The organism is Pseudomonas sp. S4_EA_1b, assembly GCF_016307435.1.
GTDB lineage: Bacteria > Pseudomonadota > Gammaproteobacteria > Pseudomonadales > Pseudomonadaceae > Aquipseudomonas > Aquipseudomonas rhodesiae.
In genome coordinates this window covers 111,952-168,987 of the sequence record NZ_JAEILC010000010.1, presented here as the reverse complement: position 1 = coordinate 168,987, position 57,036 = coordinate 111,952, and the positions used below count along the sequence as shown (strand labels likewise).

The window sequence follows — 57,036 nt, the reverse complement described above, 5'->3', positions numbered from 1 at the left end:
TGCGCCGATCCTGGCGCAGCAGCACGTCGAGGAATCCTGCAACATTAATCCGACCTTCTTCCACCCTCGCGCTGATTACCTCTTGCGGGTACACGGCATGAGTATGAAGGACGTCGGTATCTTCGACGGTGATCTGCTGGCCGTCCATACCACCCGCGAAGCCCGTAATGGTCAGATCGTCGTGGCCCGTATCGGCGATGAAGTCACCGTCAAACGCTTCAAGCGTGAAGGCAGCAAGGTCTGGCTACTGGCCGAGAACCCTGAGTTCGCCCCGATTGAAGTGAACCTGAAAGATCAGGATCTGGTGATCGAAGGCTTGAGCGTCGGCGTCATTCGCCGCTAGAGGAGGCACCATGCAGCTCGTACACACCCCACAACACACCCAACTGTCGCTGTTCGAGGCCTTTATGGCCCATCCTCTCGCGCCTATCCTCAAGGAAACGGTCGAAGCGCCCTGGAGCGCCGAACCCGAGGTGTTCAGTGAGCTGTCGTTGCGCGGTGCTGCCGGGAGCTGCCTGAGCCTGCTGGCGCCAATTCTTCGCGAATTGAGCGAGGAACAGGACGCCCGCTGGCTAACGCTGATCGCTCCGCCTGCCAGTCTTACCCAGGCTTGGCTGCGGGACGCCGGCCTTAACCGCGAACGTATCCTGTTGCTGCAACCGCGCGGCACGCAAAGCGCGCAACAGCTGACTTGCGAGGCCTTACGCTTGGGCCGAAGCCACACCGTGGTCAGCTGGCTCAACCCATTGAACGCGGCCGCTAAGCAACAACTGGTGAGCGCTGCGCGTGTTGGGGATGCACAGAGCTTGAATATTCGATTGGGATGAAGGTTTCGCTACGCGGAGGGCCTCAGCAGGGCTCGCTGGGGTGAAGATGCTCTTTGTGGTCAGCGGGCGTGTCCCATATTGGAGCGCTGCTTCGCAGCCGGACGTGGGATAAGCCCGCCGACCACAACAATACCGAACAGCCTGAAATCAGTGAAGGACCCGCGGCCCGTCTTCTTTCTCCGGCTCGCCCTCGGCCAGGCGACCAGCCATCTGCACGCCGACGCTCAACATGGCTTTCGCCACTTCCACATGCTGACCTTGCAGAAATGCTTTGGCGTCCTCGGAAAAATCCAAGATAACCAGAGAACCTTCGTCCTCCGCCCGGCGCAGCTCAATTCGGCCGTCAGGCAGTTCAACAATTTCCAGAAAGGACGTCGGCATAAAAGTCTGTTCTCCACGAAAGGGCAGGATTATATCAGTCATCCGCCAAGCCTCGGTGCGGATCTCAACAGGTTTCTTTACGTCTTGATGAACGGCGTGGTTAGCGCCACGCCATTGCCCTGCGTTCTAGCACTCGCTCAACCCTTCCCGAAAACGCAGTGCCAGTTTTTTCAGTTCCTGGCGCCAGCTCTCCAGCTCTTTCCGGCTCAAAGGTTCAGGCTCCTCGTCTTCCACTGCAACCGCAACGATCAGCGGCTGGGTCACATCGCCCTTGGGCACATGAGGAATGCGCGGCGGCTGGAACATATCGGCATGGGCCTTGAGCAAGCGCGCCAACCAGCTTTCAGGGCTTTGGGCCATTTCCACCAGCTCGGCCAACTCGGGAATGGCCATGGCGTCCAATACTTCGCGGCTCATGATCATCTCTGCCCGAGGAGAACCCGCCTGCGGCAGGCGATAGAACCCTGCTATTTCATGGCACAGGCCCAGCAAAGCGCCGTACAGGTGGAATAACGCCGCTTCACGCCCGGCCTGCACCAGCGCGATCGCGTTCATCTCCTTACCTTCCTCGGCGCGGCCAAGGGCTTCCAGGGATAAACCCGCGAAGTAAATTTTCTGATTGGTACGGGTATAGAGTTCGTGGGCCATAACGGCAGTCTCCACAACGAATTAGGCGTGATGCTGGCTGAATAGTGTCACGGATCAGCCGAATCGACTGCAAGCGCAATCAAGCGCTGCTTATGCAGATCAAAACGCTACTTCAGGATCTAAAAGATCCAAATATGGGAGGGGCTTACCCCTCCGCTATTTGGATCTTCAGCGCATCCGACAGATCAGGCGCCCTGACGCTTGTCCTCGACCTTCCACTTGCCGCCTTCATAGAAGGCTTTCCAGCCGGTCGGCTTACCGTCGACCTCGGACTGCACGTACTGTTCCTTGGTCTTGCGGCTGTAGCGAATCACGGCTGGGCGACCATCCGGATCCTTCTTCGGCGCTTCACACAGGAAGTGGTACTTAGGATCGATCTCGTCCTTGTGCGGCACGATTTCCATTACTAGCGGCGCACGAGTCTCGCGGTTTTTCGGGAACTGGCTGGCTGCCAGGAACAAGCCAGAGGCACCGTCACGCAGAATGTAGGTGTCGTTGACCTTTTCGCACTTGAGCTCCGGCATCTTCACCGGGTCCATCTTCGGCGGCGCCGCATCGCCGCTCTTGAGCAGTTTGCGGGTGTTCTTGCACGTCGGGTTGGTACAGCCAAAGAACTTACCGAAGCGGCCAGTCTTGAGCTGCATCTCGCTACCGCACTTGTCGCATTCCAGGCTCGGACCTTCGTAGCCCTTGATGCGGTAGGTGCCTTCTTCGATCTCGTAGCCGTTGCAATCCGGGTTGTTACCGCAGATATGCAGCTTGTGCTTCTCATCCAACAGGTAGGCATCCATCGCCGTGCTGCAGATCGGGCAGCGGTGCTTGCCACGCAGCACCAACGACTCGGATTCACCCTCGTCGTCAGCCGCGATTTCATCGCCCGGCACCAGGTTGACCGTGGCCTTGCAGCGCTCTTTCGGCGGCAGGCTGTAGCCCGAGCAACCAAGGAACACACCGGTGGACGCCGTGCGAATCTGCATCGGCCGACCGCAGGTCTGGCACGGGATATCCGTCATCACCGGCTGGTTGGCGCGCATGCCGTTCTCGGGGCTCTCGGCCACCTCAAGCTTCTTCTTGAAGTCGCCGTAGAACTCGTCCAGCACGTTTTTCCAATCGCGCTCGCCCTGGGCCACGTCGTCGAGATTCTCTTCCATGCCGGCAGTGAAGCCGTAATCCATCAGGTTGGAGAAGCTCTCGGAGAGACGCTCGGTGACGATGTCACCCATCTTTTCCGAATAGAAACGACGATTATGCAGCGCCACATAGCCACGGTCCTGGATGGTGGAAATGATCGCCGCGTAGGTCGAAGGGCGACCGATACCGCGCTTTTCCATCTCCTTGACCAGGCTGGCTTCCGAATAACGCGCCGGCGGCTTGGTGAAGTGCTGGGACGGATCGAGCTTGATCAGCTTCAATGTATCGCCCTGAGCCATGTCCGGCAGCACATCGTCGTCACCAGGCTTGGCGATCTGCGGCATCACGCGGGTATAACCGTCGAATTTGAGAATGCGGCCCTTGGCACGCAGCTCGAAGTCGGAGGCCGCCACGGTAACCGTGGTGGACAGGTACTGCGCCGGCAGCATCTGGCAGGCCAGGAACTGGCGCCAGATCAGCTCGTAGAGGCGCTCAGCGTCGCGCTCCATGCCGCTCAGCTTGCTTGGCTCGGTGTTGGCGTCGGAAGGACGAATCGCTTCGTGAGCCTCCTGTGCGCCTTCCTTGCTGCTATAGACGTTAGGCTTCTCCGGCAGGTACTTCTTGCCGAACTCGCTTTCGATGTAGGTTCGCGCCATGGCGACCGCGTCCACCGACAGGTTGGTGGAGTCGGTACGCATATAAGTGATGTAGCCGGCTTCATACAGACGCTGGGCCATCATCATGGTTTTTTTCACACCGAAGCCCAGGCGGTTGCTCGCGGCCTGTTGCAGGGTGGAGGTGATGAAAGGTGCCGACGGCTTGCTGCTGGTCGGTTTGTCTTCACGCTTGACGATGCTGTAGCTGGACGCCTTGAGCTTCTCCAGCGCAGCCATGGCCTGGGCTTCGTTCAGCGGCTTGAAGGCTTCGCCTTTCTCGCGGGCCACTTCAAAGCGCACATTGGCGCCCTTGGCGGTGCCCAGGTCGGCGTGGACTTCCCAGTACTCTTCAGGGATGAACGCACGAATCTCACGCTCACGCTCCACCACCAGCTTCACGGCAACCGACTGCACACGGCCGGCGGACAGGCCACGGGCGATCTTGGCCCACAGCAGCGGCGAGACCATATAACCCACCACGCGATCGAGGAAACGCCGCGCCTGCTGGGCATTGACGCGGTCGATATCCAACTCGCCCGGCTTGGAGAAGGCTTCCTGGATGGCTTTCTTGGTAATTTCGTTGAACACGACGCGCTTGTAGCGGCTGTCGTCACCGCCGATGGCTTCCCGCAGGTGCCAGGCAATGGCCTCCCCTTCGCGGTCCAAGTCCGTCGCGAGATAGATGGTGTCAGCATCCTTGGCGAGCCGGCGCAGCTCTTCGATGACCTTTTCCTTGCCAGGAAGGATCTCGTACTTGGCCTTCCAGCCATGGTCCGGGTCCACACCCATGCGCGAGACCAGCTGCTTGCGCGCTTTCTCCTTGGGTGTGAGCACCGGACCTTCGCCCGCAGCGGCCTTGCCGCGCTTGGCGGCTGGCTCCTTGCTGGCGCTAGCCGAACCGCTGGTGGGCAGGTCTCGGATATGGCCGATACTCGACTTCACCACGTACTCGTTGCCCAAGTACTTGTTGATGGTCTTGGCCTTAGCCGGGGATTCCACAATGACCAGCGATTTGCCCATGGATCGGAAAATTCCTGAATTCGAGAAGTGAAAGGCAGTTGGCGCCTGACGCGGCAACGCTATATATAGTGGCAACCGGGTGAGGTCAAGCGCAGCATTCTGCGCGGCCTGCGGTTATTGCCCTTTAAAAAGACTGGGTTCGGCCTGGACCAAAGCAAAGCGTGGGACCTGCTCGCCGTCAACCTCGACGCTCTCAAGGAACATGCTCAAGGGGCGCACCCAAAAGCCGTAATCTCCATACAGTGCTTGGTAAAACACGACTTGTTCTTCGGTCTCGGAATGGCGCGCCACGCTGAAAACCCGGTACTGCGGACCCTTGTAATGCTGATAGAGCCCTGGTGTGACATTCATGCTCTGGCCCCCTTACAAAATTTATTAAAAAAAATATTAAAAAATCCAAAAAACAAAAACCGGGGCACTGGGCCCCGGCTTCCGTCAACCCAACGCTTAGACGCGTTCGAAGACGGTGGAAATGCCTTGGCCGAGACCAATGCACATGGTGGCTACCCCGAGGTTGCCGCCATTTTGCTTCATCACGTTAAGCAGCGTGCCAGAGATCCGCGCACCGGAGCAACCGAATGGGTGGCCCAGGGCAATCGCGCCGCCGTGCAGGTTAACCTTCTCGTTCATCTTGTCGAGCACTTTCAAATCTTTCAACACCGGCAGGGCCTGTGCAGCGAAAGCTTCGTTGAGTTCGAAGAAGTCGATATCGGTGATGGAAAGGCCCGCGCGCTTCAAGGCTTTTTGCGTGGCCGGTACCGGACCGTAGCCCATGATAGCCGGGTCCACGCCGGCCACCGCCATCGAACGGATCACCGCCAAAGGCTGGATCCCGAGGTCTTGGGCGCGTTGCGCCGACATCACGATCATGCACGATGCGCCGTCGGTGATTTGCGACGAAGTACCCGCCGTCACGGTGCCGCCCTTGGGATTGAATGCCGGCTTCAAGGCCGCCAGGCTTTCCAGGGTGGTATCCGGACGAATGGTTTCGTCGTAGTCGAACAGTTTCAGGAAACCGTTCTCGTCATAGCCGTTCATCGGGATGATTTCATCCCTGAACTTGCCTTCCACCGTCGCCTTATGGGCGAGCTGGTGGGAGCGCAGGCCGAATGCGTCCTGGGCTTCACGGGTAATGCCGTGCATCTTGCCGAGCATTTCCGCCGTCAGGCCCATCATGCCGGAGGCCTTGGCCGCGTACAGCGACATGTGCGGGTTCGGATCGACGCCGTGCATCATGCTGACGTGACCCATGTGCTCCACGCCACCGACCACGAACACGTCACCGTTACCGGTCATGATCGCCTGGGCGGCAGTGTGCAACGCGCTCATGGACGAACCGCACAGGCGGCTGACGGTCTGGCCGGCCGCAGTGTGGGGGATCTGAGTCATCAGCGACGCCATGCGCGCGATGTTCCAGCCCTGCTCCAGGGTCTGGTTGACGCAGCCCCAGATCACGTCCTCGACTTCGTTCGGATCGACCTTGGTGTTACGTTCCAGCACTTTGCTGATCAGGTGCGCCGACATGTCTTCGGCGCGGGTGTTGCGGTGCATGCCGCCCTTGGAGCGGCCCATCGGCGTGCGACCGAAGTCGACAATCACGACGTCTCTTGGATTCAAGCTCATAAATATTCTCGCTCTAGTCGTCTGGGCGCTTAACCGAAGAAGCTCTGGCCGTTCTTGGCCATTTCACGCAGCTTCGCGGTCGGGTGGTACAGCGGGCCCAGCTCAGCGTATTGATCAGCCAGGGCAACGAACTCGGCCACACCGATCGAGTCGATGTAACGCAGTGCACCACCACGGAATGGAGGGAAACCAATACCGTACACCAAGCCCATATCGGCTTCGGCGGCGGTCTCGACGATGCCATCTTCCAGGCAACGTACGGTTTCCAGGCACAGGGCGATCATCATCCAGTTGATGATGTCCTCGTCGGACACTTCACGCTGCTCGTACACAATCGGTGCCAGCACTTCGTGCACCGACGGATCGGCCACTTTCTTCTGCTTGCCTTTCTTGTCCGCCTCGTAGGCGTAGAAGCCCTTACCGTTTTTCTGGCCCAGGCGCTTAGCGTCGTACAGGGCGTCGACAGCCGAACGGCGGTCGTCTTTCATGCGGTCCGGGAAGCCTTCAGCCATCACATCGCGGCCGTGGTGGCCGGTGTCGATGCCGACCACGTCCATCAGGTACGCCGGGCCCATTGGCCAGCCGAATTTTTCCATGACTTTGTCGATGCGCACGAAGTCCACGCCGGCACTGACCAACTTGGCGAAACCACCGAAGTAAGGGAACAGCACGCGGTTGACCAGGAAGCCCGGGCAGTCGTTGACCACGATCGGGTTCTTGCCCATTTTCTTGGCGTAGGCAACGGTGGTTGCCACCGCATGTTCGCTGGACTTCTCGCCACGGATCACTTCCACCAGCGGCATCATATGTACCGGGTTGAAGAAGTGCATGCCGACGAAATTTTCCGGACGCTTGAGGGCCTTGGCCAGCAGCGAGATGGAAATGGTCGAGGTGTTAGACGCCAGAATGGTGCCTTCCTTGACCTGTGCTTCCACTTCAGCCAACACGGCCTGCTTGACCTTCGGGTTCTCGACAACCGCTTCGACCACCAGGTCGACGTGACCGAAATCGCCGTAGGACAGCGTAGGACGAATGCCGTTAAGCACTTCAGCCATTTTCGCTGCGGTCATGCGACCTTTATCCACACGCCCCACCAGCAGTTTGGCGGCTTCCGCCAGACCCTGCTCGATACCGTGTTCGTTGATGTCTTTCATCAGGATCGGCGTGCCTTTGGACGCCGACTGATAGGCGATGCCGCCGCCCATGATACCGGCGCCGAGTACGGCAGCCTGTTTCACGTCGCTGGCGATTTCATCGTAGGCCTTGGCCTTTTTCTTCAGTTCCTGATCGTTCAGGAACAGGCCGATCAGGCTCTGGGCCGCCGAGGTTTTCGCCAGTTTGACGAAACCAGCCGCTTCCACTTCCAGGGCTTTGTCGCGACCGAAGTTCGCGGCTTTCTGGATGGTCTTGATCGCTTCAACCGGCGCCGGGTAGTTCGGGCCGGCCTGGCCAGCCACGAAACCTTTGGCGGTTTCGAACGACATCATTTGTTCGATGGCGTTGAGCTTGAGCTTTTCCAGCTTGGGCTGGCGCTTGGCCTTGTAGTCGAACTCGCCGCTGATGGCACCTTTGATCAGGTTCAGCGCGGCCTCGGCCAGTTTTTCCGGAGCAACCACTGCGTCGACAGCGCCGACTTTCAGGGCGTCTTCGGCTTTGTTTTCCTTACCGGCGGCGATCCACTCGATGGCGTTGTCCGCACCGATCAGGCGTGGCAAACGCACGGTGCCGCCGAAGCCTGGGTAGATGCCCAGTTTCACTTCCGGCAGGCCGATTTTTGCGGTGGCCGACATCACGCGGAAGTCAGCGGCCAGGCACATTTCCAGACCACCGCCGAGGGCGATGCCATTGATCGCGGCAACGGTCGGGACGTTGAGGTCTTCGAAATCGCTGAAAATCTTGTTGGCTTCGAGGTTGCCAGCCACCAGCTCGGCATCGGGCAGCTTGAAGTTGTCGACGAATTCGGTGATGTCAGCGCCGACGATGAACACGTCCTTGCCGCTGGAGACGATCACGCCCTTGACCGAAGCATCTGCTTTGATGGTGTCTACGGCCTGACGCAGTTCGTTCAGGGTTAGACGGTTGAACTTGTTGACGGACTCACCCTTGAGGTCGAATTTCAATTCGACGATGCCACTTTCAAGAGCCTTAACCGTGATGGCTTTACCTTCGTAAATCATCAACTGATCTCCACGATATGGAAGCTGAACAGTACACATCGGACGCTGGCCTATGGTTGGACACTGATGGTTAGGTCAATGCTCATGCCAATCCGCCAGGCACACCCGCCAATGCGATAGTCGGGATTATGTATGAACGGTCTGACAGACAAACGCTCAATTCATACGCCCGTTTGATTTGGGTACGCCACCTTCATCCAATTCCGAGCAATTGTCAATCGCTCCAAAGGCTAGGAAAAACGCGACTTTCCAGTCATTTCAGAACCTCAACCATAGGCCCGCGCTTCGTCAATATTCAACTATTCACGAAATCAATAATTTCAGTTATTTGGGAAAGGGCTGTACAGATTGAGAGATACGGCTACGCTAGCGCCAACCGTACAGCGCCAGAAGACAACACCCGGCGCAAGATTCACCGGCCTGCCTGGCCAACTCCAGCCCGATGAGAATGTCGGGCTTTTTAATGCCTGTTTGAGTCTGGGCCGCCTGGGTTCAGGCCAGTGCCTTGAGCAACGCGTCGATGTCCTTTAAGACACTGGCATCGCCCTTCTCGCCCCAATACAAGGCAATCATTTGCTTGTCGGCTTCGACTTTGTAGACGTTGGCCGGCAACGTTGAAAAATGCGGCAACAACTTCTCATCTACGCAGTTTTCTCGCCATTGGTTAACCCACACCCCCGGCTCCAGTTGCCAGTAACTCCAAATGGCCGGCGTGGCGCCGCGTCGTGGCCGGCAGTACTGGGCGCAAGGGCTCGGCGGCTCTTGCTTGAGCCAGTGCGGCCACTCCTGGGGCGCCAACTGCATGGCCAACCCCATGCGGCGCGCCTCCATGCGCAAGGCCATGCGCCCGCTCTGGTGACGCGACGGGCGCAGCCATGCCAGGGGGCTCAATACCACTACAAGGATTGACACCACTATCCAGACCGTCATATGTGTACTCCCGATTTTTCTGATGAGCGGATTTGACCTGACGCAACCCCATCCGCTTGAAACCAGCCATACTTAATTTATTGCAGTCCTCTGGAGGAACGCCTCATGTCATACGAACATATTCTGGTCGCCGTAGATCTGACCGAAGAGTGCGATCCAGTGATCAAGCGCGCCCGGGCTTTCGCGGTCGCCAGCGGCGCCAAACTGTCCCTCGTGCATATCGTCGAACCCATGGCCATGGCCTTCGGCGGCGATGTTCCGATGGACCTGTCCCAACTGCAGCAACAACAGTTCGACCAAGCCAAAGAACGTCTCGACCGCCTGATAGCCAAATACCCGGAAGTGACCAAAGAAAACTCACACCTGACCTACGGCCAGCCGCGCCAGGAGATCCACCACCTCGCCAAGGAGCAAGGCTGTGACCTGATCGTGGTCGGCAGCCATGGCCGTCACGGCCTGGCGCTGCTGCTGGGCTCCACCGCCAATGATGTGCTGCACGGCGCGCCGTGCGATGTGCTGGCGGTGAAGCTGGTAAAAAGCGCCTAGGACCGATGCAGAGCTAATCTGGGAGGGAGCAATCCCTCCCCCATTTGAACCGCATTTCATATGAAAAAAGCCCGACGCCCCCATGAGGGCGCCGGGCTTTTTACTGCACCAAGGTCACTCAGGCATCCAGCTCGGCCCAACGCTCGACCAATGCTTCCAGCTCCTGATTCAACGTCTCCAGAGAAGCAATGACCTTGGCGGTTTCTGCCGCAGGACGCAGGTAGAAACCTGCGTCAGCCATTTGCGCCTCTACTGCAGCGATCTGCTGCTCCTTGGCCTCGATATCCCCCGGCAAAGCTTCCAGCTCGCGCTGCAATTTGTAGCTGAGCTTTTTCTTAGCCGTTGGTGCGGTTTCCTGCGCGGGTGCTGGCGCGGCCACCGGCGTAACCACCGCCGAGTTCAAGTCGGCCTTGCCGGATTTGCTCTCGGTCACGCCCAACAGACGCGGCGAGCCGCCCTGGCGTAGCCAGTCCTGATAGCCACCGACATATTCGCGCACCTTGCCTTCGCCTTCGAAGACCAGGGTACTGGTCACCACGTTGTCGAGGAATGCCCGGTCGTGGCTGACCATCAGCACGGTGCCGTTGAAGGTCAGCAGCACCTCCTCCAGCAGTTCGAGGGTTTCCACGTCCAGGTCGTTGGTCGGTTCGTCGAGCACCAGCAGGTTCGCCGGCTTGCTGAACAATTTGGCCAGCAGCAGACGCGCCCGCTCACCACCGGACAAGGCTTTTACCGGCGTACGCGCGCGCTGCGGGCTGAACAGGAAATCGCCGAGGTAGCTGAGTACGTGGCGGCTCTGGCCGTCGATATCGATGAAGTCACGGCCTTCGGCCACGTTATCGATCACGGTCTTTTCCAGGTCCAGCTGGTGGCGCAGTTGGTCGAAATAAGCCACATCGATACGCGTGCCTTCGGCCACGGTGCCGCTGGTCGGTTGCAGACCGCTGAGCATCAGCTTGAGCAGCGTGGTTTTGCCGGTACCGTTGGCGCCGAGCAGGCCGATCCGGTCGCCGCGCTGCAGGACCATGGAGAAGTCCTTGATCAGGAACGGGCCGTCCGGGTGATGGAAGCTGACGTTCTCCAGCACCATCACTTGCTTGCCCGACTTGTCGGCGGTATCCAGCTGGATATTGGCTTTGCCGGTGCGCTCGCGACGTTCGCTGCGCTCCACGCGCAAGGCTTTCAGCGCCCGTACGCGACCTTCGTTACGGGTGCGACGCGCCTTGATGCCCTGGCGGATCCAGACTTCTTCCTGGGCCAGTTTCTTGTCGAACAAGGCGTTGGCGGTTTCTTCGGCAGCCAGCGCGGCTTCCTTGTGTACCAGGAAGCTGGCGTAGTCGCCGTTCCAGTCGATCAGGCCACCACGGTCCAGTTCGAGGATGCGGGTTGCCAGGTTTTGCAGGAAAGAACGGTCGTGGGTGATAAACAGCACGGCGCCCTGGAAATCCTTCAGGGCCTCTTCCAACCAGGCAATGGCGCCGATGTCCAGGTGGTTGGTCGGTTCGTCGAGCAGCAGCAGATCCGGTTCGGACACCAGCGCCTGGGCCAGCAACACCCGGCGACGCCAGCCGCCGGATAATTCGGCGAGGGTCTTGTCGGCCGGCAGTTGCAGGCGGCTCAGGGTGCTGTCCACCAGCTGCTGCAAGCGCCAGCCGTCACGGGCTTCGAGGTCTTGCTGGACGTGCATCAGCTTGTCCAGGTCTTCCTCGGTGACGCAGTTCTGCGCCAGATGATGGTACTCGGCGAGCAGTGCGCCGACGCCGTCCAGGCCTTCGGCAACCACGTCGAACACTGTCCGTCCGTCGGCCACCGGCAATTCCTGGGGCAATTCGCCGATCTTCAGGCCCGGGGCGCGCCACACGGAGCCGTCGTCGGGCTTCTGATCGCCTTTGACCAGCTTCATCATGCTGGACTTGCCGGTGCCGTTGCGGCCGATGATGCACACCCGCTCACCACGGGCGATCTGCCAGGACACCTTGTCCAACAACGGCATAGCGCCGAAAGCAAGGGACACATCGCTGAATTTGAGCAGGGTCATACGCTTCTCCAAAAACTGGGCGCGCATTCTACCTGAGTTGAGGGTGGGATGCGGCTGGCATTTTCGTTGTTGACACGTTCTGTAGGACATTTGCAGCGAACTTGCAGGAACCATCCTGCAAAGCTTTCACGGGCCGCTGGCAAAAGGCTAAGCTAGGGGCAATCAGCGTCGGCGGTGCCGGTGCTAGTCGTGATTTCTCTGCACGGATGTCTCATGCGCAGTCGCCTTTTCAACTTTTTATCCTGTCTGCTTCTTTCCGCCACCGCCGTTCAATCCGCCCAGGCTGTGGACCTCACCACTCAACGTCAATATTACGATGAGGCCAAGCGCGCCCTGGTCAAGGGCGATACCGGCCCGTACATGCAATACAGCCAGGCCCTGGCCGATTATCCACTGACGCCATACCTGGCCTACGACGAGCTGACCGCACGCCTGAAGAGCGCCAGCAACGAAGAAATCGAACAATTCCTCGCCAAAAACGGCGACCTGCCCCAGGCCAACTGGATGAAGCTGCGCTGGTTGCGCTGGCTGGCCGAGCGTGGTGACTGGCAGACCTTTGAAAAGTACTACGACCCCAAGCTCAATTTCGTCGAGCTGGACTGCCTGCACGGCCAATACCAACTCACTCACAACCTGAAAGCCGAAGGCTACAAAACCGCCGAAAAACTCTGGATGACCGGCAAATCCCAACCGGCCGCCTGTGATGTGACTTTTGGCCAGTGGGCCGCCGACGGCCAACTCACCGAACAGAAAATCTGGGACCGCGCCAAGCTCGCCGCCGAAGCGCGCAATTACGCGCTGGCCAACAGCCTGGTAAAAACCCTGCCGGCCCTGGGCGCCCAAGGCCGTTTGATGGTGGACGTAGCGCAGAAGCCCGACATGCTCAGTGATCCGTCGCGCTTCCTGCCGGCCACCGAGGCGATGTCCGACGCCGTGGGCTTGGGCCTGCGTCGCCTGGCCCGTCAGGACCCGGACAAGGCCATGGCGCTGCTCGATGGCTATGCCAGTAGCATGCACTTCTCCCGTGACGAAAAAGTCGCGATCGCCCGCGAAATAGGCCTGACCCTGGCCAAACGCTTCGACCCGCGCGCCCTTGAGGTGATGACCAAATACGACCCGGAACTGCGCGACAATACGGTCTCCGAATGGCGCCTGCGCCTACTGTTGCGCCTGGCGCGCTGGGAAGATGCCTACCAGCTGACCCGCAAACTCCCGCAGGACCTGGCCACCAGCAACCGCTGGCGCTACTGGCAGGCCCGCAGCCTGGAATTGGCCGAGCCGAAAAACCCGCAGGCGTTGGTGCTGTACAAAAACCTCGCCCAGGAACGGGACTTTTATGGCTTCCTGGCCGCCGACCGTTCCAAAGCGCCTTATCAGTTGAAAAACAAGCCGCTGCTGATGAGCCAGGCGCTGGTCAACAAGGTGCGCAATACGCCTGGCGTGCGCCGTGCCCTGGAGTTCTACGCGCGCGGGCAAATCGTCGACGGCCGCCGCGAGTGGTATCACGTCAGCCGTCACTTCAACCGTGACGAGATGGTCGCCCAAGCCAAACTGGCCTACGACATGAAATGGTACTTCCCGGCCATCCGCACCATCAGCCAAGCCCAGTACTGGGATGACTTGGATATTCGTTTCCCGATGGCCCACCGCGACACACTGGTGCGCGAAGCCAAGGTACGCGGGCTGCATTCAAGCTGGGTGTTCGCTATTACCCGCCAGGAAAGCGCCTTTATGGACGACGCCCGTTCCGGCGTCGGTGCCAGCGGCCTGATGCAACTGATGCCCGGCACCGCCAAGGACACCGCGCGCAAATTCAGCATCCCACTGGCCTCCCCGTCTCAAGTACTGGACCCGGACAAAAACATCCAACTGGGCGCCGCTTACCTGAGCCAAGTGCACAGCCAGTTCAACGGCAACCGCGTGCTCGCCTCCGCCGCCTACAACGCCGGCCCCGGCCGCGTACGCCAGTGGCTGCGCGGGGCCGACCACTTGAGTTTCGACGTGTGGGTGGAGAGCATCCCGTTCGACGAAACCCGACAATACGTACAGAACGTGCTGTCTTATTCGGTGATCTACGGGCAGAAGCTCAACTCGCCACAGCCATTGGTGGATTGGCATGAGCGGTATTTTGACGATCAGTGAAGGCTGAAGCAGCAACCCGCTCAAGCGTGAAGATAAATGCCCGTATTGGAAGATACGGGCATTTTTTATGGAGCGTGGAATCCAGTAGCTCCCCTCCTGTGGAATGGGAGCTGATCACCGCTAACAATCGCCTAGCTGGCCGATTCTTCCCCATCGCTGAACTGCAACGCCGCCAACCGCGCATACAGCGGGTTGCTTGCAATCAACTGTTGATGAGTGCCCACCGCCATCAGTTTTCCTTGATCCATCACGGCAATTCGATCGGCGTTCTTCACAGTGGCCAGCCGGTGGGCGATGACCAGGGTGGTGCGCCCTTGCATAAGTTGCGGCAGGGCCTGTTGGATCAGGTGTTCGCTCTGGGCATCGAGGGCGCTGGTGGCCTCGTCCAGCAGCAGGATCGGCGCGTCCACCAACAGCGCGCGGGCGATGGCCAGGCGTTGGCGTTGGCCGCCGGAGAGGCCCTGCCCCCCATCACCGAGGTGCGTCTGGTAACCGTCGGGCATTTGCAGAATGAAGTCGTGGGCGTGGGCAATGCGCGCGGCGGCTTCGACCTGCTCGCGTGTGGCATTCGGGTTGCCGTAGCGGATGTTCTCTTCGACGCTGCCGAAAAACAGCGCGGGGCTCTGGGACACCAGGGCGAAGTGGCGGCGCAAGTCCATGGGGTCGAGGGCGGTCAGCGGCTGGCCTTCGAGCAGGATGCGGCCTTGCTGGGGATCGTAGAAGCGCAACAATAGATCGAAAATCGTCGACTTGCCCGCGCCGGACGGCCCGACCAGTGCCAAGGTCTCGCCAGGATTGATCGTCAGCGTCAGGCCATCGATGGCGTAGCTGTCCGGCCGCGACGGGTAGGAAAAACGCAGGTCTTGCAGTTCCATGCGGCCGCTGACCCGCTCGGGCAGTGGCACGCTGCCAGCAGCTGGTGCTTGGATCTGGTTGGTCGACTGCAACAACTCGGCGATGCGCTCCGCCGCACCGGCGGCGCGCTGCAGTTCGCCGAGCACCTCGCTCAGCGTGCCGACGGCGCTGCCGACGATCAGGCTGTAGAACACGAATGCCGCCAGCTCACCACCGGAAATGCGCCCGTTGATCACGTCCATGCCGCCCACCCACAGCATCACCCCCACCGCGCCGAGCACCAGCATGATCACCAGGGTAATCAGCCAGGCTCGCTGGGCGATGCGTTTACGCGCAGTACTGAACGCCTGTTCGACGGTGACGGCAAAGCGCTGCTCGTCCTGCACTTGATGGTTGTAGGCCTGCACGGTCTTGATCTGGCCAAGGGTCTCGGCCACATAGCTGCCCACATCGGCAATGCGGTCCTGGCTCTGGCGCGACAAACTGCGCACCCGACGGCCGAAGATCAGAATCGGCGCCAGCACCAGCGGCAGCGCAACCACCACGATGCTGGTGAGTTTGGGGTTGGTGACAAACAGCAGCACGATGCCGCCGATCACCATCAACCCATTGCGCAGGAACAGCGACAGCGATGAACCGATCACCGACTGCAATAGGGTGGTGTCGGTGGTCAGGCGCGACTGGATTTCCGAGCTGCGGTTGTTTTCATAGAACCCAGGGTGCAGATAGATCAAGTGGTTGAACACCTGCCGCCGGATATCCGCCACCACCCGCTCGCCGATCCACGACACCAGGTAAAAGCGCGCAAAGGTGCCGACCGCCAGGCCCAGCACCAACACCATAAACAGGCCGATGGATTGGTTGAGCAGGTGCGGCGACTGGGTCATGAAGCCCTGATCCACCAGCAGGCGAATGCCCTGCCCCATGGACAAGGTGATGCCGGCGGTGACGATCAGCGCCACCAGGGCACCCAACGCCTGCCAGCGATAGGGCGCGATGAAGCGGCTGGCCAGGCGAATCGCACGGCGTTGACGGACTGAGAGCATGGAAGGCATCACCGGTAAGGAATCTGTAGTTCAACATTGGGGGAACTTGGGCAAATAACAATGAGTCCAGTTAATTATGCCCGTCGATGCTGGCCACTAGAGGCTATCGGTCTAACGCCCGGCTGGAAATCGTTGGCGGTTTCTGTTGGAGTAGGTGTTCGAACCGGTGATCTTGTAAGGAGTTGTAATAGCTCGGTCACGCGGGGGATTTAGAGTAGGTACACAACCTGATGAGGAGACAGGCCATGACCTTGCAACACAGCAGCGATGCCAAAATCGAAGTAATCCGCCAGCCGCAGCAGCTGCCGTGCTGGTATGTCGATGCCGATGGCAACGATGTGCAGATTACCGAAGAGATGATCCAGCAAGCCTGCAGCGCGCTGGAACAGCGACTGGTCAAGCCTGCCAAGCAAGGCTGAAGCGCCCACGCTCTTTCAAACCCGGCCCCGGTGGCCGGGTTTTTTATGCACGGCGTTCCTACAGGGCTTCGGCACCGAGGGCAGTGACCAACTTGGCCAGCGCCGCCGACTCCCCGTTGATCCGCACTTTCAAACCCTCGATCTCGCGGCGCTCCGGGTAGTGCTTGCGCAGCAGGTCAAAGGCCAGACGTTGCTCTTGCACGGTGCCGACCAGGCTACGGCGAAAATCCGCATCGTCACGGCGCGGGTCGTAAACGCTGCGGCACAGCGTCGCCAGCGCCCAGGCCGGGTCCGTGGCGGCGTTCAAATGCACTTCGGCCAACCACGGCGGCGGCAGCAGATCACTCAGCTGGATACTCGGCACCTGCCCCAGATAGGTACAAAACGCTTGATAGATCTGCGCCGTACCGCGCTGTTTGCCGTCCAGGCTGTAACCGGCGATATGCGGCGTGGCCAGCACGCATAGATCGGCCAGTGCCACATCGACCTCAGGCTCGCCCTCCCACACATCGAGCACGGCTTGCAGATCTTCACGTTCCAGCAGCACCTCGCGCAGCGCGGCGTTATCCACCACCGGACCGCGGCTGGCATTGATCAGCCACGCGCCGTGCTTGAGCTGGTTGAGGCGCTGACGGTCGAACAAGTGCCAGGTAGCGGCATTGCCGGACTTGATCAACGGCGTGTGCAGGCTGATCACGTCGCACTGCTCGATGATCTGCCCGAGGCTGACGTAATCACCGTCTTCGGCAATCTGGCGCGGCGGGTCGCACACCAGCACGTTCCAGCCCAGGCCCTTGAGCACCTGAACCAACCGCCCGCCCACTTCACCGGCGCCAACCACGCCATAGGTGCGCCGGGTGAGGTCCACCCCTTCGATCTCGGCCAGGGTCTGCAGGCTACCCAGCACATAGTCCACCACGCCGCGGGCGTTGCAACCGGGGGCGCTGGCCCACTGGATACCGGCCTGCTTGAAGTAATCCAGGTCCAAATGGTCGGTGCCGATGGTGCAGGTGCCGACAAAACGCACCGACGAGCCCTCAAGCAAGGCGCGGTTGACGTTGGTCACCGAGCGCACCAACAGCACGTCGGCCTGCTCGACGGTCGCACGGTCGATGGAACGGCCCGGCACTCGGCGAATCTCGCCGAACCCTTGGAAAAACGCGTCGAGCAGCGGGATATTTTCGTCGGCAACAATCAGCATGGCAGGCTCCTTTGGCGGACAGGCAGTGTACAGGGATCGCGGGCCTCGCTTACAAATCCCTAACACAGCTTTTTTCCTGACCATTGCGTCAAGGCGTAGAATCCGCCGTCCTTGCGCACCTTTCGACTGGACACCCGTACGTGAACACTGCCACCGCCCCCCTCACCCGCCCCCGCCCGCATCAGCCGGGAGGTGCGCGATCTGTTGACGCTCGCGCTGCCGATCATGATCGGCCAACTGGCGACCACCGCCATGAGCTTTGTCGACGCGGTGATGGCCGGACGCGTCAGCCCCCAGGATCTGGCGGCGGTGGGCCTGGGTAATTCGATCTGGATTCCGGTGTACCTGCTGATGACCGGCACACTGCTGGCCACCACGCCGAAAGTCGCCCAGCGTTACGGCGCCGGTCAGTTCAGCGAGATCGGGCCGTTGGTCCGTCAGTCATTGTGGTTGGCGGTGGTCGTCGGGGCCATCGGCGCATTATTGCTGCTGTGCGCCGAACCGATTTTGCATGCCATGAAGGTGGAACCCGACCTGATCGCGCCGTCCATGGGTTACCTGCACGGCATCGCCGCGGGCATGCCGGCGGTGGCGTTGTATTACGTGTTGCGCTGTTTCAGCGACGGCCTGGGCCGCACCCGGCCAAGCATGGTTATGGGCCTGATCGGCCTGGCGCTGAATATTCCGCTGAACTACATCTTCATCTACGGCCATTTTGGCGTGCCGGCCATGGGCGGCGTAGGTTGCGGCTGGGCCACGGCCATTGCGATGTGGGTGATGATGCTCGGCCTGGCCGGCTGGACGCGCTGGGGCGCCGCCTACCAGAGCAGCGAGTTGTTCAAACGCTTCGATTGGCCGCAATGGGCAGTGATCAAACGCGTGCTGGGCATTGGCCTGCCGATTGGCGTGGCGATCTTTGCCGAATCGAGCATCTTCGCGGTAATCGCCCTGCTGCTCGGCAGCCTGGGCGCCACGGTGGTGTCGGGGCATCAGATCGCGCTGAACGTCAGTTCCCTGGTGTTTATGATCCCCTACTCCCTGAGCATGGCGGTCACCGTGCGCGTCGGCCAGGCCCTGGGGCGTGGCGAGCCGCGTGAAGCGCGCTTCGCCGCCGGGGTCGGCATGGGCACGGCGCTGGCGTATGCGTGCCTGTCCTGCAGTTTGATGCTGCTGTTTCGCGAACAGATCGCAAGCATTTACACCCCGGACCCGGTGGTAATCCATCTGGCGTCTACCTTGATTGTGTTCTCGGCGCTGTTCCAGTTCTCAGACTCGATCCAAGTTACCGCCGCCGGTGCGCTGCGCGGCTACCAAGATACGCGGGTGACCATGGTGCTGACCCTGTTTGCCTATTGGGGCGTGGGATTGCCGGTGGGCTATGCCCTGGGGCTGACCCACTGGCTCGGCGAACCCAGCGGCCCGAGCGGCTTGTGGCAAGGGTTGATCGTGGGTCTGAGCTGCGCGGCGGGGATGTTGCTGATACGCCTGGCGCGTAGCGCGCGCCGGCGCATTCGGGCCGACAAGGCACGGGGTTAATCGGCTTTTTTGCGAATCCAGTACAGGTAGGTGCCGGCCTGCTCCTGCTGCTCCACCAGTTCGTGGTCCAGAAACACACAGAACTTGGGGATATCGCGACGGGTCGACGGGTCGGTCGCAATCACCTTGAGCAAGCCGCCTGCCGGCAAGTCGCGGATGTGCTGGTGCAGCATCATCACCGGTTCCGGGCAGTTGAGGCCGGTGGCGTCGAGGGTGGCGTCGACGGGCAATTCAAGACTCATATTTCACTCCTAAAACCAGCTCGATTTCCTGTGGGAGCGAGCTTGCTCGCGAAGACGCGGGCACATTCAACATAAATTTCGACAGTTATACCGCTTTCGCGGGCCAGCCCGCTCCCACATTTGGGCGGTGGATCAGCGGGCCTTGGGTTTCTTTACGCTTTCCAGCCGACGCAGGTGGCAGGTCACTTCTTCACGGTCGTGGTACAGCTGCTTACAGCCGATTTCCACACGAACGCCACGCGCCTTGAAGCCTTCCTCGATGCGCTCCAGCAAGCGCTTGACCTCGGCATAGCGCTGTTTCATCGGCAACTTGAGGTTGACCACCGCTTCGCGGCAATGCCCTTCGCCGATCCAGGTTTCCAACAGCGCCGCATTACGCGCGGGTTTCTCGACGATGTCGCAGACCATCCAGTCCACCGGCTGCTTGGGCACGAAAGTGAAACCGTCGGCCATCAGATGCTGCACCAGGCCGGTGTCCATCAAGCTCTCGGCCATGGGGCCGTTGTCGATGGCGGTCACCAGCATGCCACGGTTGACCAACTGCCAGGTCCAGCCACCCGGCGCGGCGCCAAGGTCGACGCCGGTCATGTCGCCGTGCAGGCGCTCGTCCCACTGGTCGCGGGGGATAAAGTGGTGCCAAGCCTCTTCCAGCTTCAAGGTTGAGCGGCTGGGGGCTTCGCGGGGGAATTTCAAACGGGGGATACCCATGGGCCACATTGCCGAGTTGTTCGACTCGGCCAGGCCCATAAACACTTCGCGGCCGCTCTTGAAGGTCAACAGCAGGCGCGGTTTGCTCGGGTCATCCACCAGCCGGCCGGCATTGAGCAGGGCTTTGCGCAGGTGTACTTCGAATTTCTTGCAGAAGTTCGACAGCTCTTTGCCATCATTGGTGTCGACCATTTCCAGCCACAGGCTGCCGCACACCGGAAATTCGCGCAGGTGGGCAAGGATCACGCTGATGCGGTCGGTTTCCGGCAAGTCGATAAATACCCCACGCGCCCATTGCCGCGGGAAGATCAGCTCGGCAAAGCGCTGGCCGTGCATCAAGCGCTGGGCGCCGTCTTCTTCGGTGCAGACAAATTCGGCGCAGGCGCTGCCGGTCTTGGCCTTGGCGTAGCCGGACACGTTCAGGCGCGCGGCGTGTTCCGCGATCTCGGAACAGACTTCGCCTTCAAACCCTGGGCGGCAGTGCATAAAAAGGGTGTTCATCAACTCTCCTGGCGACTCGACGGACCTTGCGCTATCGCAATGTCTGTCATGAAAACGCGCGCATGATAGCCGAGTTCGGAACCTTGGACTTCACCATAGAGTCCAGTTATTAGCCTGCTAATCAAAACAGGGCTAACGTGATAGCTCTGTTCGTCCCGTCAGGTCCGTGGCCGTGCGGACCATAAGGAGTCGTGTCATGTCATCGCTTGATAGCCTGAGAACCCTTAAGACCCTTGAAATAGACAGCAAGACCTACCACTACTTCAGCCTGCCGGAAGCCGCCAAGAGCCTGGGTGACTTGGATAAGCTGCCGATGTCGCTCAAAGTGCTGCTGGAGAACCTGCTGCGCTGGGAAGACAACAAAACGGTCACCGGCGCCGACCTCAAGGCCATCGCCGCCTGGCTCAAAGAGCGCCAGTCCGACCGCGAGATCCAGTACCGCCCCGCCCGCGTGCTGATGCAAGACTTTACCGGCGTACCCGCCGTGGTCGACCTGGCCGCCATGCGCGCCGCCGTGGCCAAGGCCGGTGGCGACCCGCAGCGCATCAACCCGCTCTCTCCCGTCGATTTGGTGATCGACCATTCGGTGATGGTCGACAAGTTCGGCAATGCCGACGCCTTCGAGCAGAACGTCGACATCGAAATGCAGCGCAACGGCGAACGCTATGCCTTCCTGCGTTGGGGCCAGAGCGCCTTCGACAACTTCAGCGTGGTGCCGCCGGGCACCGGCATTTGCCACCAGGTCAACCTCGAATACCTGGGCCGCACGGTCTGGACCAAAGACGAAGACGGCCGCACTTATGCGTTCCCCGACACCCTGGTGGGCACCGACTCCCACACCACCATGATCAACGGCCTGGGCGTGCTCGGCTGGGGCGTGGGTGGTATCGAAGCAGAGGCGGCGATGCTCGGCCAGCCGGTGTCGATGCTGATCCCCGAAGTGATCGGCTTCAAGCTCACCGGCAAACTCAAGGAAGGCATCACCGCCACCGACCTGGTGCTGACGGTGACTCAGATGCTGCGCAAGAAAGGCGTGGTGGGTAAGTTCGTCGAGTTCTATGGCGACGGCCTGGCCGACCTGCCCCTGGCGGACCGCGCCACCATCGCCAACATGGCCCCGGAATACGGCGCCACTTGCGGCTTTTTCCCGGTCGATGAAGTGACCCTGGACTACCTGCGCCTCTCGGGCCGTCCGACAGAAACCGTCAAACTGGTCGAGGCGTACACCAAGGCCCAAGGCCTGTGGCGTCACGCGGGCCAGGAGCCGGTGTTCACCGACAGCCTGGCCCTGGACATGGGCAGCGTCGAAGCCAGCCTGGCCGGGCCGAAGCGTCCCCAGGACCGGGTGGCGCTGCCGAATGTCGGCCAGGCATTCAGCGACTTTCTCGACCTGCAGTTCAAACCCACCAATAAAGAAGAAGGTCGCCTGGAAAGCGAAGGCGGCGGCGGTGTCGCCGTAGGCAATGCCGACCTGGTGGGTGAAGCCGATTACGACTTCGACGGTCAGACCTATCGCCTGAAAAACGGCGCCGTGGTGATCGCCGCGATCACCTCCTGCACCAATACCTCCAACCCCAGCGTGATGATGGCCGCCGGCCTGGTGGCCAAGAAGGCCGTGGAAAAAGGCCTGACGCGCAAACCCTGGGTGAAAAGCTCCCTGGCGCCCGGCTCCAAAGTGGTCACCGACTACTACAAGGCCGCGGGGCTCACGCAATACTTGGACAAGCTCGGTTTCGATCTGGTGGGTTATGGCTGCACCACCTGCATCGGTAACTCCGGGCCCTTGCCCGAGCCGATCGAAAAAGCCATCCAGAAAGCCGACCTCACCGTGGCATCGGTTTTGTCCGGCAACCGCAACTTCGAAGGCCGCGTGCATCCGCTGGTGAAAACCAACTGGCTGGCATCGCCGCCCCTGGTAGTGGCCTACGCCCTGGCGGGCACCGTGCGCATCGATATCAGCAGCGAGCCGTTGGGTAACGACCAGCAGGGCAACCCGGTATACCTCAAGGACATTTGGCCCAGCAGCCAGGAAATCGCCGACGCCGTGGCCCAGGTCAGCACTGGCATGTTCCACAAGGAGTACGCCGAAGTGTTTGCCGGGGATGAGCAATGGCAGGCCATTGAGGTGCCACAAGCCGCCACCTATGTGTGGCAGAAAGACTCGACCTACATCCAGCACCCGCCGTTCTTCGACGACATTGCCGGGCCGCTGCCGGTCATCAAGGACGTCAAAGGTGCGAACGTGCTGGCGTTGTTGGGGGATTCGGTGACAACCGACCACATCTCCCCCGCCGGTAATATCAAGGTCGACAGCCCAGCCGGCCGCTACCTGCGCGAACAGGGCGTGGAACCGCGCGACTTCAACTCCTACGGCTCACGTCGGGGCAACCATGAAGTGATGATGCGCGGCACCTTTGCCAATATCCGCATCCGCAACGAAATGCTCGGCGGCGAGGAAGGTGGCAATACGCTGTATATCCCCACTGGCGAGAAGATGGCGATCTACGACGCCGCGATGAAATACCAGGCTACAGGCACGCCGCTGGTGGTGATCGCCGGGCAGGAATACGGCACCGGCTCCAGCCGCGATTGGGCAGCCAAGGGCACCAATCTGCTGGGGGTCAAAGCGGTGATTGCCGAGAGTTTCGAGCGCATCCACCGCTCCAACCTGGTGGGTATGGGCGTGTTGCCGTTGCAGTTCAAGCTGGATCAGAACCGCAAGGCGCTCAAACTCACCGGTAAGGAGAAGATCGATATCCTGGGGCTGAGCGACGTGGAGATCGTGCCACGTATGAACCTGACGCTGGTGATTACCCGGGAGGATGGCGGCACGGAGAAGGTCGAGGTGCTGTGCCGGATCGATACCTTGAATGAAGTGGAGTACTTCAAGTCGGGGGGAATTCTGCACTATGTGCTGCGGCAGCTGATTGCCTCTTAAGAACACAGGAGATCAAATGTGGAGGGGGCTTGCCCCCGATGGCGGTATGTCAGTCAAAACATCCATGACTGATCCACCGTTATCGGGAGCAAGCCCCCTCCCACATTTTGACCGCGTTTAACGCTTCAGATCAGCCGAACAACCACTTCCACAGCAGTACCAACACCACTACCGCCAGCACCGGCCGCGCAATGCGGTAAGCCTTCGGATGCTTGCGCTTCCACTGTTTGACCACACCGCTGAACTTGTCGCTGAAGGTCTTGCTCCAGGCATACGCCTGGTTGATCCCACCCACGCGCTCGTCGTCGAGGTTCTGCGGTGCGGTGGCGCGGCCCAGCTGTTTGCTGACCCAACGGTTGACGCGGGTCATCAGGCGGTTACTCAGCGGACGCTCGATGTCGCAGAACAGGATCACGCGGGTCTGCTCGGTCTCGTTCTTGACCCAATGCACATAGGTTTCGTCGAACATCACGTCTTCACCGTCGCGCCAGGCGTACACCTGGCCGTCGACGAAGATGCGGCAGTCGTCGGAATTGGGCGTGGACAAGCCCAAGTGATAGCGCAGGGAACCGGCGAACGGGTCGCGGTGCGGGTTGAGGTGGCTGCCGCCCGGCAATAGCGCGAACATCGCGCCCTTGACGTTGGGGATGCTACTCACCAGCGCCACGGTCTTCGGGCACAGCGCCTCGGCCGACGGCAGGGGCTTGTCGTACCACTTTAGGTAGAAACGCTTCCAGCCCTTTTTGAAGAACGAACCGAAACCGGCGTCGTTGTTCTTTTCGGCGGCGCGGATGTAACCCTCGTCGAACAGGTGCATGGCCTCTTCGCGGATCACTTCCCAGTTGTCCTTGAGCACATCCAGCTCCGGGAATTTGCTGCGGTCCAGGTACGGCTTGGACGGCACCGCCGAAAACAGGTACATCAAGGCGTTATACGGGGCGAACAGCGCCGAATGGTTGACGAACTGGCGCAACATCGGCAAACGCGCCTTGCCGCGCAGGTGCACGTACAGCGTGCTGCCGATAAACAACAGCAGCACCGACAGTTTGGCGGTCAGAGAAAAGGTCATGCAGCAACTCCTGGAAATAAGCGTCTGGCCGACAGCACCCCGTTGGAGGGGTGCCAGACGTAGCAGCCGGCCATGATAAACAGTTGCGCCATTATGCAGAAGGCCCGCACCGACCAGCTGACCTGCATCAAGCCTGGTTTTCCTGCTCAGTGAACAGATCGCTGAACAGCATGCTCGACAGGTAACGCTCACCGGAATCCGGCAGCACCACCACGATAGTCTTGCCCTGCATCTCCGGTTTCTGTGCCAGGCGCACCGCCACCGCCATCGCGGCGCCGCAGGAAATCCCGCACAAGATCCCCTCTTCCTGCATCAAACGCAGAGCCATGGCCTTGGATTCCTCGTCGCTCACCAGTTCCACGCGGTCGACCATCGACAGGTCGAGGTTCTTCGGCACGAACCCGGCGCCGATCCCCTGGATCTTGTGCGGGCTGGGCTTGACCTCTTCACCGGCCAGGGTCTGGGTGATCACCGGCGAACCGATCGGCTCGACCGCCACCGACAGAATCGGCTTGCCTTGGATATTTTTGATATAGCGCGACACGCCGGTGATGGTGCCACCAGTGCCCACGCCCGCCACCAGCACATCCACGGCGCCATCGGTGTCGTTCCAGATTTCCGGGCCGGTGGTTTTTTCGTGAATAGCCGGGTTGGCCGGGTTTTCGAACTGGGCCGGCATAAAGTACTGGGCCGGGTCGCTGGCGACGATCTCGCCGGCCTTCTCGATAGCGCCTTTCATGCCTTTGGCCGGCTCGGTCAGTACCAGCTCGGCGCCGAGGGCCTTGAGCACCTTGCGCCGTTCCAGGCTCATGGAGGCCGGCATGGTCAGCAGCAACTTGTAGCCACGGGCGGCGGCGACGAACGCCAGGCCGATGCCGGTGTTGCCGGAGGTGGGTTCGACGATGGTCATGCCCGGCTTGAGTTTGCCGCTGCTTTCGGCGTCCCAGATCATGTTTGCACCGATGCGGCACTTCACCGAGTAACCGGGGTTGCGCCCTTCGATCTTGGCCAGAATGGTCACGCCACGCGGGGCGATGCGGTTGATCTGAACCAGGGGCGTGTTACCGATGGAGTGCGCGTTATCTGCAAAAATGCGGCTCATGGCGGGTCCTATTGGGCGATGTGCGAAAGGCTTCAAGGGTATGCCGGGTCGTACTAGGCGTCCAGTCGGAGGAACGTTGAGGCCGGCGCGACAGTCCATCTGCTTACGAGCAAGGAGAACTGCCCCATGAAACGTCGCTACAGTTGGCCGCTATGGACCGTCGCCGGGTTGGTGGTGGTGCTGATCGCCCTGAACATCGCCCTGCCCTACCTGGTGCGCAATTACCTGAATGACAAACTGGCCAATATGGGCGACTACCGCGGCGAAATCGCCGACGTGGACTTGGCCCTGTGGCGCGGCGCCTATCGCATCAACGGCTTGCAGATCGTTAAGGTGGACGGCAAGGTGCCGGTGCCGTTCGTCAAGGCGCCACTGATCGAGTTCGCGGTGAGCTGGCATTCGCTGTGGTACGACCATGCGGTCGTCGCCGAAGGCCACTTTGTGCGGCCGGAAATCAATTTTGTCGACGGCGGCGCCAACAAGCAGGCGTCCCAGACCGGTAAGGGCACCGACTGGCGCGAGCAACTGGGCAAGTTGCTGCCGATCACCCTCAACGAGGTGCGCATCGAAGACGGCAAGATCGCGTTCCATAACTTCAATTCCAAACCGGCGGTGAACATCAACGCCACCGGCGTCAATGCCAGCTTCTATAACCTGACCAATGTGGTCGACACCGAAGGCAGGCGCGATGCGCGCTTCGATGGTAAAGCACTGCTGCTGGGCCAGGCCCCGCTAGAAGCCAGTGCCACCTTCGACCCCTTGAGCAATTTCGAAGACTTTGAATTCCGCTTCCGCGCCCGCGACTTGCAGCTCAAGCGCATGAACGACTTTGCCTCGGCCTACGGCAAGTTCGATTTCAAGGCCGGCACTGGCGATCTGGTCATTGAGGCCCAGGCTGAAAAGGGCCAACTGAGCGGCTACATCAAGCCGTTGCTGCGGGATGTGGAAGTGTTCGACTGGCAGCAGGACGTGGAAAACAAAGACAAGAACATCTTCCGCTCAATCTGGGAGGCCGTGGTGGGCGCCAGCGAGACCGTGCTGAAGAACCAACGCAAAAACCAGTTCGCCACCCGCGTTGAACTGAGCGGCAGCGTGCATCAGCAAGATGTCAGCGCGTTCTGGGCCGTGGTGGCGATTTTGCGCAACGGCTTTATTCAGGCGTTCAACGCGCGCTATGAACAACCCAAGCCGAGCGCCGACTGAGCGCGCAGAGTGACCGGCCATTCAGAGACTGAATAACCCGTCTGCGTTCACAGTCGCCGGGGCCGCGCGGTATAGTCCGGGCATTGATGAATTCGAGGAAACACCGATGAAGTTCGAAGGCACCCAGGCCTACGTTGCCACCGATGACCTGAAACTGGCCGTCAACGCTGCCATCACCCTGGAGCGTCCGCTACTGGTCAAGGGCGAGCCGGGCACGGGCAAGACCATGCTCGCCGAGCAACTGGCCGAATCCTTCGGCGCCAAGCTGATTACCTGGCACATCAAGTCCACCACCAAGGCCCACCAAGGCCTGTACGAGTACGACGCGGTCAGCCGCCTGCGCGACTCGCAGTTGGGCGTGGACAAGGTGCACGACGTGCGCAACTACCTGAAGAAAGGCAAGCTCTGGGAAGCCTTCGAGTCCGATGAGCGCGTGATTCTGCTGATCGATGAAATCGACAAGGCCGACATCGAGTTCCCCAACGACCTGCTGCAAGAACTCGACAAGATGGAGTTCTACGTCTACGAAATCGACGAGACCATCAAGGCCAAAAAACGCCCGATCATCATCATTACCTCCAACAATGAAAAAGAGCTGCCGGACGCGTTCCTGCGCCGCTGCTTCTTCCACTACATCGCCTTTCCGGATCGCACCACCCTGCAAAAGATCGTCGATGTGCACTACCCCGACATCAAGAAAGACCTGGTCAGCGAAGCGCTGGACGTGTTCTTCGACGTGCGCAAAGTCCCCGGCCTGAAGAAAAAACCCTCCACTTCCGAACTGGTGGACTGGCTCAAGCTGCTGATGGCCGACAATATCGGCGAGGCGGTGCTGCGCGAGCGCGATCCGACCAAGGCCATTCCGCCATTGGCCGGCGCCCTGGTGAAGAACGAGCAGGACGTGCAGTTGCTGGAGCGCCTGGCGTTCATGAGCCGTCGCGGTAATCGCTGATGTTGCTCAACCTGTTCAATGAAATGCGCGCAGCCAAGGTGCCGGTGTCGGTACGTGAACTGCTCGACCTGATCAACGCGCTCAAACAACGCGTGACCTTCGCCGACATGGACGAGTTTTACTACTTGGCCCGGGCGATCCTGGTCAAGGACGAGCGGCATTTCGACAAGTTCGACCGGGCCTTCGGCGCGTATTTCAACGGCCTGGAAAAACTCGATGATCACCTACAGGCGCTGATCCCCGAAGACTGGCTGCGCAAGGAATTCGAGCGTTCGCTCAGCGATGAAGAGCGTGCGCAGATCCAGTCCCTGGGCGGCCTCGACAAGCTGATCGAGGAATTCAAGAAGCGCCTGGAAGAACAGAAAGAACGCCACGCGGGCGGCAACAAGTGGATCGGCACCGGCGGCACCAGCCCGTTCGGTTCCGGCGGTTATAACCCGGAAGGCATTCGCGTCGGCGACGCCGGCAAGCGCCAGGGCAAGGCCGTCAAAGTCTGGGACCAGCGCGAATACAAAAACCTCGACGACCAGGTGGAACTGGGCACGCGCAACATCAAAGTGGCCCTGCGCCGCCTGCGCAAATTCGCGCGCCAAGGGGCGGCGGAAGAGTTGGATATCGACGGCACCATCGACCACACCGCCCGCGATGCCGGCTTGCTGAACATTCAGATGCGCCCGGAACGGCGCAACACCATCAAGCTGCTATTGCTGTTCGATATCGGCGGCTCGATGGATGCCCATGTGAAGATCTGCGAAGAACTGTTCTCCGCGTGCAAGACCGAGTTCAAGCACTTGGAGTACTTCTACTTCCATAACTTCGTGTACGAGTCGGTGTGGAAAAACAACCAGCGCCGCACCTCGGAGCGCACCTCCACCCAAGACTTACTGCACAAGTACGGTGCCGACTACAAAGTGATTTTTATCGGCGACGCTTCGATGGCGCCGTACGAAATCACCCAGGCCGGCGGCAGCGTCGAGCACTGGAACGAAGAGCCCGGGTATGTGTGGATGCAGCGCTTCATGGCCAAGTACAAGAAGCTGATCTGGATAAACCCATACCCCAAGGACACTTGGGGGTTTACGGCCTCCACCGGGATTGTGCGGGAGTTGGTGGAAGACCAGATGTACCCGCTGACGCTGCGCGGGCTGGAAGAAGGCATGCGCTACCTGTCCAAATAACACCAGATCCAATGTGGAGGCTTGCCCCCTGGTGCAATCTGCCTGCCCCTCTGTCACTGACGCGCCGTCATCGGGGGCAAGCCCCCTCCCACAATTTGGAAGCGGCGCAATTGCTTTCTCCAAGTAATACCGACATCCAATGTGGGTGGGGCTTGCCCCCTTTAGCAGTCTGCCTGCCCATCTGTCACTGACGCGCCGTCATCGGGGGCAAGCCCCCTCCCACTGTTTGGAAGCGGCGCAGATACTTTCTCCAATTAATACAGACATCCAGTGTGGAAGGGGGCTTGCCCCCGATTCCGGTGGTGCAGTCACTGACGAATTGACTGACCTAACTCTATCGGGAGCAAGCCCGTCCCGCCGTTTGGAAGCGGCGCAAATACTCGATGTGCTGCCGATGCGCCGTTTCCTGCACCACCGGCGCCAATCGCACTTTCTGCCCCGGCAGACATTGCGCCAGCCTGGCCAAGGCCAAGGGTGTCAGCGCGCCCAACCGTGGATAGCCGCCGATAGTCTGGCGATCATTGAGCAGTACGATCGGCTGCCCATCCGGCGGCACTTGGATCGCCCCCAGCGGAATCCCTTCGGAGATCAACGACGGCCCCTGATACTGCAATGGCGTGCCCAGCAGGCGCATGCCCATGCGGTCGGCACGGCTGTCCAAGGCCCAGTCGGTGTTGAACGCATCGAACAGGCTCTGGCCGCTGAACTGGCCGATCTGCGCGCCGACAATCACGTCCAGTGAGCCGCCGGTTGGCAACGCCGGCTGACTCAACTCCTGCAGGGCACCGCCGGTTCCGGAATAGCTCAACCGACCGCCTGCGGCCAGTGCGTTGCCCAAGCCATCCACACCTCCGAGTGCTTCACGAACCACCGTCGCGCAACTGCCCAGCACCGCCGGTGCATCAAACCCGCCCGGCGCCGCCAGGTACGCCCGCGCACCGTCGATTGGCTGGGTAAAGCGCAGGCGCTGGCCCTTTTGCAGGACAAAACTGCGCCCAGGGCTGATGGCGCGCTCGTCGATATGCGCACCCAGGTCTGCACCGGCCAGAGCCAGCAGGCAATAGTCCTCGGCCTTTACGGTGAAGCCGCCGAGGGTAATTTCCACCACCGCAGCGTTCAGCGCATTGCCCAGCAGCCAATTGGCCCAGGCCATCGACACCCAATCCAGCGCGCCGCCCTGGGTGACGCCCAAGTGGCGCACGCCAAAACGCCCGGCGTCCTGCAACAGGCACAGCGGGGTGCTGGCCTCGATCGATAAGCGGCTCATGGCTGCGCCTCCAGCGGCGTGTCATCGCCACCCAAGCGGATGAATTCGGCGTGATCCACCGCCTGGAAACGCACCGTGTCGCCGGGCTGCATCAGGCTGTAGCCGCCGCGCTCGCGGTCGAAGAGTTTGGCCGGGGTGCGGCCGATCAGGTTCCAGCCGCCCGGCGACACCACCGGGTAGGCAGCGGTCTGCCGCTCGGCGATCCCAACACTGCCGGCCGCCACGCGTTTGCGCGGGGTGCTTAGGCGCGGAGTGGCGAGGGCTTCATCCACCAAGCCCATAAAAGCGAATCCGGGAGCAAAACCAAGGGCGAACACCTGGTATTCGTGGGCGCTGTGGCGGCGGATTACCTCGTCCACCGTCAAGCCGCTACGCTGGCTGAGCACGCTCAGTTCCGGGCCGACCCGCAGGTCGTACCACACCGGCAAAACATGGCACTGGCCGCTGCCCTGGGCCTGGGGTTGCAGGTCGGCGAGGGCTTGATCGATGCGGTGCCGCGCCTCGGCCGGGCTCAACGCGGTGAGCTCGTAATGCACCATCAAGGTGGTATAGGACGGCACCAGATCCACCAACGCCGTGCCGAAAGCGCTGCGCAATTGTTGGGTAGCGGCGAGCATCCACGGCATATTGGCTTCGGCGATCACGTCGAACAGACGCACCATCAGACAATCGATGGCCACCACTTCAATGCGTGGCTTCATGCTGACGTCAACGCCGCGCGGATACGTTGCACGGCGGCGATGGAACTGGCGTTGTCGCCATGGACGCACAAGGTATTGGCCTGCAACACCAGGGCGCTGCCATCGCTGGCGTTGAGCGGCTCGCCGCGAGCAATAGTCAGGGCTTGCTGGAGCACGGTGTCAGCGTCGTGATGCACTGCGCCCGGCAGTTGGCGCGATACCAGGTGGCCGTGGCTATCGTAAGCACGGTCGGCGAACGCTTCGAACCACAAGGTCAGGCCGTATTCGTCGCCCATCGCCTGGGCTGCGCTGTTATCACAGGTGGCCAGCAGCATCAACGGCAAGCTGGCATCGTAGGCCGCAATGGCCTGCATCACCGCGCGCAGTTGCGCGGGTTTGGCCATCATGTCGTTGTACAACGCACCGTGGGGTTTGACGTAGCTGACGCGGGCGCCCTGGGCACGGCAAACGCCATCGAGAGCGCCGATCTGGTAGTGCAACAGGTCCTGGATTTCTTCAGGGCTGTAAGCCATCGAGCGGCGACCGAACCCTTGGAGGTCCTGGTACGCCGGATGCGCACCGATTTGCACGCCATGCTTGAGCGCCAGGCTGACAGTCTTGCGCATGATGCTCGGGTCGCCGGCATGAAAGCCGCAGGCCACGTTGGCGCAATCGATGAACGGCATGACCTCGGCATCCAGGCCCATGGTCCAGTTGCCAAAGCTTTCGCCGATATCACAATTCAGTAGCAGGCGGCTCACGGTGGTCGCTCCTGTAGGCTTTGTTTTTTTGTAGTGTGGGATTTTTACCGTCGGACACGCAACTTGTCCTGACACCCCCACGCCGCTTATCGTGGAACGACTCGATTTTTGGCGCTCGCCCCGTGCGGCGTCCAACTAATAAAAACCGATCCAAGCATAAGAAAAAGTTGATCCCATGAATTTGAAGTTCCTCGAAACCTTCGTTTGGGTCGCCAGGCTCAAGAGCTTTCGCCTGACCGCCGAAAAGCTCTTTACCACCCAGGCGTCGATCTCCAGCCGCATCGCCGTGCTGGAAAGCGAACTGGGGGTGAAGCTGTTCCTGCGCGATTCCCGGGGGGTGAGCCTGACCCCGGAAGGCGTCAAGGTGCTCGACTATGCCGAGCAGATGATGGTGACCCTGCAAGGTTTGAAACAATCCCTGGAGACCACCAGCAGCAAGGTCGGACGGATTCGGATCGGCGCCATGGACACAGTGATCCACACCTGGCTCAGCCCGTTGGTGGCGGAATTGATGGACCATTTCCCGCTGGTGGAAATCGAATTGGTCGCCGATACCGCGCTGAACCTCAGCGATCAGCTGCAAAAAGGCTTTCTCGATCTGATCCTGCAAACCGACCTGCTGCGCCTGGAAACCGTGCGCAGCCTGGAACTGGGCAGCCACCCGATGGCCTGGATCGTCGCCAGCCAATCGATCTATAACCGTGACTATGCCTCCCTTGCCGACCTGGCCCAGGAACGCATCATCACTTATTCGAAAAATTCCCACCCGCACCAGGACGTGATCCGCCTGATGCAAGCCAATGGCGTTGCTGCGCCGCGTATGAACTGCGTGAACTCAGTGTCGGCGATCACCCGGCTGCTGCGCGACGGTTTCGGGATTGGCGCGCTGCCGCCGGTGCTGGTCGGCGAAGAACTGGCCCGCGGCGAACTGCTGATGCTGCCCATGGAACAACGTTTGCCGAACCTGCAAGTGGTGGTGTCGTGGCGCGTGGGCGTGGAGTTGGCGGAGGAGATCGTGGGGTTGTGCCAGAAAGTAGTGGCCCGGTATGCCGAGGAAGTCGGCGAAGAGCGGATGGTGCTGGCAACTTAATAAACCGGATATGAATGTGGGAGCGGGCTTGCCCGCGATAGCGTCAGTGACAGTTCGGCTGACTGATCCACTGCTATCGGGGGGCAAGCCCCCTCCCACACTTGATCGAGTTGGGCGTTAGAGCCCCTTGAGGTCCCGCTCTTCAATCGGCCGGCTCTGGCGCAGGCGCTTGCCGCCGAGCACGATCCAGTCGATCAAGCGGTACAGGCATTCCAGGCCGAACGACAACAGCATCGCCCCACCCAGGCCCCAGCCCATGGCTTCGGGGGTCAGCAGGATCTGGTAGCTGTAGCCGTTCCAGGTTTCCTGGCGGATATCCGGGTCCGCGGCCACCGCCACTTGCAGCGCGCGGATATACCAGGGGCCCTGCATGGCCTGGAATTGCTTGTCCAACGCCACTTGGCGATCGAGCAAAGCGCCCAGGCTGCTGGCATCGCTCTGGAACACCGGGTCATCGCTGGCACGGTAATGCTCGACCAGGGCGTGCATGTCCCCCTTGAAGAACTGCTGCGCCGTGGTTTCGAAGCCACGCAGGCTGGTCTGGGCCTCGATCAGGTGGGCTTCGACGCGCTTAGCGTAATCGCTGATAAACCCCGGCACTTGCACACCGACCAACAGGCCAATGGCAAACAGCACCAACCGCAGATAGCTGAGCAACATAGTCGATGTCCTTACTCGGTAATGCCCTGGCTGACGCATTCTCCGCGTCGCCATAGGCTCCATTGACCCGGTTCGTAGCGGGTCCAGTTTTCGTTGTCGGTCAGGGGTTCGGTGGCAATCACCGTGACCACGTCGTTGGGCGTGGTTTCGGCCTGAAAATCGACGATCACGTCGACATCTTTCAAGCGCGCCGGACCGAACGGTGCACGCCGGGTGATCTGGGCCAGTTTGGTCGAGCAATAGCAGAACAGCCAGTCGCCATCGCTGAGCAGGCAGTTGAAGACGCCTTTGCTGCGGTACTCGGCGCAGGCGGCGATCAGGTCCGGCAGCATTTGCTCGATGTCCACCGGCTCGGGGAAGGCTTCGCGCACGCGGTTGAGCAGATCGCAGAACGCCGCTTCGCTGTCGGTATCGCCCACCGGCCGGTAGAACGTGGCGCGTGGGGCGAAGTCCGCCAGTTGGCCGTTATGGGCAAAACACCAGTTGCGCCCCCACAGCTCGCGCACGAACGGGTGGGTATTGGCCAGGCTCACCTTGCCGACATTGGCCTGGCGGATATGGCCAATCACCACTTCGCTTTTGATGGGATAACGCTGCACCAGCAGGGCGACTTCCGATTCGCTGCTCGCGGCCGGGTCCTGAAACAAACGCAGGCCACGGCCTTCGTAGAACGCGATACCCCAACCGTCGCGGTGCGGCCCGGTGCGCCCACCGCGCTGCATCAGCCCGGTAAAGCTGAACACGATATCGGTGGGGACGTTGGCACTCATGCCCAATAATTCACACATGCCAGGGCTCTCGCTGCAGGGCTTACAACGTTAAAGACGCGGTTCGACTCGCATACCGCTGACGGGCGCCGGGCGCCGGAAAGGTTCGTCATCGTCCTGGTCTTCGGCGGCCAGGGCGGCGTCGGTGGCGGCCTTGCGCTCGCGGCGCGCCTTGGCGGCACGCTCGATGGGCCAGCGGATCAGCACGAACACCAGGTACACGCCGAACGCGATCATCGTGTACATGAACAAATCGGAGATGGCACGCCAGGCGTTGTTGCCGACCTTGAGCACCAGGTCCATTGCCGTAATGGCCACGGCCGGCGCGAACTGGGTCTTGACCGGATCGACGATGGTCGGGCTGAACAACAGCACCGCCATCAGCAGTTGCAGCGGCTCGCGCAGCCAGCGCCAGATCCAGCGGGTCAGGCGCCACCACACCAACAGGCAGCCCAAAGCGGCGAAGGCGTAAAGGCCCCAAGCGGTCAGATAGTCGTTCTCGGTCATGGTGTCCATGGCAAGGTTGGCAAACAGGCGGCTATCATAACGGCTTTTGCGTGTCACGGCTGCAATGCCCGCCACCTTCCGCCAGACAGAGAGTGATCCATGCCGTCATCGACCCACATCACTGCCGCCCCGATTGCCCGCAAGGCCCCCGGCCAGGACCCGTACGCCTGGCTGCAAGAGCGTGACAGCGCCGAAGTGCTCGATTACCTCAAAGCCGAAAACGCCTGGCAGGAAGCCCAGCTCGCCGATCAAGCGGCCCTGCGCGAAAGCCTGTTCGACGAGATCAAGGGGCGCATCCTCGAAACCGACCTGTCCCTGCCCTCCCCCTGGGGCCCGTACCTGTATTACACGCGCACCACCGCCGGTGACGAATATGCGCGCCACTACCGCTGCCGTCGCCCCGCCGACGACAGCAACCAAGTGGATGAAGGCAGCGAAGAACTGCTGCTGGACCCGAACGTGCTGGCCAACGGCGGGTTCTTCTCCCTTGGCGCGTTCAGCATCAGCCCCGACCATCAGCGCCTGGCCTACAGCCTCGATACCAGTGGCGATGAGATCTACACCCTGTTCGTGAAGGAATTGGCCACCGACAAAGTCAGCGAACTGGAATTCGATCACTGCGACGGCAGCATGACCTGGGCCAACGACAGCCTGACCCTGTTCTTCGGCGAATTGGACGACACCCACCGCCCGCACAAGCTGTATCGCTATCGCCTGGATGGCACGGCGGCGCAGGAAGTGTTCCACGAGCCTGACGGACGGTTCTTCCTGCATTGCTACCGCTCAAGCTCCGAACGCCAGTTGCTGCTGGCGCTGGGCAGCAAGACCACCAGCGAAATCTGGGCGCTGGACGCCAACCAGCCGCACCTGGACTTCACCTGCGTGGCGCCACGGGTGGAGGATCACGAATACGATGTGGACCACGGCCAGCTCGATGGCCAGTGGACCTGGTTTATCCGCAGCAACCGCGACGGCATCAACTACGCGCTGTTCGTCGCCGCCGACACCGGCGAGGTGCCCACCGAAGCCGATTGGCACAACCTGATCCCGCACCGCGACGACGTGATGCTCGACGGCGTGAGCCTGAACGCCCGCGCCATGACCCTGAGCCTGCGCATCGGCGGCCTGCCGGTGATCGAAGTGCATCCCCAGGACCTGGCGGCCTACCGTGTGGAGTTGCCCGACGCCGCGTACAGCCTCTACGTACAAAACAGCCTGGAATTCCCCAGCGACCGCATCCGTCTGCGCTACGAAGCACTGAACCGTCCGGCCCAAGTGCGGCAGTTGGAGCTGGCAAGTGGCGCGCAACAGGTGCTCAAGGAAACCCCGGTACTCGGCGTGTTCAATGCCGACGACTATGTGAGCCAGCGCCTGTGGGCCACGTCGGCCGATGGCACCCAGGTGCCGATCAGCCTGGTGGTCAAGCGCGATCAGGTGGGCAAGCCGACACCGTTGTACCTGTATGGCTACGGTGCCTACGGTTCGAGCCTGGACCCTTGGTTCTCCCATGCGCGCCTGAGCCTGTTGGACCGGGGCGTCGCGTTTGCCATTGCGCATGTGCGCGGCGGTGGCGAGTTGGGCGAGGCCTGGTATCGCAACGGCAAGCAGGAACACAAGCAGAACACTTTCAGCGACTTTATCGCCTGCGCCGAACACTTGATCGCCCAGGGCCTGACCACGTCCAAGCAACTGGTCATCAGCGGCGGCAGTGCCGGCGGTTTGTTGATCGGCGCGGTACTCAACCAACGTCCCGAGCTGTTCCAGGCGGCGATTGCCGAAGTGCCGTTCGTGGATGTGCTGAACACCATGCTCGACCCGGAACTGCCGCTGACCGTCACCGAATACGACGAATGGGGCAACCCAGAAGACCCGGATGTCTACGCACGCATCAAAGCCTACGCGCCGTACGAAAACGTCCGCGCCCAGGCTTACCCGGCCATGCTGGTGATTGCCGGCTACAACGACAGTCGCGTGCAGTACTGGGAAGCGGCCAAGTGGGTGGCCAAGCTGCGCGACACCAAGACCGACGACAACCTGCTATTGCTCAAGACCGAACTGGGCGCCGGTCACGGTGGAATGAGCGGTCGCTATCAGGGATTACGTGACGTAGCGCTCGAATATGCATTTGTGTTCAAGGCGCTCGGGTTGATTTAGGAACTTAGTGCGGCGGTTCGGTCTGAACACAGGACCGCCCCTGTTTTGATGGACCCAATTGCTGCCATGCCACCACCGACACAACTCAATAATGAAATCCGCGACATGCTGATGGACTGCGGATTGTTCGATCCTTTGTTGCCGGAAGATTTTCATATCGCTGCCGGCTACTTCAACATCAGCAGCATTGCCCAAGGCGAGGTGATCTTTCTCGAAGGCGATGCGGGCACCTTCATGTGCATCCTCCACAGCGGCCAAGTGGCGGTGCAGAAGGCTCATCACGACGGCCAACCCGTGACCATCGCCACCCTGCGCAGCGGCCGGGCCTTTGGCGAGATGGCGGTGCTCGACGGCGAGCGACGCTCGGCCAGTTGCGTGGCCGCCAGTGCTTGCGTGCTATTGAACCTGGGCAAAGACTCCCTGGAGAAAATGCTCAACGAAGCGCCACGGGTCGCTGCCAAGATTATCCGCGCGATTGCGATTGCCTTGTCCAAGCGCCTGCGCATGGCTGACGGGCAACTGCTATCGCAGCAATTCTAGCCGCCGGGTGTCTTCGGTTTACTGTCGTTCTGCTGCAAGCCGGGCACTGTCTGGTCTTTTGGCGGTGCGGGCAAGACGATGGGCGCCAGGGGCGGCGAACCGTTGCTCTTGGGTACCACCGGCGGGGTGACCTGGGGATACAGGGTGGGCGTTGGCGTACCCGGTGCGCCGGGAGTTGGCGTGGGGGCGACCGGTACGGTTTGCAACTCCTGAGCCTGCGCCGCACCCAATGCGAGCGCGCTCAACACAATGACCGTTAGAATGCTGCACTTCATCGATGGCTCCATGGCCTGACCGGAATGTCGTAAGGCTACTCCCAACCGCGCAAGAATGCCCTTCCCAATGAGATTTCCATGAAACGTTTCGTTCTGCTGGACACCACCCCAATCCCTGACAACGGCGGTGCCTTGTGCCTGTTCGAATACGGCGAGGATTTTGTCATCAAGATCCAGGGCGGCGACGGTGGCCAGTTGATGAACACGCGCATGCACGGTTCCGAAGACGCGCTGGCCGAGATCCCCTGCCGCAAAGTCGCCGGTCGCCCGAACTCGCGGGTGTTGATCGGCGGTCTGGGCATGGGCTTCACCCTGGCCTCGGCTCTCAAGCATTTGGGCAAAAATGCCGAAGTGGTGGTGGCCGAACTGGTGCCTGGGGTCGTGGAATGGAACCGTGGACCGCTGGGGGAAAAATCCGGCCGGCCATTGCTGGACCCACGCACGGTGATCCGCGAGGAAGACGTGGCCAAGGTGCTGCAGGCCGAGCCCCAAGGGTTTGACGCGATCATGCTCGACGTCGACAACGGCCCGGAAGGTTTGACGCAAAAGGCCAATAGCTGGCTGTACTCCGCCGGTGGCCTGGCCGCCTGCGCCAAAGCGCTGCGCCCCAAGGGGGTGCTGGCGGTGTGGTCGGCCAGTGCCGATAAACTGTTCAGCGATAAACTGCGCAAGGCCGGCTTCAAGGCCGAAGAGGTGCAGGTGTTCGCCCATGGCAACAAAGGCACGCGGCATACCATCTGGATTGCGGAAAAGCTCAAGGGCTGAATCCGTTGAAGATCCCATGTGGAAGGGGGCTCGGCCCCGATAGCGGTCTATCGGTGCCAGGTGCAGTGACTGCCCTCAAGCAGCTAGAATCAACCCTATCCGTGACCCACCTAATAGCCAGGAGCCATGATGAGCTCGACTAACCCGCCCTCCCACACCGCCAAGCTGGACCGCATCCTCGCCGATGCCCAGCGCGACCGCGAAATGGGCTACCGCGACAAAGCGCTGAAGATGTACCCCCACGTATGCGGCCGCTGCGCCCGCGAATTCTCCGGCAAGCGCCTGAGTGAACTGACGGTACACCACCGCAACCACAACCATGATGACAATCCCCAGGACGGTTCCAACTGGGAATTGCTGTGCCTGTATTGCCACGACAACGAACACTCGCGCTACACCGACCAGCAGTACTTCGGCGAAGGCTCGACCAGCAGCCCAACGATTGCCAAGGCCACCCACAACCCGTTCGCGGCATTGGCGGGCTTGATGAAGAAAGACGACTGAAAATTGCCGTCGCCTGTTCCCTCCCGCTTCCCACATTTGTAGGGGCTCACAAGCGAAATGTGGGAGGGCGCTTGCCCCCGATAACGCGGGCCCAAGCAATACATGCCCTCCAGGCCGTATAATCTCCGCTTTTCTTCAAGGCACCCTTCCCCGTGGGCAATAAACGCTACAGCTGCATCGGTCTGTATAACCCCAAATCCCCCGAAAACGTCGGTTCGGTGATGCGTGCCGCCGGCTGCTATGGCGTGGCTTCGGTGTTTTACACCGGCGTGCGTTACGAGCGCGCCCGGGACTTCATCACCGACACCAAGAAGGTCCATCACGACATCCCGCTGATCGGCATCGATGACCTGAAAAAAATCCTGCCGCTGGGCTGCATTCCAGTGGCCGTGGAACTGGTGGACGGCGCCCGCCCGTTGCCCGAGTACACCCATCCCGACCGCGCGCTGTATATCTTCGGCCCGGAAGACGGCTCCCTGGATAAAGACATCCGCGACTGGTGCGAAGACGTGGTGTACATCCCCACCACCGGCTGCATGAACCTCGCCGCCACGGTCAACGTGGTGCTTTACGACCGTTTGGCCAAGGGCAACAACACCCGTTCGGGCCCCAAGTACTGATTTTTTCGGAACATCCAGCGTCTGCGAGCAGTCAGTTGCAGACACTTGCCCTTGTTGGAGAGAGATCATGAGCGACAGCAAAACCTTGCGCCCTGTCATCGAACACACGCCGTTCCAGACTCAGCCCACCCAAAACGTACACGGCTGGGAGCGCATCGGCTCCGTGGCCGGTGGCGTCGTGATGGTCGGCAAAGGCCTGCGCCGCGGCGGGATTTTCGGCCTGATCCAAGTGGCAATCGGCGGCGTCGCCCTGGCGCGCGGCTTCACCGGGCACAGCTCGCTCAAGGACAAACTGGAACAAGGCCGCCAGGAAATGAACGCCGTGCGCACAAAAATCGAGCGCGCCGGTGAAGAGTTGAAGAACCTCAAGACCCGCGCCGAAGTGGCGGCGGAGAAAGCAGTTAAGACTGCCGGCTGATACAGCTCTTCGACATAGTGGAGATTCAAATGTGGGAGGGGGGTTGCCCACTCCCACGTTTGGATTTGTGCGTGCAGGGCTGAGGATCAGCGTAAAAGCTTGGAGTCGAGCACTACCGACGATTCGCCGATGATGCTCCCGGCCAACTGCACAAACTCCGCGGTGGTGATGCTATCGGCGCGCATCACTGCCTGTGCCAAGTCATCCAGTGAGCGCTTGTTGTGGGTTTTCACGCGGATCTCGCGATCCAGCTCCTGCATCACCAGTACCGCCCGGGAAACCGTCGCACCGCTGACATGTTCGCCGCGCAGGCTGGTCACGTCCTTGCCTTCCTTGGTCAGCCGCGCCTGAATCGCCGCGTAGCGCTCATCAGTGATACCACCGCCACGGCGCAGCAATTCGATGGCGTAAAACTCTGCCAACCCTTCGCTGATCCAGTCGCTGGTGTCATGGTCATTGAAGCGACCAATCGCCTGCACCACCTCGCGCAACAACGGGCTGCTGCCGTTTTCGCTGACCAACGGCGTGCGGCTGTTGAGAAAGATCGAGTCACGCGCCGCGAACGCACCTCGGCGCATCGGATCACTGGCGCCCACCACCAGCAGTTTCGCCGGATGGCGCGGGAATGCCGCTTCCACTTGCGGCCAGACAAAAGTCAGCAGCGTCAGCACATCCATGCGCCGCATGGCCTGCCCCTTGGGCGACGCCACGGTGACATCGGTCTCCCCCAGGCGCACGCGACGACTGCCCAGATTGCCGGCGAGCATCCAGCCAGTGGGACGGTCGAACAGGCGCGAGACATTGTCGATACGGAATTTATTCTTACCGATCCGTGGCCAGGCGGTTTCGACGCTCTTCCAGCCGGCCGGCAGGTCGAACACCAGGCGCGAGACCAACTCAACCCCGTCCTGCTGATCGAGCCGCGCGGGCGGCACCAGATCCTCGCCGCGAAACACTGCCCAGCTCGGCGTGAACCGGGTGTCATACACACCCGGCTTGCGTGTATGCGTAAGGCGGACCCGGTAGGTCAGGCTGGCTTTGTCCGCGCCGGGCTGCCACAGGCCACGATGACCGGTGACTTTCCACTGCCCTTCAGCCTTGAAGTCGCTGTAGTCGCCGCCGCTGCCCAAATCGAAATCCAGACCACGCACCGCCGAGCCTTGGGACAGGCTAATACGCACCTCGGCCTGTTCGGTCTGCGGCAACAGTTTGACGTGGTAGTCCAGGTCGACTTTCCTGGCGCTCCACGCCGCGCCGCTGATGGCCAGCATCACCAGGCCTGCTGCCCACTTGGCTGCAACTGTCATACACACTCCCCTCAGCCAGCGCGGAAAATCAGGTAATCCTCCCAGTCGTCTTCGGGCACGCTGCCTTCGCTGAGCATGCGCCCGGACTGGGAAATACGTTCATGGTGCACGGCGTCGCGGTCACCGCAGACGAGATGGTGCCAAAGCGGCAAATCCTTGCGCTCACTCACCAGGCGATAGCCGCAGGTGGGCGGCAGCCACTTGAACTGGTCGGCCTGGCCTGGCGTGAGTTGGATACAGTCCGGCACCGAGGCGCGGCGGTTGGGGTAGTCGGTGCACTGGCAGGTTTTCAGGTCCAGCAACTTGCAGGCGATGCGCGTGTAATAAACGCTGTTGTCATCTTCGTCTTCAAGCTTTTGCAGGCAGCACAAGCCACAGCCGTCGCACAACGACTCCCATTCCTCCTGGTCGAGTTGATCGAGGGTTTTGCGTATCCAGAAGGGTTCGACTTTGGCGGCCATGGGTCTGCATCGGTATCGGTCTGTGAAAAGGCCGCCAGTCTAGTGCCCTCGCCCCTCGGGGCCAAGCGCTTACGACTGGCGGTGTTGCAAGACTTGTCAGTCTAGCGGGCGCGCAGTAGCTTGGAGCGCCGAATTGACCATCAGGAACCCGCCCATGACCCGCGTTGCCGACTACCCGATCCATCCCCAGTTCACCGAACGCTGGTCGCCCCGCGCGTTTACCGGCGAGAGCATCCCGAAGGAGACCTTGTTGAGTTTCTTCGAGGCCGCACGCTGGGCGCCATCGGCCTACAACTCGCAGCCGTGGCGCTTTCTCTACGCACGCCGCGACACGCCGGACTGGGAGCGTTTCCTGGGCCTGCTCAATGAATTCAATCGCGGCTGGGCACAGCATGCCTCGGCACTGGTGATCATCGCCTCGAAAACCGACTTCATTGCCCCTGGCGCCAGCGAGGAAACCCCGGCGCTGTGGCACACCTTCGACACCGGCTCGGCCTGGGGCCATCTGGCACTGCAAGCCAGCCTCAGCGGTTGGTACACCCATGGCATGGCCGGTTTCGATCAGGAACTGACCCGCAAAGAGTTGAAGATTCCCGAGGGTTACGCACTGCATGCGGCGGTGGCCGTGGGCAAGCTGGGCGACAAATCGAGTCTGCCGGAATACCTGCAAGGCCGTGAAACACCGAGCCCGCGCCGGCCGTTGAGCGAGTTGGTATCCGAAGGTGATTTCAGCCTGTAAGGCCGTACGCCCTGTCGCTCAAACGGCAGGGCATGCTGTGACGCCACCTGGGCTCAAACCTACGCCCGCCCCCGTCGTGTCATGAGCCAACCAACCCACTGAACTGCCAAAGCAAGGTGCTCTTCATGTCGTTGTAGGCATCCAGAACGGGGCCGACCACGAACTCCGCCGGCATCGATTGGATATCCACCGGATACACCACTTTATCGCGGGCCGAATACAGGAAGTTCTTGAGCTGCAAGTCCTGGTGATAGATGCCTTTTTCCTCCATTCGCCGCAGTGCGTCCTCCAGTAAGGTGCTGGCCTGCGGCGGCAAGCTGCGGCCGCCGACGGTGCTGAGCGCGACGCCATCCAACTTGCCCATTTTTATATAGGCCTGCTCGCCTTCGATAATCGCCGTTGCAAAGCCGGCGCCGTAATAGGTGTTCAGGCAGTCAGTTTCTATCTGCACATAGCTGGGGATATAGCCACGGACGGGATCAACGAACTCTTTATAGACACTCTTGCCGTCAAGGCTTTCGTAAATTGTGCCTTCGCCACCTGCGCCGATGATGGGCCCGAGATCCTCGGCAACCGTAGGTGGATTACCGCCGCGCGCGCCCAACCGCAGCCACTGGTCGCCTTCGACATGCTGCACCATCACCGGCGTCTGGCGATTGTTGTGGTAAATCCTCGCCTGCACCGCACCGTCTTGGGTACGGGTAACTTGCCGAACCTCATACACAGCGGTTGCACCGGTGCTGTCGGTTTGGCGGATAAAGGACAGATGGCCATCCACTCCCGTATAAACCCCTCGACTGTTGCGCGTAAGCCCGGCAATCCTGGATTCGGGCACGCTGTACTGCTTCAGGAGTCGGTTACTCAGCTCGCTACCCGGATCGCGTCTTACGCTGGTCAAGGCCCCGCCTACCGCTTTGGTCTGCGCGGTGAACTCCTCCAGCGGGGGCCCATATGGGCGCAGGTGGTCGACATCAAAGGCATACCAACGACCGTTATTAAGTACCGCGCCCCCCTCAACGGCCTGGCCCGCCACCTTGAACGTGCCGGTTGCCGCTGCGTCGTACTGCTTGCTGACCGTCTTCAACAGGTCATAGCTGCCGGCGGCGCCCTTGAGCTGGTTGACCCCGCTCAACGCCTTGCCCAGCAGGTAACTGCCACCCCGACGGATCAACCCCGCGCCTTGACCGATCAAATCGCCCAGGCCACTGGCCGGGTTGAATGCACCGATTGCGGTAGTGCCGATGATCCTGGCCACCTTCAACGCCTTGCCCCCAGCAGACGCCGCCGTGGCGCCCACCTTAGCCAACTTGGTTGAGGCCCCTGCGCCGGCGGTGACAAAACCGAAGACATCCATCCCCAGATCCAATGCGCCATCCAGGTAATTGCCCTGCTTAAAATTGCCGATCGCTGACCTGAGCGGCACCAGATTCAGGAAAAAATCCGCCAGCTTCCATTCGTTTTCCATCTGCCGATCGTAGGTCGTGACGCCCTTGGCCTGCTTGACCGCTTCGTCATTGTCGATATCCAAATGTTCGACAAAGGCGTCGGCGATGAACTGTGTTCGCGCACTCTCAAAACTTGACGGAACGGCCTGCTCTACCCGATTCGGCGCAGCACCGCTGTTATGCCGCGGTGTGAAGGGTTCGATAGGGAAGACCCGGTTGGCCTCGCGCTCACGCTCGCGGGTCAGCACCGAAGCCGGCATCGTTCTAATAGCGCATTGCTTCAGATCCAGGGCGTAGACGCTAACGCCATGGGGCCGGGTGGCCTTGATCAGTAGCGTGGGGTTCTTGTGCTCCAGGGTCCTACCGGTCAAGCCCAGCCCCAGCGCGTATGTATGGTTCTGGAAAAACTCGAGTTTTCCATATTCGAGGTTTTGTCGATCAGCCAAGGGCAATTGCGCCACCAGGTGTTTAATCGTCGTGCCTATGCCCTGCTTGCGCGCAGCGATTGCCTGGTTGAGTTGGTTATTGAAAACCCCATGGGCGTCCAGCTTCAGGGACTTGCCCTTGATCGCGTTGCTCAGGCGTGGGTCGCGGGTTTCCCAGGCGTAGTTGTGCAACCCGCCCATGGCAATATCGAGCATTGAGTGCAGGCCCGCTGGCGCGCGGTTCGGGTCGTACAGTGGCTGGTCGAATCCGGGCCTCGGGTCTTTGACGCTCAGGCGCTTGGCCTCGAAGGGCAGGCCCTCGCCGAACCGTTCCTTGAGCTTGGCCAACGCAATCTCCTTGCGGTTCGGCAGCTCGGTTTCCATCAGGCTGGAGGCCTGCACACGCTCATCCATCTGGCGATTGAAAGCGGTTCTGACCCGCTCGATCTCGGCTGGGGTGTAGCGCTCGTCGGGTTTGGCCGACACCACGCCGTTGACCACGCCCCAATCCAGCAAAGCGGCACTCTGGGCGTGTTGGGTGACCAGCGGATCGGCCATGGCGGCACGCTTGGCCTGGAGCATGACCTGGGCAAACGTCATATTCGGCACTGAACCCGGCGCCTGGGCCTCGATGGTTGCCGCCGCAATCGACAGGCTGACCCAGGCCGGACTGCCAAAGGTCACGTTGTCAGGCAGATCCTTCACCAGAAGCTGCGGGGCGTTGCGGGCCAGTAGCGCGTAGGCGCCCACATTGGCCATGCCGGCGCTGGTCTGGCCGCTGTCCACCAAATGCTGCTTCAGCCCGGCGCGTATCTCGGTGATGGGCCTGCCCCAGTAGCGCGGCTGAGCCAAATCGAAGCCTGCGACTGTATTGCGACGGGGTGCGGCGACCGATTGGGGATCGAGCACCACGTTGATGGCCGCCAGCGTGTAATCGTTGACGCTGGTGTCGGTGGCGATGCCATTTAACTGTTGCTGCATGGCCTGGCCCAGTGCCTGGCCACGGGCGGAACCGACCAGCATTTGCAACGCCTTCGCCGGATCGTCGGCGGCATCGCTGGGGAGCGGACGGTTGCCGTTGAGGTACTCCAGCACCCCTGCACTGGGGCCCGCCTGGGGATTATTCGGGTGACGCGCGGCATAGTCGGTGGCGGCGCGCAGCAACATGCGCTGTGCATCGCTCGTCAGCGCGACAGGCCAGGACAGGCCACCGCCGAAATTACCCAAGGGATGCGCCAGGGCGCGCTCGCTAACCGCGTCCGCCAGGCTTGTCAGGTGAAAGAACCTGGCCGGCAGGCGCAGACCGTTGGCCTGGATAAAAGCCTCAAGTGTTGGGGCGGCACCGAGCTGCGCAAGGCTTGAGGAGTCGGGATGCAGGTCCATCCGCGTCTGCCGCAACGCAGCCTGCACAGCCTGTGGCGTGGCCGCCGGGCCAAGCCGGGTCGCCATGGCTGCGAGCTGTTGCCCGAGGACTTTCCAGTTATGCCGGTCGCCCAACGCCGTGCGCAGGTGAGCATTAGCGGTGGGCAACGCCGCCGGTACCTGGGACGGGGGAATGACCGCGTCGGCAGCCGGCGCGGGGAATAACGGAGTAACGCCAGAAGATGAGGAAACAGCACCGGAACTGAGCATGGGCGGGCACTCTTTTTGGCAAAGAGCGCCAGCCTCACACAGGGCGGTAAACGGCGAAATCGACTGAGTGTGAGCAGACGTTTTTAAACTCCGTGAGCCCCACCCTCGACCGCCGCATGGCCGAACGGCCGCGACCCTGTGTATTCAATAGCCGCGGTCGAAACTCACGGCGCCGCGCAAGGGCACACTGGCCTGATACGCGCGTAAATTTTCGATAAACAAATCCACCATCATCGGCGGCGAGGTCGGCGCCGAACTGTGCCCGGTCAACAATAGGCCCCAGGCGGTCCAGAACGGATGGCGCTGCGGCAACGGCTCCTGGCGACAGACGTCGATCACCGCGCCCGCCAGATGCCCTTCCTTGAGGGCTTCGACCAGGTCGGCATCGACCACCGCCACGCCGCGCCCAACGTTGATAAACAGCCCGGTCGGCTTGAATTGCTTGAACAGCGCCGCGTCGTACAGGTCGTGGGTGTTGGGCGTGTTCGGCAGCAGGTTGATCACGTAGTCGGCCTCCCCCACCAAGCGCCCCAGTTGATCGAGGCCGGCCACTTCGATAAACGGCGCCTGCTCCCGCGCAGTGCTGGCGATGCCGTACAACTTGACGCCGAACGGCAGCAGAAACTGCGCCACGCTTTGGCCGATATCGCCGCAGCCGACGATCAGCACCGTGCGCCCCGCCAGGCTCTGGCCCATGCGGTTGTCCCACTTGCGCTCGACCTGGCTGACCAGACGTGCCAGCACTTCACGCTCGTGGCCAAGCATATAGGTGAGCACAAACTCAGCCATCACCTGGCCATAGATGCCTACCGCACGGGTCAGGCGATAGTTGCGCGGCAAGCCGTCGGCCAACAGTGGCGTGATACCGGCCCAGGTTGATTGCAGCCATTGCGGCTGATGGCCCTGGCGTAACAGCGTCGCCAGCAGGTCCGGCTGGCCCAGCCACACCGGGCAATCGGCGGCCAGGCGCGATAACTCGGCGGAGTCGCCGCTGGTCAGCACCTCCAGGTCCGGCGCGGCTTCGCGCAGCAGTCGCGCATAGAGCGGGTGATCCTGTTCAGCAATCAGAACACGCATGGTTCAAACCTTTCAAAAACAGTGCAGACGGCCGCCCGCATCCTTACGGCCACCGCCAACTCATACGATTTCATTGAAAATGTGCCCTGGACAGGGCACTTACCGATCACATCGGGTCATTGCGACGCAGCAGCTCTTCGGGCAAGTGTTCGATGTACTCGTCCTCGGCCGGCGGCATTTGCAGGTGGTAACCCTGCTTGTCGAGGTTTTCCAGTACCTGGTGGATGTCTTCCTGTTGCAGCTTGCGCTCGGGCGTCAGCACCAGGTCGAAGGCATGCACCGGTTTGCCGAATACGCTCACCAAACCTTCGGGTACGCGTTCGAGGGCATCGCTCTTAAGCACGTACAGGTACATGCCGGCGCGTTTGGGGCTGCGGTAGATGGAGCAAATACGTTTCAAGGCTGTTCTCCGGCAGTGGCCAGGCTGTCGAGCAGCGCCTGGCCCATCAACTCACGGCGCCAGCCACGCAGCGAGTCTGGCAATTGGTAAGGCCCATCGGGGTAGCCGCTTTTAACCAGGGCTTCGAGGGTTTTCTTGCGCAGCATCAGCTCCGGCGCCATGTCCAGGCGTTCAGCTTCGGCCTGGCCAAGTGCGCGCAGTTGCTTGATCAGCGCGGCGGCGTCCACCGGCAACGGTTCGGCGATGGCCGGCGGCCATTGGTCGGCGGGCACACTGCCGGCACGCTTGATCAGATCCAGCAGGAACTGGCCGTCCTGGCGCACAGTGCGCGGGTGCATGTCTTCGATCTTGCCCAGGGCGGCGAGGTTATCCGGCTGGGACTTGGCCAGGGGCCAGAGCGAATGTTCACGAATGATGCGGTTGCGCGGCAGGTCACGGGCACGGGCCTGTTGCTCGCGCCAGGCGCACAGCTCACGCAATACGGCCAGTTGCGCGCGGGACAGTTTCCACGCCAGCTTGGCATCGCGGTACACCTCATACGGGTCGACTTCGCGGCGCAGGTTGGCCACCAGTTCGGCACCGTCCTCCAATACCCAGGCGTATTTGTCGTCCGACAGCCGTGGGCGCAAGCGTGTGTAGACCTCGGCCAAGTGCACCGCGTCTTCGGCGGCGTAGCTGATTTGAGTTTCGGACAATGGCCGCTGCAGCCAGTCCGAGCGGGTTTCGCCCTTGGGCAGCTCGATATCCAGTACGGCTTGCACCAGACGCGAATAGCCCATGGAGAACCCGAGGTTCAGGTAAGCCGCTGCCAGTTGGGTGTCGAACAACGGCACCGGCAGGCTGCCGGTCAGGCGCAACAGTACTTCGAGGTCTTCGCTGCAGGCATGCACCACCTTGATCACGGCTGGGTTTTCCAGCAAGGCGGCCAGGGGTTGCCAGTTGTCGATGGTCAGGGGATCGATCAGGTAGGCGCGAACGCCATCACCGATCTGGATCAGCCCGGCAATGGGGTAAAAGGTATCGACCCGCATGAATTCGGTGTCGAGGGCGACGAATGGCAACTGCTGCCATTCGGCGCAATGCTGGCCGAGGCTATCGTTGTCGCAGATCCAGTGAATATCGATGGCCACACGGCTCTCCCTTGAAGAATGGCGCGCAGTATATATCGCGCAAGAGGCTTGCGAGCATCCACAGTGCACAGCCGATCATGAAAACTCAGACAGGAGTTGAAGAATAGTCCGACAGATGGGAGTTATCATCTCTTACGCAGTACGTAGACTCGCCATACCGCCGAGCCCGGCACGAATTCCTGATGATGCAGCACGTTGAACCCCGCCTGACGGAACTCTGCCTCGACGACGGCGCGGGAGTTGACCGAAACAATCACGGTGTCGCGACTGACCCGATGAAACTCGCGCAGCAGCGCCAGGCGCCCTTCGCTGTTGGGCACATGACGAAACAATTCCAGGCAGAAGATGCAATCCACCGCGTTTTCCGACAAGCCAATGGAAAACGCCGACCCCTGGAACGTCTTGACGCGCTTGAGCAACGACGCCGGGTAGTGGGTGCGAGCATGGTCGAGCATGGCCTGGGAATTATCCGAGGCCAGAATCACCCGGTTGACGTGCTCGGCCAGCACCGGCCAAAACCGCCCCGAGCCGCAGGCCAGGTCGAGGATCAGCCCCGGCTCACCGGCCACTTTCAACGCCTGGCGCACCAGCCAGGCGTCGCGCCACGCCACCAGACGCCGGCGCAGCCCTGGCGGGCGCGTATCGCCGCAGACCCGGGCGTGTTCACGGCCACAGCGTTCGGCGTATTCAATCTCGATGGAGGATGGAGGTTGTGACGACATCTATGGGCTCATCTGGGTGAAACGGTAGTGAACGACCTTGATTGGCAGCTTAACGGCGGCAACGTGAAAAAAAGGTCGAAGACACTACCGTTAATCCCGTCATGCTTGATGCAAATACCAGCGCCAGTCCTGTTCACCGACTTGCCCCATGAACTGGCGGTATTCGGCGCGCTTGACCGCCAGGTACACGCCGAGAAACTCAGGCCCGAACGCTTCCCGCGCCCAATGCGACCCTTCCAGTGCGCGCAGGGTGGTGAGCCAGTCGGTGGGCAACCGCTCTTTGGCCTGGGCGTAACCGTTGCCTTCCACCGGGGCGCCGGGGTCGCGCTGCTCGCGAATGCCGCGATGAATGCCGGCCAGGATCGCGGCGGCGGCCAGGTATGGGTTGGCGTCGGCGCCGCAGATGCGGTGTTCGATATGCCGCGAGGGCGCTGGCCCGCCGGGAATACGCAGGCTGACGGTACGGTTGTCCACCCCCCAGGTGGCGGCCAACGGCGCGTAGCTGTTGGCCTGGAAGCGCCGGTAGGAGTTGGCGTTGGGGCAGAACATCAGCAGCGAATCCAGCAAGGTGCTGAGCATGCCGCCCACCGCGTGGCGCAACAGCGGCGTGCCATCGGCGGCGGCGCTGGCAAATAAATTGCGGCCTTCGGCATCCGCCAGGCTGACGTGCATATGCAGCCCGGTGCCTGCCAGGTCGTCGAACGGTTTGGCCATAAAACAGGCGGCCATGCCGTGTTTGTGTGCGACGCCCTTGACCAGGCGCTTGTAGCGCACCGCTTCGTCCATGGCCTGCAGGGCGTCGGAGCGGTGCTCCAGGGTGATCTCGACCTGCCCCGGGGCGTATTCGGAAATCGCCGTGCGCGCCGGAATGCCTTGCAGTTTGCAGGCGCTGTAGAGGTCGGCGAGGAAGGGTTCGATCTGCTCCAGTTCCCGCAGGCCGTAGACCTGGGTCGCGCGCGGCCGGCCGCCGTCCTGATCCAGCGCCGGTTGCGGGCGGCCATGACTGTCGGGTTTCTGATCGAGCAGGTAGAACTCCAGCTCGGCCGCCATCACCGGGTAATAGCCGTCGGCCTTGAGTGCGTCGATCACCTTGGCCAGCACCTGGCGCGGGTCGGCCACGGTGGCAGGCAGGCCCTCGCTGGGGTGCATGCTGACCTGCACCGCCGCCGTGGGGATCAACCGCCACGGCATACGCTGCAAACTGCCGCTGATCGGGTAGGCGCGGCAGTCGATATCGCCGACCTCCCAAACCAGCCCGGAGTTTTCCACGTCGTCGCCGTTGATGGTCAGGCCGAGGATGGTACTGGGCAGCGGGCGGCCGCTTTCATACACCGCCAGCAGTTCATCGCGGTGCAGCAGCTTGCCGCGGGGCACACCGTTGTTGTCGAGGATAAACAGCTCGAACAGTTCGATATCCGGGTTGTGTTCAAGAAAAGACTGGGCTTCGTGCAGGCTGGCGAAAACACTCATGGGGGCTCTCATACGTGTGGGTCTGGCAGGCGCGCGGGCGCCGCCGGGCAGATGGGCACAGGCGTGCGTCATCCAATGGGCCAATCAACGTAGGAGAGCGGTATCCGGCGGGCGCGCGTGGCGGCAATGGAACAGCGCCCAGAACGCCAGCGCGGACGGCAGTGTCGCGAGGTGGGCGTCGGGGGAAGCGGCCATGGGCGAATCACACTGGTGGGATGCGCGCCAGCCTCACATGCCGCGATCGCCGGTTAAATTCACGGTTGGCGGAGTATGGTTGCAGCCCGACTAAACAATCGTCACGCCTTGCCACCCTGCCCCGCGCTGGAAATAATGGCCGCCCGACCCCGCCCCAAGGACGCGACTGCATGAAAGCTCTTTTAGCCCTCGGTGTATTGGCCAGCCTGGCCGCGCCGGCTCTGGCCGACACCGCCCCGTCGCGCCTCGATGAAGTGTTGCAGCGTGGCACCCTCAGCGTGTGCACCACCGGCGACTACAAGCCCTACACCTCCCTGCGCGCCGATGGCGGCTACGAAGGCATCGACATTGCCATGGCCGAATCCCTGGCCAAGAGCCTCAACGCCAAGATCCAATGGGTGCCCACCACTTGGAAAACCCTGATGCCGGACTTCCTGGCCCAACGCTGCGATATCGCGGTGGGCGGCATTTCAGTGTCGTTGGAGCGCCAGAAAAAAGCCTTTTTCAGCCAGTCCCTCGGGGTCGACGGCAAGATCCCGCTGGTGCGCTGCGCCGACGTGCAGCGTTACCAGAGCGTCGAGCAGATCAACCAACCCCAGGTGCGGGTGATCGAACCGGCGGGCGGGACCAACGAAGTATTCGCCCGCACGCATTTGGGCAAAGCGCAGATTCGCCTGCATGACAACGTGACGATTTTCGACGAGTTGCTGGCGGGCAAGGCCGACGTGATGATCACCGATGCCAGCGAGGCGCGCTTCCAGCAGAAACTCAAGCCGGGGCTGTGCGCGGTCAACCCGGACAAGCAGATGCAGTACAGCGAAAAAGCCTTCCTGCTGCCCCGCGATGACGTGGCGTGGAAAAGCTATGTCGACCAATGGTTGCACCTGAGTGTGGCCACCGGGGTGTACCAAGGCATCGTCGATCAATGGCTGGCGGCGCCCTGAGCCATAGGCGTCTACGCTGTGCTCACATCAACAAGAACGAGGATTGGCTCATGAAGGGACTGCTGCGCATCACCTGGTTGCTGCTGTTGGGTTTCAGTCAGGTGCATGCCGATACCGCTCGGGATGAAGACGCCCAGGCGGCCAAGGCGCTGCTGGAAAAAGCCCTGGTTTATTACCAGAGCAATGGCGATAAGGCGTTCGCCGCGTTCAGTCGCCAGGGCGAGTTTGTCGACCATGACCGCTATGTGTTCGTGGTGGACACCAAAGGCGTGTTGCTGGCCAGTGGCGGCCCGTCTTCGGCGTTGATCGGCCGCGATGTGTCCGAGGTGCTGGGGCCGGACCTGCGTGAGTCATTCAAGCAAGCGCTCAAGGTTCCGGAAGGCCAGGGCATCCAGCAGGCTGACTATCGTTGGCAGAACTGGAACGACGGCAAGGTCGAGCACAAACATGTGTTCTACCAGCGCGTCGGCGAACGCATCCTGGCGGTGGGCTACTACCTGCCAAGGGCCACGCCGGAACAGGCGCGGGCGCTGCGTAATAAAGCGGTGAACGCGTTACTCAAGGACGAGACCGGCACACTCAAGGCAATCAACTCACTGCAAGGCGGTTTTCTACAGGATGACCTGTATGTATTTGTGGTCGACCTCAATACCCACCGCTACGTGGCCCACGGCACCACATTGCGGCTGATCAACACCGACTTCAGCAAGATCAAGGACCCGGACGGCAAACCGGTAGGCGAGCCGATGCTTAAGCTGATGACGGAGCAGGATCAGGGCGAATACAAATACCGCTGGAAAAACCCGGTGACCGGCAAGGTCGAGAACAAGCATGCGTATGTGCGCAAGGCCGGGCATTTCATGGTTGCGGTGGGCTACTACAGCCCCTGATCTGAATTGGACTGCATGCAGGTGTGGGAGGGAATAAACCTTCCCACAGTTTGTCGTTCATGGTTCCCGTTACTTGGCCTTGTCCTCACGCCCGCGCAGTATGCGATCAGGCATGGCCACGGCGGCCGCCAGCCCCAGCAACGACACCGCCGCACTCACCATTAGCAAATGCCGGAAGGTGACCGCCAGTTCCGCGCGCAGGGCGTCTTGCGCCGGGCCGGGGGCGGCGTTGAGGCCGTCGAGCAGCACGTTGCCGGACGCGCCCTCGGCCACCAGAGCGCCGCTGGCCAGGTGGGCGAAACTGGAATCCTGTAGCAACGCCAGCAACAGCGCCGACATGCAGGCCACCCCCACCGCGCCGCCCAGGGAGCGGAACAGGTTGGTGGTGCTGGTGGCTACACCGATATCCGGCTGTGCCACCGAGTTCTGCGCGCCCACCAGGGAGGTGGGGAACTGCATCCCGGCGGCGATCCCGCACAGCAGCATAAACACCGCCGTCAACCCCACCGCCTGCGGCGCGCTGTAGGCCATGCCGAGGATCGCCAGCGGGCTCAACAGCGCACCGCTGAGGATCATCGGTTTGTAGCGCCCGGTCACCGACGTGCGGCGCCCAGCGCAGTAAGCACCGATCGGCAGGCCCATGGCCAAAGGAAGCAGATGCAGAGCGGCGCTGTCGGCACCGGCGCCGGTCACCGTCTGAAAGCGCAGGGGCATCAGCACCGTCAGGGAAATCGCCTGGAAACTGGTGAAAAAAATCGTGCACCAGCACAGCACCGCGCTGGCGTTGGCAAACAGATGCATCGGCAGCAGCGGTTCGCGCGCGCGGCGTTCATGCCACACGAACAGCGTCAGCACCACCAGCGCACCGCCCAGCAGCCCCAACACCTGCGAATCGCGCCACGAATGGCCCTGGCCGATTTCGGTGATGCCCAGCAGCAACGCGGTCAGGCCGACGATCATCAGCACAGTGCCGAGGTAATCGATGATCGGCTTGCGTTGCGGCACCGGTAGCCCCACCAGGGTGCGATGGGCCACGTACCAGGCACCGGCGCCCAGGGGCAAATTGATCAGAAACACCCAGCGCCACGACAAGTACTCGGTCATGTAGCCGCCCAACACCGGCCCGGCCACGCTGGCCACCGCATACATGCTGCTGAAATAGCCCTGATAACGCCCACGCTCGCGAGGCGGGATGATGTCGCCGATGATCGCCTGGCTCACCGAGATCATGCCCCCGGCGCCGATCCCCTGCAGTACCCGCGCCAGCACCAGTTGTTCCATGCTTTGCGCCATGCCGCACAACAGCGAGGCCACGGTGAACAGCCCCATGCCGATCAGCATCATCGGCCGACGCCCGTACAGGTCGCCGAGTTTGCCGTAGATCGGCACCGCCACCGTCATCGCCACCATGTAACCGGAAATCACCCAGGCCAGCAGGTTGACGTCGTGGAAGCGGGCCGAGATGGCGGGCATGGACACCGCAACGATGGTCTGGTCGAGGGCGCCAAGAAAGATGGCCATCATCAGCGCAATCAGAATACTGCGCACGGCGGGAACAGGTGGGGTGGAGTGATTAAGCTGAGTCACGCAGGAACCTTCGAGCAAGGCCGTGGGAAAGGCGCCCACGGCAATGCGCAATACGATAGCAGGCTATTCAATAGCCTCGTAAGGAAGTCCGACGTAATTTTCTGCGATGGTTTTGAGCCCGGCTTCGGAGCCGACGAAATACTCCAACTCGCTTTGGGCAATGCGTTGGCTGAAGCCATCGGCCTCGGCGAATGTATGCAGCATGGAGGTCATCCACCAGGAAAACCGCTCGGCCTTCCACACGCGGCGCAGGCAAATGGCGGAATAGCGCTCCAACAAATCCACGCGGCCTTCGCGGTAAACCTTAAGCAAGATCCTGAATAACGTACTCACGTCACTGGCCGCCAGGTTCAAGCCCTTGGCCCCGGTGGGGGGCACGATATGGGCGGCGTCGCCGAGCAGGAACAAGCGCCCGTACTGCATGGGTTCCACCACAAAGCTGCGCAGCGGGGCGATGCTTTTTTCGATGGACGGCCCAGTCACCAGTTGCTCGGCCAATGCCGAGGGCAGGCGCCGTTTGAGCTCCTCCCAGAAGCGCGCATCCGACCATTGCTCCAGGTCTTCGTCCGCAGGCACTTGCAGGTAATAGCGGCTGCGGGTCGGCGACCGCATGCTGCACAAGGCGAACCCGCGAGGGTGCTTGGCGTACACCAGTTCCTCGTGCACCGGCGGTGTGTCGGCGAGGATGCCCAGCCAACCGAAGGGGTAGACCCGTTCAAAGATGGTCAATGACTCAGGCGGAATCGACTGACGTGCCACGCCATGAAAACCGTCGCAACCGGCGATGTAATCGCACTCCAGCCGAAACGCCTGGCCCTGGTGTTCGAAGGTGAGCCAAGGTCGATCACTTTTGAGGTCATGGGGCTGTACGTCGCGCACTTCATACAGGGTGGTGGCGCCCGCTTCCGCGCGCGCGGCCATCAGGTCGCGGGTGACTTCGGTCTGGCCGTAAACCATCACCGATTGGCCGCCGGTCAACGCCTTGAGATCGATAGGGGTCAGTTGACCGTCGAGCGCCAGCGCGAAACCGTCGTGCACCAGGCCTTCGCGATCCATGCGCTGGCTCACACCGGCCTCGCGCAGCAGGTCAACCATGCCCTGCTCCAGCACGCCGGCGCGGATGCGCCCCGCCACGTAATCGGCGCTCTGACGCTCAAGGATCAAGGTCTGGATGCCGGCGTTGTGCAGCAGTTGACCGAGCAACAGTCCGGACGGACCGGCGCCGATAATGGCGACTTGGGTATTCAGCGTTTTCATTATTTTTATCGCCCGCAAGTTCCACTCGAACGGATTGAGTGAAAGAGTTGTCATTGATCTTGTAGCTGACATTTTTCACTTGAGTGCACGGCATAAGAAGGTGAAAACTGCGCCAAAGCCTGCGCTTTTTACCAATCGGGGCGATTACCGCACCCCTATCCTGAGTATCGGATTGAAACCATGACCAAAACCGCGATTCCGGTCTTCAAGCTGTACGGGGAAAGCCAGCAATGGCCGACGCCCGATTTGTTGCACTGCGAAACCATTTCCCGGCGCAGTCGGGAATACCAGTGGGAGATACAGCCCCACCGGCACGCGGATCTGTGCCAGTTGCTGTATGTGCACAAAGGCCAGGCCCAGCTGGAGATCGAAGGTCAGCGCACCACGCTCAACGAAGCCACGCTGCAGGTCCTGCCGCCGCTGTGCGTGCACGGGTTTCGCTTCAGTGAAGATGTCGAAGGCTATGTGGTGACCCTGGCCGCGCCCTTGGTGGACCACATGCAGGCGCAACTGGGTTCCACGGTCGATGCCTTGCAGACATTGGGCAATTACCCAGCGGGCAAGGACAGCGATTACCTCAATAGCTTGTTCGCGCGCCTGCAGGATGAATACGCCGATGAGCAACCGGCACGGGACATGCTTATGCACGCCCTGGTCAGCGTGCTGCTGGTGTGGATCAGCCGCCAAGCGATCCAGCGCCGCCATCCACGGGCACCACGGGGTCGTGAGTATTTCCGGCGCTTCACTCAGCTGGTGGAACAGCACTACCGCGAGCATCCCAAAATCGAGGACCTGGCCCACAAACTGGGGATCTCGGTGTCGCACCTGAACGGTACCTGCCGCGAATTGGCCGGGCAGCCCGCGCTGCAGATCATGCATGACCGCCAGTTGCTGGAAGCCAAGCGCCTGCTGACGTACACCAGCATGACCATCAATGAGATGTCGGAGGTGTTGGGTTTTTCCGACCCGACCAATTTCTCGCGGCTGTTCCGCCGCCGGGTCGGGTTTTCACCCAAGGCATTTCGTGAACAGTTAAAAGCGCAGCAGCCTACCTGAGCGCGCTGAAACTGCCGCTGTGGGGAATGCACTGGTCCTGATGGCAACTGATCGCAAAGGTCGGTTGCATGCGGGTCTGCTCGACGCGGTAGGCGGCCGTCCCGTAGAGCGCACTGGCCAGCGCGCTGAGGGCGAAAATCATCAGGTACTTGCGGGTTTTGATGCTCATGGCACTGACCTCTGCACAGATATACACGGTGCTGTTTAAAGCATAGGTCAGCC

Annotated in this window: 52 protein-coding genes and 1 pseudogene (1 of these 53 only partly in view); 21 read left to right on the top strand and 32 right to left on the bottom strand. The window is 61.3% G+C overall.

Annotation, left to right across the window (positions count from 1 at the left end; all coding sequences use genetic code 11):
* On the top strand, positions 1–343 hold the 3' portion of the coding sequence (lexA, locus tag YA0848_RS03425) for a transcriptional repressor LexA (RefSeq protein ID WP_003172575.1). 266 nt of this gene lie to the left of the window's left edge; 343 of the gene's 609 nt are visible here — the last part of the coding sequence; its start codon lies off the left edge, out of view; its stop codon occupies positions 341–343.
* A 10-nt stretch (positions 344–353) separates the two neighbouring features.
* Complete coding sequence (sulA, locus tag YA0848_RS03420; protein WP_034096478.1) at positions 354–827, top strand: SOS-induced cell division inhibitor SulA; 474 nt, start codon at positions 354–356, stop codon at positions 825–827.
* A gap of 147 nt (positions 828–974) precedes the next feature.
* Here the strand turns inward: sulA and YA0848_RS03415 are convergent, their stop codons facing one another.
* The 7 genes from YA0848_RS03415 to YA0848_RS03385 all read right to left on the bottom strand — a co-directional run bounded on the left by YA0848_RS03415 (position 975) and on the right by YA0848_RS03385 (position 9,393).
* Entirely contained in the window at positions 975–1,208 is a 234-nt protein-coding gene (locus YA0848_RS03415; RefSeq protein WP_017254451.1) for a hypothetical protein, read from the bottom strand.
* A 126-nt stretch (positions 1,209–1,334) separates the two neighbouring features.
* Positions 1,335–1,856 carry a DUF6586 family protein gene (locus YA0848_RS03410; protein WP_034096477.1) on the bottom strand — a complete coding sequence of 174 codons (522 nt, stop codon included), beginning with the start codon at positions 1,854–1,856 and terminating at the stop codon, positions 1,335–1,337.
* A gap of 185 nt (positions 1,857–2,041) precedes the next feature.
* Positions 2,042–4,663 (bottom strand): type I DNA topoisomerase, encoded by a 2,622-nt coding sequence (topA, locus tag YA0848_RS03405; protein ID WP_034096476.1) that lies wholly within the window; start codon positions 4,661–4,663, stop codon positions 2,042–2,044.
* A 114-nt stretch (positions 4,664–4,777) separates the two neighbouring features.
* The gene (locus YA0848_RS03400) at positions 4,778–5,014 is read right to left on the bottom strand and encodes a DUF1653 domain-containing protein (protein ID WP_034096475.1); all 237 of its coding nucleotides are present in this window, start codon (positions 5,012–5,014) and stop codon (positions 4,778–4,780) included.
* A gap of 96 nt (positions 5,015–5,110) precedes the next feature.
* Positions 5,111–6,286 carry an acetyl-CoA C-acyltransferase FadA gene (gene fadA / locus YA0848_RS03395; protein WP_169903450.1) on the bottom strand — a complete coding sequence of 392 codons (1,176 nt, stop codon included), beginning with the start codon at positions 6,284–6,286 and terminating at the stop codon, positions 5,111–5,113.
* A gap of 29 nt (positions 6,287–6,315) precedes the next feature.
* A complete protein-coding gene (gene fadB / locus YA0848_RS03390) occupies positions 6,316–8,463 on the bottom strand; it encodes a fatty acid oxidation complex subunit alpha FadB (protein ID WP_034096473.1) in 2,148 nt (715 codons plus the stop codon).
* 492 nt (positions 8,464–8,955) lie between these two features.
* Positions 8,956–9,393, bottom strand: a complete 438-nt coding sequence (locus tag YA0848_RS03385; protein ID WP_034096472.1) for a hypothetical protein — start codon at positions 9,391–9,393, stop codon at positions 8,956–8,958.
* Between the two features lie 105 nt (positions 9,394–9,498).
* Between YA0848_RS03385 and YA0848_RS03380 the strand changes: the two genes are divergently transcribed.
* Positions 9,499–9,939: a universal stress protein gene (locus YA0848_RS03380; protein ID WP_034096471.1), complete on the top strand. Its 441-nt coding sequence runs from the start codon at positions 9,499–9,501 to the stop codon at positions 9,937–9,939.
* Positions 9,940–10,057: 118 nt separating this feature from the next.
* Here YA0848_RS03380 and YA0848_RS03375 read toward each other — a convergent pair whose 3' ends face one another.
* On the bottom strand, positions 10,058–11,977 hold the full coding sequence (locus tag YA0848_RS03375) for an ATP-binding cassette domain-containing protein (RefSeq protein WP_034112455.1): 1,920 nt from the start codon (positions 11,975–11,977) through the stop codon (positions 10,058–10,060).
* 213 nt (positions 11,978–12,190) lie between these two features.
* On the opposite strand from YA0848_RS03375, the gene YA0848_RS03370 reads away from it, so the two are divergent.
* A complete protein-coding gene (locus tag YA0848_RS03370; protein ID WP_169903449.1) occupies positions 12,191–14,119 on the top strand; it encodes a transglycosylase SLT domain-containing protein in 1,929 nt (642 codons plus the stop codon).
* 131 nt (positions 14,120–14,250) lie between these two features.
* Here the strand turns inward: YA0848_RS03370 and YA0848_RS03365 are convergent, their stop codons facing one another.
* On the bottom strand, positions 14,251–16,029 hold the full coding sequence (locus YA0848_RS03365; RefSeq protein ID WP_169903448.1) for an ABC transporter transmembrane domain-containing protein: 1,779 nt from the start codon (positions 16,027–16,029) through the stop codon (positions 14,251–14,253).
* 236 nt (positions 16,030–16,265) lie between these two features.
* Here YA0848_RS03365 and YA0848_RS03360 point away from each other — a divergent pair, with 236 nt between their 5' ends.
* Positions 16,266–16,439 carry a PA1571 family protein gene (locus YA0848_RS03360; protein ID WP_034096467.1) on the top strand — a complete coding sequence of 58 codons (174 nt, stop codon included), beginning with the start codon at positions 16,266–16,268 and terminating at the stop codon, positions 16,437–16,439.
* A 58-nt stretch (positions 16,440–16,497) separates the two neighbouring features.
* Here YA0848_RS03360 and pdxB read toward each other — a convergent pair whose 3' ends face one another.
* Positions 16,498–17,640, bottom strand: coding sequence for a 4-phosphoerythronate dehydrogenase PdxB (gene pdxB / locus YA0848_RS03355; RefSeq protein ID WP_047883076.1), 1,143 nt, complete (start codon positions 17,638–17,640; stop codon positions 16,498–16,500).
* 140 nt (positions 17,641–17,780) lie between these two features.
* Between pdxB and YA0848_RS03350 the strand changes: the two are divergent.
* A pseudogene (locus YA0848_RS03350) lies at positions 17,781–19,176 on the top strand (MATE family efflux transporter).
* Here the strand turns inward: YA0848_RS03350 and tusA are convergent.
* Positions 19,173–19,418 (bottom strand): sulfurtransferase TusA, encoded by a 246-nt coding sequence (gene tusA / locus YA0848_RS03345; RefSeq protein WP_034096464.1) that lies wholly within the window; start codon positions 19,416–19,418, stop codon positions 19,173–19,175. The pseudogene YA0848_RS03350 and the gene tusA sit on opposite strands and share 4 nt — an antisense overlap.
* Positions 19,419–19,550: 132 nt before the next feature.
* Entirely contained in the window at positions 19,551–20,627 is a 1,077-nt protein-coding gene (gene rlmM, locus YA0848_RS03340) for a 23S rRNA (cytidine(2498)-2'-O)-methyltransferase RlmM (protein WP_034096463.1), read from the bottom strand.
* Between the two features lie 196 nt (positions 20,628–20,823).
* Between rlmM and acnA the strand changes: the two genes are divergently transcribed.
* The gene (gene acnA, locus YA0848_RS03335) at positions 20,824–23,565 is read left to right on the top strand and encodes an aconitate hydratase AcnA (protein ID WP_169903447.1); all 2,742 of its coding nucleotides are present in this window, start codon (positions 20,824–20,826) and stop codon (positions 23,563–23,565) included.
* Positions 23,566–23,695: 130 nt separating this feature from the next.
* Here acnA and YA0848_RS03330 read toward each other — a convergent pair whose 3' ends face one another.
* Positions 23,696–24,634 (bottom strand): aspartyl/asparaginyl beta-hydroxylase domain-containing protein, encoded by a 939-nt coding sequence (locus YA0848_RS03330; RefSeq protein WP_034096461.1) that lies wholly within the window; start codon positions 24,632–24,634, stop codon positions 23,696–23,698.
* A gap of 127 nt (positions 24,635–24,761) precedes the next feature.
* Positions 24,762–25,736, bottom strand: a complete 975-nt coding sequence (cysK, locus tag YA0848_RS03325) for a cysteine synthase A (RefSeq protein ID WP_034096460.1) — start codon at positions 25,734–25,736, stop codon at positions 24,762–24,764.
* A gap of 126 nt (positions 25,737–25,862) precedes the next feature.
* On the opposite strand from cysK, the gene YA0848_RS03320 reads away from it, so the two are divergent.
* The 3 genes from YA0848_RS03320 (at position 25,863) to YA0848_RS03310 (ending at position 29,069) form a co-directional block, all read left to right on the top strand.
* A complete protein-coding gene (locus tag YA0848_RS03320) occupies positions 25,863–26,939 on the top strand; it encodes a DUF748 domain-containing protein (protein WP_034096459.1) in 1,077 nt (358 codons plus the stop codon).
* Positions 26,940–27,045: 106 nt separating this feature from the next.
* Complete coding sequence (locus YA0848_RS03315) at positions 27,046–27,891, top strand: AAA family ATPase (protein ID WP_034112447.1); 846 nt, start codon at positions 27,046–27,048, stop codon at positions 27,889–27,891.
* Entirely contained in the window at positions 27,891–29,069 is a 1,179-nt protein-coding gene (locus tag YA0848_RS03310; RefSeq protein ID WP_034096457.1) for a vWA domain-containing protein, read from the top strand. Before YA0848_RS03315 ends, YA0848_RS03310 begins: the two co-directional genes overlap by 1 nt.
* Before the next feature lie 334 nt (positions 29,070–29,403).
* Here YA0848_RS03310 and YA0848_RS03305 read toward each other — a convergent pair whose 3' ends face one another.
* From YA0848_RS03305 to YA0848_RS03295, 3 genes are read right to left on the bottom strand one after another with little or no spacing between them, the layout of a single operon-like run.
* A complete protein-coding gene (locus YA0848_RS03305) occupies positions 29,404–30,336 on the bottom strand; it encodes a biotin-dependent carboxyltransferase family protein (protein WP_047882593.1) in 933 nt (310 codons plus the stop codon).
* Positions 30,333–31,037: a 5-oxoprolinase subunit PxpB gene (gene pxpB / locus YA0848_RS03300; RefSeq protein WP_169903292.1), complete on the bottom strand. Its 705-nt coding sequence runs from the start codon at positions 31,035–31,037 to the stop codon at positions 30,333–30,335. Before pxpB ends, YA0848_RS03305 begins: the two co-directional genes overlap by 4 nt.
* A complete protein-coding gene (locus YA0848_RS03295; RefSeq protein ID WP_169903293.1) occupies positions 31,034–31,777 on the bottom strand; it encodes a 5-oxoprolinase subunit PxpA in 744 nt (247 codons plus the stop codon). Before YA0848_RS03295 ends, pxpB begins: the two co-directional genes overlap by 4 nt.
* A 175-nt stretch (positions 31,778–31,952) precedes the next feature.
* On the opposite strand from YA0848_RS03295, the gene YA0848_RS03290 reads away from it, so the two are divergent.
* Positions 31,953–32,867, top strand: a complete 915-nt coding sequence (locus YA0848_RS03290) for a LysR family transcriptional regulator (protein ID WP_034112438.1) — start codon at positions 31,953–31,955, stop codon at positions 32,865–32,867.
* Positions 32,868–32,984: 117 nt separating this feature from the next.
* Here the strand turns inward: YA0848_RS03290 and YA0848_RS03285 are convergent, their stop codons facing one another.
* From YA0848_RS03285 to YA0848_RS03275, 3 genes are read right to left on the bottom strand one after another with little or no spacing between them, the layout of a single operon-like run.
* The gene (locus YA0848_RS03285; protein ID WP_034096452.1) at positions 32,985–33,527 is read right to left on the bottom strand and encodes a DUF2937 family protein; all 543 of its coding nucleotides are present in this window, start codon (positions 33,525–33,527) and stop codon (positions 32,985–32,987) included.
* Between the two features lie 11 nt (positions 33,528–33,538).
* Positions 33,539–34,315: a class II glutamine amidotransferase gene (locus tag YA0848_RS03280; RefSeq protein ID WP_034096451.1), complete on the bottom strand. Its 777-nt coding sequence runs from the start codon at positions 34,313–34,315 to the stop codon at positions 33,539–33,541.
* 30 nt (positions 34,316–34,345) lie between these two features.
* Complete coding sequence (locus YA0848_RS03275) at positions 34,346–34,876, bottom strand: hypothetical protein (protein WP_034096450.1); 531 nt, start codon at positions 34,874–34,876, stop codon at positions 34,346–34,348.
* Between the two features lie 24 nt (positions 34,877–34,900).
* Here YA0848_RS03275 and YA0848_RS03270 point away from each other — a divergent pair, with 24 nt between their 5' ends.
* Complete coding sequence (locus YA0848_RS03270; RefSeq protein WP_047882591.1) at positions 34,901–36,955, top strand: S9 family peptidase; 2,055 nt, start codon at positions 34,901–34,903, stop codon at positions 36,953–36,955.
* A 66-nt stretch (positions 36,956–37,021) separates the two neighbouring features.
* Complete coding sequence (locus tag YA0848_RS03265) at positions 37,022–37,495, top strand: cyclic nucleotide-binding domain-containing protein (protein WP_034096785.1); 474 nt, start codon at positions 37,022–37,024, stop codon at positions 37,493–37,495.
* On the opposite strand, the gene YA0848_RS03260 is transcribed toward YA0848_RS03265, so the two are convergent.
* Positions 37,492–37,770: a hypothetical protein gene (locus YA0848_RS03260; RefSeq protein ID WP_047882590.1), complete on the bottom strand. Its 279-nt coding sequence runs from the start codon at positions 37,768–37,770 to the stop codon at positions 37,492–37,494. The two genes, YA0848_RS03265 and YA0848_RS03260, sit on opposite strands and share 4 nt — an antisense overlap.
* 78 nt (positions 37,771–37,848) lie before the next feature.
* Between YA0848_RS03260 and YA0848_RS03255 the strand changes: the two genes are divergently transcribed.
* From YA0848_RS03255 to YA0848_RS03240, 4 genes are all read left to right on the top strand, one after another.
* Positions 37,849–38,535 carry a spermidine synthase gene (locus YA0848_RS03255; protein ID WP_047882589.1) on the top strand — a complete coding sequence of 229 codons (687 nt, stop codon included), beginning with the start codon at positions 37,849–37,851 and terminating at the stop codon, positions 38,533–38,535.
* A gap of 129 nt (positions 38,536–38,664) precedes the next feature.
* Positions 38,665–39,039, top strand: coding sequence for a YajD family HNH nuclease (locus tag YA0848_RS03250; protein WP_025858458.1), 375 nt, complete (start codon positions 38,665–38,667; stop codon positions 39,037–39,039).
* A 152-nt stretch (positions 39,040–39,191) separates the two neighbouring features.
* A complete protein-coding gene (locus tag YA0848_RS03245; RefSeq protein WP_034096446.1) occupies positions 39,192–39,659 on the top strand; it encodes an RNA methyltransferase in 468 nt (155 codons plus the stop codon).
* Positions 39,660–39,726: 67 nt separating this feature from the next.
* Positions 39,727–40,077 carry a YgaP family membrane protein gene (locus YA0848_RS03240; RefSeq protein WP_034112432.1) on the top strand — a complete coding sequence of 117 codons (351 nt, stop codon included), beginning with the start codon at positions 39,727–39,729 and terminating at the stop codon, positions 40,075–40,077.
* Positions 40,078–40,163: 86 nt separating this feature from the next.
* Here the strand turns inward: YA0848_RS03240 and YA0848_RS03235 are convergent, their stop codons facing one another.
* Positions 40,164–41,384 carry a hypothetical protein gene (locus YA0848_RS03235; RefSeq protein WP_099312576.1) on the bottom strand — a complete coding sequence of 407 codons (1,221 nt, stop codon included), beginning with the start codon at positions 41,382–41,384 and terminating at the stop codon, positions 40,164–40,166.
* Positions 41,385–41,395: 11 nt separating this feature from the next.
* Positions 41,396–41,845 carry a YcgN family cysteine cluster protein gene (locus tag YA0848_RS03230; RefSeq protein ID WP_034096443.1) on the bottom strand — a complete coding sequence of 150 codons (450 nt, stop codon included), beginning with the start codon at positions 41,843–41,845 and terminating at the stop codon, positions 41,396–41,398.
* Between the two features lie 154 nt (positions 41,846–41,999).
* On the opposite strand from YA0848_RS03230, the gene YA0848_RS03225 reads away from it, so the two are divergent.
* On the top strand, positions 42,000–42,584 hold the full coding sequence (locus tag YA0848_RS03225) for a nitroreductase family protein (protein WP_040267616.1): 585 nt from the start codon (positions 42,000–42,002) through the stop codon (positions 42,582–42,584).
* A 79-nt stretch (positions 42,585–42,663) separates the two neighbouring features.
* Here YA0848_RS03225 and YA0848_RS03220 read toward each other — a convergent pair whose 3' ends face one another.
* The 6 genes from YA0848_RS03220 to YA0848_RS03195 form a co-directional block, all read right to left on the bottom strand.
* On the bottom strand, positions 42,664–46,086 hold the full coding sequence (locus YA0848_RS03220; RefSeq protein ID WP_169903295.1) for an OspG family effector kinase: 3,423 nt from the start codon (positions 46,084–46,086) through the stop codon (positions 42,664–42,666).
* Positions 46,087–46,230: 144 nt separating this feature from the next.
* A complete protein-coding gene (locus tag YA0848_RS03215) occupies positions 46,231–47,163 on the bottom strand; it encodes a D-2-hydroxyacid dehydrogenase (protein ID WP_034112423.1) in 933 nt (310 codons plus the stop codon).
* Between the two features lie 106 nt (positions 47,164–47,269).
* Positions 47,270–47,563, bottom strand: coding sequence for a YcgL domain-containing protein (locus YA0848_RS03210; RefSeq protein WP_034096439.1), 294 nt, complete (start codon positions 47,561–47,563; stop codon positions 47,270–47,272).
* Positions 47,560–48,693 carry a ribonuclease D gene (rnd, locus tag YA0848_RS03205; RefSeq protein WP_169903296.1) on the bottom strand — a complete coding sequence of 378 codons (1,134 nt, stop codon included), beginning with the start codon at positions 48,691–48,693 and terminating at the stop codon, positions 47,560–47,562. The genes YA0848_RS03210 and rnd overlap by 4 nt, the downstream gene beginning before the upstream one ends.
* Before the next feature lie 125 nt (positions 48,694–48,818).
* Positions 48,819–49,415 (bottom strand): class I SAM-dependent methyltransferase, encoded by a 597-nt coding sequence (locus YA0848_RS03200; RefSeq protein WP_034096437.1) that lies wholly within the window; start codon positions 49,413–49,415, stop codon positions 48,819–48,821.
* A 99-nt stretch (positions 49,416–49,514) separates the two neighbouring features.
* On the bottom strand, positions 49,515–50,885 hold the full coding sequence (locus YA0848_RS03195) for a glutamine synthetase family protein (RefSeq protein WP_034096436.1): 1,371 nt from the start codon (positions 50,883–50,885) through the stop codon (positions 49,515–49,517).
* A 365-nt stretch (positions 50,886–51,250) separates the two neighbouring features.
* On the opposite strand from YA0848_RS03195, the gene YA0848_RS03190 reads away from it, so the two are divergent.
* Together YA0848_RS03190 and YA0848_RS03185 are read left to right on the top strand one after the other, a co-directional pair.
* Positions 51,251–52,024 (top strand): transporter substrate-binding domain-containing protein, encoded by a 774-nt coding sequence (locus YA0848_RS03190; RefSeq protein WP_034096435.1) that lies wholly within the window; start codon positions 51,251–51,253, stop codon positions 52,022–52,024.
* A gap of 50 nt (positions 52,025–52,074) precedes the next feature.
* Complete coding sequence (locus tag YA0848_RS03185) at positions 52,075–52,914, top strand: cache domain-containing protein (protein WP_040267610.1); 840 nt, start codon at positions 52,075–52,077, stop codon at positions 52,912–52,914.
* A 69-nt stretch (positions 52,915–52,983) separates the two neighbouring features.
* Here the strand turns inward: YA0848_RS03185 and YA0848_RS03180 are convergent, their stop codons facing one another.
* Together YA0848_RS03180 and pobA are read right to left on the bottom strand one after the other, a co-directional pair.
* Complete coding sequence (locus tag YA0848_RS03180; RefSeq protein ID WP_232925024.1) at positions 52,984–54,435, bottom strand: MDR family MFS transporter; 1,452 nt, start codon at positions 54,433–54,435, stop codon at positions 52,984–52,986.
* A 129-nt stretch (positions 54,436–54,564) separates the two neighbouring features.
* Complete coding sequence (gene pobA, locus YA0848_RS03175) at positions 54,565–55,749, bottom strand: 4-hydroxybenzoate 3-monooxygenase (RefSeq protein ID WP_169903324.1); 1,185 nt, start codon at positions 55,747–55,749, stop codon at positions 54,565–54,567.
* Positions 55,750–55,938: 189 nt separating this feature from the next.
* On the opposite strand from pobA, the gene YA0848_RS03170 reads away from it, so the two are divergent.
* Positions 55,939–56,814, top strand: coding sequence for a helix-turn-helix domain-containing protein (locus YA0848_RS03170; protein ID WP_034112419.1), 876 nt, complete (start codon positions 55,939–55,941; stop codon positions 56,812–56,814).
* Here the strand turns inward: YA0848_RS03170 and YA0848_RS03165 are convergent.
* Positions 56,807–56,983 (bottom strand): hypothetical protein, encoded by a 177-nt coding sequence (locus YA0848_RS03165; RefSeq protein WP_167389878.1) that lies wholly within the window; start codon positions 56,981–56,983, stop codon positions 56,807–56,809. The genes YA0848_RS03170 and YA0848_RS03165 overlap by 8 nt on opposite strands.
* Between the last annotated feature and the right edge of the window lie 53 nt (positions 56,984–57,036).

Bases quoted from the DNA above. Each gene is read 5' to 3' on its own strand.
- YA0848_RS03225 (WP_040267616.1), top strand. From the start codon at position 42,000: ATGACCCGCGTTGCCGACTACCCGATCCATCCCCAGTTCACCGAACGC.
- YA0848_RS03195 (WP_034096436.1), bottom strand. From the start codon at position 50,885: ATGAGTGTTTTCGCCAGCCTGCACGAAGCCCAGTCTTTTCTTGAACAC.
- YA0848_RS03170 (WP_034112419.1), top strand. From the start codon at position 55,939: ATGACCAAAACCGCGATTCCGGTCTTCAAGCTGTACGGGGAAAGCCAG.
- YA0848_RS03240 (WP_034112432.1), top strand. From the start codon at position 39,727: ATGAGCGACAGCAAAACCTTGCGCCCTGTCATCGAACACACGCCGTTC.
- YA0848_RS03315 (WP_034112447.1), top strand. From the start codon at position 27,046: ATGAAGTTCGAAGGCACCCAGGCCTACGTTGCCACCGATGACCTGAAA.
- YA0848_RS03400 (WP_034096475.1), bottom strand. From the start codon at position 5,014: ATGAATGTCACACCAGGGCTCTATCAGCATTACAAGGGTCCGCAGTAC.
- YA0848_RS03200 (WP_034096437.1), bottom strand. From the start codon at position 49,415: ATGTCGTCACAACCTCCATCCTCCATCGAGATTGAATACGCCGAACGC.
- YA0848_RS03410 (WP_034096477.1), bottom strand. From the start codon at position 1,856: ATGGCCCACGAACTCTATACCCGTACCAATCAGAAAATTTACTTCGCG.
- YA0848_RS03290 (WP_034112438.1), top strand. From the start codon at position 31,953: ATGAATTTGAAGTTCCTCGAAACCTTCGTTTGGGTCGCCAGGCTCAAG.
- YA0848_RS03165 (WP_167389878.1), bottom strand. From the start codon at position 56,983: ATGAGCATCAAAACCCGCAAGTACCTGATGATTTTCGCCCTCAGCGCG.
- YA0848_RS03330 (WP_034096461.1), bottom strand. From the start codon at position 24,634: ATGACCTTTTCTCTGACCGCCAAACTGTCGGTGCTGCTGTTGTTTATC.
- YA0848_RS03310 (WP_034096457.1), top strand. From the start codon at position 27,891: ATGTTGCTCAACCTGTTCAATGAAATGCGCGCAGCCAAGGTGCCGGTG.
- YA0848_RS03370 (WP_169903449.1), top strand. From the start codon at position 12,191: ATGCGCAGTCGCCTTTTCAACTTTTTATCCTGTCTGCTTCTTTCCGCC.
- YA0848_RS03235 (WP_099312576.1), bottom strand. From the start codon at position 41,384: ATGACAGTTGCAGCCAAGTGGGCAGCAGGCCTGGTGATGCTGGCCATC.
- fadB (WP_034096473.1), bottom strand. From the start codon at position 8,463: ATGATTTACGAAGGTAAAGCCATCACGGTTAAGGCTCTTGAAAGTGGC.
- YA0848_RS03415 (WP_017254451.1), bottom strand. From the start codon at position 1,208: ATGCCGACGTCCTTTCTGGAAATTGTTGAACTGCCTGACGGCCGAATT.
- YA0848_RS03255 (WP_047882589.1), top strand. From the start codon at position 37,849: ATGAAACGTTTCGTTCTGCTGGACACCACCCCAATCCCTGACAACGGC.
- YA0848_RS03190 (WP_034096435.1), top strand. From the start codon at position 51,251: ATGAAAGCTCTTTTAGCCCTCGGTGTATTGGCCAGCCTGGCCGCGCCG.
- topA (WP_034096476.1), bottom strand. From the start codon at position 4,663: ATGGGCAAATCGCTGGTCATTGTGGAATCCCCGGCTAAGGCCAAGACC.
- YA0848_RS03375 (WP_034112455.1), bottom strand. From the start codon at position 11,977: ATGACCCTGCTCAAATTCAGCGATGTGTCCCTTGCTTTCGGCGCTATG.
- sulA (WP_034096478.1), top strand. From the start codon at position 354: ATGCAGCTCGTACACACCCCACAACACACCCAACTGTCGCTGTTCGAG.
- pdxB (WP_047883076.1), bottom strand. From the start codon at position 17,640: ATGCTGATTGTTGCCGACGAAAATATCCCGCTGCTCGACGCGTTTTTC.
- YA0848_RS03360 (WP_034096467.1), top strand. From the start codon at position 16,266: ATGACCTTGCAACACAGCAGCGATGCCAAAATCGAAGTAATCCGCCAG.
- YA0848_RS03270 (WP_047882591.1), top strand. From the start codon at position 34,901: ATGCCGTCATCGACCCACATCACTGCCGCCCCGATTGCCCGCAAGGCC.
- YA0848_RS03215 (WP_034112423.1), bottom strand. From the start codon at position 47,163: ATGCGTGTTCTGATTGCTGAACAGGATCACCCGCTCTATGCGCGACTG.
- fadA (WP_169903450.1), bottom strand. From the start codon at position 6,286: ATGAGCTTGAATCCAAGAGACGTCGTGATTGTCGACTTCGGTCGCACG.
- YA0848_RS03250 (WP_025858458.1), top strand. From the start codon at position 38,665: ATGAGCTCGACTAACCCGCCCTCCCACACCGCCAAGCTGGACCGCATC.
- acnA (WP_169903447.1), top strand. From the start codon at position 20,824: ATGTCATCGCTTGATAGCCTGAGAACCCTTAAGACCCTTGAAATAGAC.
- YA0848_RS03220 (WP_169903295.1), bottom strand. From the start codon at position 46,086: ATGCTCAGTTCCGGTGCTGTTTCCTCATCTTCTGGCGTTACTCCGTTA.
- YA0848_RS03185 (WP_040267610.1), top strand. From the start codon at position 52,075: ATGAAGGGACTGCTGCGCATCACCTGGTTGCTGCTGTTGGGTTTCAGT.
- YA0848_RS03385 (WP_034096472.1), bottom strand. From the start codon at position 9,393: ATGACGGTCTGGATAGTGGTGTCAATCCTTGTAGTGGTATTGAGCCCC.
- YA0848_RS03365 (WP_169903448.1), bottom strand. From the start codon at position 16,029: ATGCCTTCCATGCTCTCAGTCCGTCAACGCCGTGCGATTCGCCTGGCC.
- YA0848_RS03280 (WP_034096451.1), bottom strand. From the start codon at position 34,315: ATGTGTGAATTATTGGGCATGAGTGCCAACGTCCCCACCGATATCGTG.
- YA0848_RS03260 (WP_047882590.1), bottom strand. From the start codon at position 37,770: ATGAAGTGCAGCATTCTAACGGTCATTGTGTTGAGCGCGCTCGCATTG.
- YA0848_RS03180 (WP_232925024.1), bottom strand. From the start codon at position 54,435: ATGGCCATCTTTCTTGGCGCCCTCGACCAGACCATCGTTGCGGTGTCC.
- YA0848_RS03320 (WP_034096459.1), top strand. From the start codon at position 25,863: ATGAAACGTCGCTACAGTTGGCCGCTATGGACCGTCGCCGGGTTGGTG.
- cysK (WP_034096460.1), bottom strand. From the start codon at position 25,736: ATGAGCCGCATTTTTGCAGATAACGCGCACTCCATCGGTAACACGCCC.
- YA0848_RS03230 (WP_034096443.1), bottom strand. From the start codon at position 41,845: ATGGCCGCCAAAGTCGAACCCTTCTGGATACGCAAAACCCTCGATCAA.
- YA0848_RS03265 (WP_034096785.1), top strand. From the start codon at position 37,022: ATGCCACCACCGACACAACTCAATAATGAAATCCGCGACATGCTGATG.
- YA0848_RS03285 (WP_034096452.1), bottom strand. From the start codon at position 33,527: ATGTTGCTCAGCTATCTGCGGTTGGTGCTGTTTGCCATTGGCCTGTTG.
- tusA (WP_034096464.1), bottom strand. From the start codon at position 19,418: ATGAGTCTTGAATTGCCCGTCGACGCCACCCTCGACGCCACCGGCCTC.
- rlmM (WP_034096463.1), bottom strand. From the start codon at position 20,627: ATGAACACCCTTTTTATGCACTGCCGCCCAGGGTTTGAAGGCGAAGTC.
- pxpB (WP_169903292.1), bottom strand. From the start codon at position 31,037: ATGAAGCCACGCATTGAAGTGGTGGCCATCGATTGTCTGATGGTGCGT.
- YA0848_RS03305 (WP_047882593.1), bottom strand. From the start codon at position 30,336: ATGAGCCGCTTATCGATCGAGGCCAGCACCCCGCTGTGCCTGTTGCAG.
- YA0848_RS03380 (WP_034096471.1), top strand. From the start codon at position 9,499: ATGTCATACGAACATATTCTGGTCGCCGTAGATCTGACCGAAGAGTGC.